Genomic DNA, 55,743 nt, shown 5'->3' with positions numbered 1-55,743 from the left:
TCATCCGCCACCGCGCGCAAGGACACGCCAATGCGGGTTTTGTTGAACAACAGCGCCAGCACCGTCACCAGCACGATGGCGGCCGCTGCGGCAATCAGGTCGAACTGGCTGACCATCATCCCGCCGATGAACAGCGGCACGTCATCGATGCCCAGATCCAGCGCCCGCACCTGCGAGCCCATCAAGCCCTGGGCCAGGCCTTCGATGATGAACGACAGCCCGAGGGTGGCCATGAACAGGGTGATCTGCGAGCGATTGACCAGTGGCCGCAACACCAGCCGTTCGATCAGTAACGCGCCGATGATCATCACCACAACAGTCAGCAACAGTGCCAAGGCGAACGGCACGCCTTGATCGTGCAGGCTGACAAAGGTCAGCGCGGCGAACAGCAGCATCGCGCCCTGGGCAAAATTGAACACGCCGCTGGCCTTGTAGATCAGCACGAAGCCGATCGCGACCAGCGAATACATGGTCCCGGCGAGCAAGCCGCCGAGCAGGGTTTCGAAGAGGAATGTCATCAGTGCACCACTCCCAGATACGCCGCGATGACGTCGGGATTGGCCTGCACCTCGGCCGGCGTGCCGTCACCGACCTTGCGTCCGTAATCGAGCACCACCACATGGTCGGACAGGCCCATCACCACGCTCATGTCGTGCTCGATCAACACCACCGTGGTGCCGAGATCGCGGTTGATGTCGGCGATGAAGCGGGCCATTTCCTGCTTCTCTTCAGCGTTCATCCCGGCCATCGGTTCATCGAGCAGCAACAGGCTGGGGCCGGCGATCAAGGCACGGCCCAGCTCCACGCGTTTTTGCAGGCCGTAGGACAGTTGGCCCACCGGCACGTCGCGATGGGCTTGCAGTTCGAGGAATTCGAGAATGCCTTGGGCTTGTTGGCGAAAGTCTTCAGCCTCACGCCGGGCTCTTGGCAGGTTCAGCGCCTGCTCAATGAAACGGCTGCGCAGGTGCCGTGACAGGCCGGTGAGGATGTTGTCGATCACGCTCATTTTCTTGAACAGCGCGTTGTTCTGGAATGTGCGGCCGATGCCCCTGCGTGCGGCGCTCAACGGGTCGATACGCTTGAACGGCTGTTGCTCGAACACAATCGAACCGGCATCGAAGCGGTACACGCCGTTCAGCACGTTGAGCAGCGAACTCTTGCCCGCGCCGTTGGGACCAATCAGCGCGCAGATCTCGCCCCGACGGACGTCGAACGACAGTTCATTGATCGCCTTCACGCCTTTGAAGGACAGGGAAATACCGCTGACTTGCAGAATGGAGTCGGTCGAGCTCATGCGATGTCCCGTTTGAATTCAGCGAGCCAGATCGGCTCGGGTTGAGCATCGGAAATGCGGGGGGCTTGCCAGATGAACTGCAGGTTGTGGAAACCCAACAGGCGGCGAACGCGGTTCTTGATCAAGCGTTGCAGGCCTTTTTCGGGATGGGCGATGGCCCAGTCGCAGAGGCGTCGACGCCAGGTGCCATGGGGGGCGAGGCGGCTGTCGATTTCCGCGGCCAATAGTTGCAGGCGTTCGGCGGACAGCAGCAGCCCGAACGGCGCGACTTCACGACGGTCGCGGGCGGCGCTGCCGGGGCTTTCCGGGAAAGCCAGGGATTGGCCGCTGGTCAGCCATTGTTCCAGCAGCACCGTCAGGCCGTACTGCCACTGGGTACCCTCTTCGCTCCACAGTTGCGCATCCTGATTCCAGCGGCTGCGGCGTTGCGGGGCTTCCACCGGGCCAAACAGGTCGGCGAAACTCAGCGGCGACTGGCCTTGGTTGATCCAGAGTTGCTGCGTCTGTCGCCCCTGGACGAACGCGTGAGTCGGACGGCTGCGCCACAGGGCTTTGTGCAGGGCTTCGGGGTCGAGGTTGTCCGGCAGCGTCAGCAATTCGGCGCCGATGTGCCGGGCGGCCAATGCGAGTAGCAACAAATTCGGTTCGAACGCGCCGCTCAGGGCCAGACGCGAATCTTCGGTGAAACCTTGCTGACGCAAGCCATCGGCCAACCGCTCGACATCGCGCAAGACATCGATCCAGCGCCAGACGAACCACCGGCCGTGGCGCTTGTGGCGCAAGGCCGGTTGCAACGGACTGACCTGTGCCCAGTGTTGCAACTGCTCCAGGGCGCGAGGCGCCTTGACCTGCCATTCGGCGGTGTCCGCGGTGGGCGGACGCTTGAGTTCATGCACGCTCATTGGCTTACCTCTTATCCATGGGCAAAAGCGTGCGGTGGTCCGCCGGGCTGGAATCTGTAAAACACCACCGTCCCCCTGTGGGAGCGGGCTTGCTCGCGAAAGCGATGTAACTGGCGATATCAATGTTGAATGTGCCCACGATGGCATCTAGGCAGACACCACTTTCCTCTCCTGCCGCCGCAATCCCACCAGGTCGCGATAGCCGCTGCCCGGATGTATCTCCGGCAATCGCGCCCCTTCCCCGAATAACTTCTCGCGCAACGTCCCCGGCGCGTATTCGGTCTTGTACACCCCGCGCTTCTGCAACTCCGGCACCAGCAATTCCACGGCGTCGATGAAGGTTTCGTGGGTCAGCGCATACGCCAGGTTGAAACCATCCACATCAGTCTCCTCGACCCACTCCTGTAGCAGGTCGGCGACGGTCTCGGGGCTGCCGACAAACAGCGGGCCGAACCCACCGATCCCGACCCAATCGGCCAGTTCGTTCGGCGTCCAGACCTTATTCGGGTCCGCCGTGGAAAACGCCTCCACCGCCGACTGAATGGCATTGGTATGCACGTGCTTGAGCGGCTCATCCGGTTTGAACTGGCTGAAATCGATCCCGGTCCAGCCCGAGATCAACGCCATGGCGCCCTCATAACTGACCCAGGTTTTATATTCTTCGAATTTGGCTTTAGCCTTGGCGTCGGTCTCGCCGAGTATCACCGTTTGCAGATTGAAGATCAGGATCTTCGACGGATCGCGCCCCGCTTCAGCCGCACGGCGACGGATGTCGGCCACGGTTTTCTTCAGCAGCACTTTCGACGGCGCGGCGACAAACACACACTCGGCATGTTCGGCCGCAAATTGCTTGCCGCGACTCGAGGCGCCGGCCTGATACAGCACAGGCGTGCGCTGGGGCGAGGGTTCACAGAGATGAATCCCTGGCACCTGAAAGTGTTTACCGACGTGCCGGATCTCGTGAATTTTGCTCGGGTCGCTGAAGATCCGCCGCTCGCGATCCCGCAGAATCGCGCCCTCTTCCCAGCTGCCTTCCCACAGCTTGTAGCAAACCTCCAGGTACTCTTCGGCGAAGTCATAACGGGCGTCGTGTTCGGTCTGGGCTTTCTGGCCGAGATTCTTCGCGCCGCTTTCCAGGTACGAGGTAACGATGTTCCAGCCCGCGCGGCCCTTGGTCAGGTGATCAAGGGTCGACAGGCGCCGGGCGAACGGATACGGATGCTCGAACGACAGCGACGCGGTCAGGCCGAAACCCAGATGCTCGGTGACCAGTGCCATCGGCGGGATCAGTTGCAATGGATCATTGACCGGCACCTGCGCCGCTTGACGAATCGCCGCGTCACCGTTGCCGTTGTAGACGTCGTAGATGCCGAGCACATCGGCAATGAACAAGCCGTCGAACTTGCCGCGCTCGAGGATTTTCGCCAGATCGGTCCAGTACTCCAGATCCTTGTACTGCCATGAGCGATCTCGCGGATGCGCCCACAGGCCGGGCGATTGGTGGCCGACGCAGTTCATGTCAAAGGCGTTGAGACGAATTTCGCGGGCCATCAAACGRCACTCCCAACGCTTGGGGGATGGATGCCGTTGAGGCGGAAGTTGCCGATGAGGTGGAGTTTCCAGCGCAGCGGGTCGTGCAGTGACCCGTGCAATGCAGTGCGTTGGCCGGTGAGTTCGAATTCGGCGTTGCTGACGGCGTTGAGCGCATCTGCGCTAGCCAGATGAGACTCGGCGATGGCAATGCTGATTTCCGTGTCATCTTCAAGGCTATTCAGGAAGTCTTCGGCACGTTCGAGCAGCGCGGCGGCGACTTCGATACGGATGTGCAAGTCGCCGAAACGGCTGATCACATAAGGATCGTCCTCAGGTTGTTGCTGACGAACAAAACGCAGGGTCGCATCAAACAGGCTCCGAGCGTTGTGCAGATCGTGCTGACTTTTGGCCAGGGGCTGCCCGGCAACAATCGGTTGGGTCAAGGCGTTCATGGGTGGCTCCTCAGTTCCAGGCGTGGCGCGCAGGCTTCACGCCGTTGAGCAGATAGTTGCCGATCAGGTGGTATTTCCAGCGTGCCGGGTCGTGCAAGGTGTGCGTCCGGGCGTTGCGCCAGTGACGGTCGAGGTTGTACTTGCCGAGCACCGAGCGAGTACCGGCCAGCTCGAAGAGTTTGCTGCCGGCAAGCAAGGCGATCTCGGCGGACAGCACTTTGGCCTGGGCGACCACCACCGAGGCACGGGCCACCGTGTCTTCATTGGGGTTGAGTAGCGCATGGTCGATTGCGCGGCCAGCCTTTTGCACAATGGCTTCGGTGCCGTGGACTCGCCATTCCAGCTCGCCAATTGCAGCGATGCTGAACGGGTCCTGCCAGCCGTGATCCTGCCCACTGTCGATCCAGGGTCGGGCTTGACGGGCGTAGCGTTTGGTTTCTTCCAGGGCGCCGACGGCGATGCCGGTGTCCACGGCCGCCTGGATGATTTGCGAAATCGGGCCATCGGCGGTGGGCTCGTCGAAGGCTTTATGGGCGGGGATCACGGCGCTGAGCGGGACTTTAACCGCGTTGAGCGTGACACCGCCGCTGGCCGTGGTGCGCTGGCCGAAACCGTCCCAACTGTCGATAACGGTCAAGCCGGGAGTGTCGCGCTCGATGAAGGCTATGAAGGCCTTGTTCTCTTCATTGACCGCCACCGCCGGCACGATGTGCGCGAACAACGCGCCGGTGCAGTAGAACTTCTCGCCGTCGATTTGCGCGGTGTCTTTGTCGAAACGAATGCGGGTTTCGAAGGCACCGGCGTTTTTGCTTTTGGATTCAGAGAAGGCGTTGCCGAATCGGTAGCCCTGCAAGACTTTGCCGAAGTAGTAACGCTTCTGCTCTTCGGTGGCGGTTTGCAAAAGGATGTCGAGCACCCCGAGGTGGTTTTGCGGTATCTGGCCAAGGGATGAGTCGGCGGCGGAAATGATCTTGATCACTTCGGCAACGGTCACGTAAGAAACGCCGGCGCCGCCGTATGCCTTGGGAACGGTGATGCCCCAGAGACCACTGGCGGAAAATTCGTCGAGTTCGGCGATTGGCAAGCGTCGGTCGCGGTCGCGGAGGCTGGCCTCGATGGCGAAGCGCGCGGCGAGCTTGTGAGCGACGGCGATGGCTTCGGCGTCCGAGTGGATGACGTGGGCGGTGCGAGGGGATTGGGCAGAGGCTGTCATGGGCCGACTCCAGAATTCTGGTGAATACCCCAGAGCTTTTGCAGGAGTCATGCCTGAAATTAAATTTCTTTTATTTCAATAAGTTGATGAATTATCCGAGAAACACTTGCAGCTTAAAAACAGCAAAGTGCTTATCCAGTGTTGGTCGGTCAACAGTCAAATCACCACATTACGCACAAACCGCACCGCCACTTCCCCATCATTGCAATAGGAATACGGCTGGTTACTGGCAAACATGAAGAACTCGCCAGCCGCGATTTTCTGCGGCTGATCGCCGAGCATCAGGGTCAGGCAACCTTCGAATACATAAAGCTGTTCGCTATAGCCTTCGGCATCTGGCTGCGACGGGTAAATTTCGCCGGGTTGCAGGCACCATTCCCACTGTTCCACCTCACGAGTGGCAGTGGCTTTGGACAGCAAGACGGCTTTGCTGCCAGGAATCTTCCCGGCCCAAGCCACTTCGTTGATGCGGCTCGGGTCGCGGGCATCCGGGGCCTGGATCAGGTCGCTGAAGGCCACGTCCAGCGCTTCGGCCACGCGGTCGAGGGTGGTCAGGCTGACGTTCTTCTCGCCGGCCTCGATGGCCACCAGCATCCGGCGGCTGACCCCGGACTTTTCGGCCAGGGCGCTCTGGCTCATGTCGGCGGCGTGACGCAGCCGCCGCACGTTCAGGCTGACGTGCTGGAGGACCGAAGCCCGTTGGGTGGAATCTTTGTGCACTATATTGCTCACTGGGTGGCGTTGCGCAGTATACTGCCCAACTTCGGGCGCATTGTGCGTCTCCCTCAGATGGCGCGCAAGGTCATGACGTCAATGAACGCTTCTCATACTTCCCCCCGTTTCTCCCGGTTCAGCAAGGCCGAGTGCGTGCTGGTGCTGATTACCATGGTCTGGGGCGGGACCTTTTTGCTGGTGCAGCATGCGATGACCGTCAGCGGGCCGATGTTCTTCGTCGGGCTGCGCTTTGCCGCGGCGGCGAGCCTTGTGGCGCTGTTCTCCTGGCGTCATCTGCGCGAACTGACCCTGTTCGAACTCAAGGCCGGGGCGTTTATCGGCGTGGCGATCATGCTCGGCTACGGCCTGCAGACCGTGGGTTTGCAGAGCATTCCCAGCAGTCAGTCGGCGTTTATTACCGCGCTGTACGTGCCGTTCGTACCATTGCTGCAATGGCTGGTGCTGGGGCGTCGTCCGGGGTTGATGCCGAGCATCGGGATCATGCTGGCCTTTACCGGGTTGATGTTGCTGTCGGGGCCTTCCGGCGCTTCGTTCAATTTCAGCCCCGGTGAAATCGCCACATTGATCAGCGCCGTGGCGATTGCTGCGGAAATCATTCTGATCAGCACCTATGCCGGCCAGGTCGACGTGCGCCGGGTGACGGTGGTGCAATTGGCGACCACGTCGGTGCTGTCGTTCCTGATGGTGGTGCCGACCCAGGAAGTGATTCCCGACTTCTCGTGGTTGCTGTTGTGCAGCGCTTTGGGATTAGGCGCGGCGAGTGCGGCGATTCAGGTGGCGATGAACTGGGCACAGAAGAGTGTTTCGCCGACTCGGGCGACGTTGATCTATGCCGGGGAGCCGGTGTGGGCCGGGATTGTCGGGCGGATTGCCGGGGAACGCCTGCCGGCGATTGCCTTGGTTGGCGCGGGGTTGATTGTGGCGGCGGTGATTGTCAGTGAGTTGAAGACCAAGGGTAAGGTGGTTTTTGAGGTTGAGGACGATCTGGATCGCGAAGCCGAGCACTGATCGTTCCCACGCTCTGCGTGGGAACGATCGATAGCGATCTGAAACAAGGAAAAACAGGAATTTTCCACCCGCTTTGTAGGATTCTGCGACAGCTTGGCGTTTGGTGATCGGGGAGCTGGCACGTATGATGCTTCACAAACTTCCGCAGATTAGAAGCCTATGTCCCTGATAGTTCTACTGCTTCTGCCTTTTATCGGCAGCTGTCTGGCGGCTTTGCTGCCACACAACGCGCGTAACACCGAATCTTTGTTGGCGGGTCTGGTTGCCTTGATCGGCACTGTCCAGGTCGCCCTCCTGTACCCGCAAATCGCCCATGGCGGCGTCATTCGTGAAGAGTTCTTCTGGCTCCCCAGCCTGGGCCTGAACTTCGTGCTGCGCATGGACGGTTTCGCCTGGTTGTTCTCGATGCTGGTGCTGGGCATCGGCACGCTGGTTTCGTTGTACGCCCGTTATTACATGTCACCGGACGACCCGGTGCCGCGTTTCTTTGCGTTTTTCCTGGCGTTCATGGGCGCCATGCTGGGGTTGGTGATCTCCGGCAACCTGATCCAGATCGTGTTTTTCTGGGAGCTGACCAGTATCTTTTCATTCCTGTTGATCGGCTACTGGCACCACCGCGCCGATGCGCGACGGGGTGCTTATATGGCGCTGATGGTTACCGGCGCGGGCGGTTTGTGTTTGCTGGCGGGGGTCATGCTGCTCGGCCATGTGGTCGGCAGCTATGACCTGGACAAGGTCCTGGCCGCCGGCGATCTGATTCGCGCGCATGCCCTCTACCCTATTCTGCTGCCCCTGATCCTGATCGGCGCCCTGAGCAAAAGCGCGCAATTTCCCTTCCACTTCTGGCTGCCCCACGCCATGGCGGCGCCAACTCCGGTGTCGGCGTATCTGCACTCGGCGACCATGGTCAAGGCCGGGGTGTTCCTGCTCGCTCGCCTGTGGCCGTCGCTGTCCGGCAGTGAAGAATGGTTCTACATCGTCAGCGGGGCCGGCGCCTGCACCCTGTTGCTTGGCGCTTACTGCGCGATGTTCCAGAACGACCTCAAGGGCTTGCTGGCCTACTCGACCATCAGCCACCTGGGCCTGATCACCCTGCTGCTGGGCCTGAACAGTCCGCTGGCTGCCGTGGCCGCGGTATTCCACATTCTCAACCACGCCACGTTCAAGGCCTCGCTGTTCATGGCCGCCGGGATCATCGACCACGAAAGCGGCACCCGGGACATTCGCAAACTCAGCGGCCTGGTCAAACTGATCCCGTTCACCGCCACCCTGGCCATGGTCGCCAGCGCCTCCATGGCCGGCGTGCCGCTGCTCAACGGCTTCCTGTCGAAAGAGATGTTCTTCGCCGAAACCGTGTTCATCAACGCCACGGCCTGGATCGAGATGACCCTGCCGATCGTCGCGACCATTGCCGGGACGTTCAGCGTCGCTTACTCCCTGCGCTTCACCGTCGACGTGTTCTTCGGCCCGACCGCCACCGATCTGCCGCACACCCCGCACGAGCCGCCGCGCTGGATGCGCGCGCCGGTGGAGTTGCTGGTGTTCACCTGTCTGGTGGTGGGGATTTTCCCCGCTCAAGTGGTCGGCTCGCTGCTCGCCGCCGCCGCATTGCCGGTGGTGGGCGGCACGCTGCCCGAGTACAGCCTGGCGATCTGGCACGGCTGGAACGCACCGATGTTCATGAGCCTGATCGCCATGTCCGGCGGCATCGTGCTTTACCTGTTGCTGCGTAATCAACTCAAGCAAGGGCGTTTCACGCACCCGCCGGTGATCAGCCGTTTCAATGGCAAGCGGCTGTTCGAGCGCTGCCTGGTGATCATGATGCGTCTGGCCCGTCGCCTGGAGCGGCGGATCAGCACCCGGCGCCTGCAAACCCAACTGTTCCTGGTGGTACTCGCCGCAGTGCTGGCCGGGGTGATCCCGATGCTGCACAGCAGCCTGAGCTGGGGTGACCGGGCGAAAATTCCGGGCTCGATCGTGTTCGTGATCCTCTGGCTGCTGGCGATTGCCTGTGCACTCGGCGCGGCGTGGCAAGCCAAGTATCACCGGCTTGCGGCCCTGACCATGGTCAGCGTCTGCGGCTTGATGACCTGCGTGACCTTCGTCTGGTTCTCGGCGCCGGACCTGGCCCTGACGCAACTGGTGGTCGAAGTGGTGACCATGGTGCTGATCCTGCTCGGCCTGCGCTGGTTGCCGCGACGGATCGAAGAGGTGTCACCGTTGCCAAGCAGCCTGCGCAAGGCGCGGGTACGACGGGTTCGCGACTTGCTGCTATCGACAGCGGTCGGTGGCGGCATGGCGCTGTTGTCCTACGCGATGCTGACCCGCCAGACGCCCAACGACATATCCTCTTTCTACCTCAGTCGCGCCCTGCCCGAAGGCGGCGGCAGCAACGTGGTCAACGTAATGTTGGTGGATTTCCGTGGCTTCGACACACTCGGCGAAATCACCGTGCTGGTGGCGGTGGCCCTGGCGGTGTTCGCCCTGCTGCGACGCTTCCGCCCTCCGAAAGAAAGCCTGCAACTGCCGGCCCAACAGCGTCTGCTGGCGCCCGATGTGGTCACCGATCTGGTCAACCCGCGTCACGCCAGCGACACCGCGCTCGGTTTCATGATGGTGCCGGCGGTGCTGGTGCGCCTGCTGTTGCCGATCGCCCTGGTGATCTCCTTCTATCTGTTCCTGCGCGGGCACAACCAACCGGGCGGCGGTTTCGTCGCAGGGCTAGTGATGTCGGTGGCGTTCATCCTGCAATACATGGTCGCCGGCACCCAGTGGGTCGAGGCGCAAATGAGCTTGCGGCCGTTGCGCTGGATGGGCACCGGGCTGTTGTTCGCCACCGTTACCGGGCTCGGGGCGATGGCGGCCGGGTATCCGTTCCTGACCACCCACACCTGGCATTTCGAGCTGCCGCTGCTGGGTGACATTCATATCGCCAGCGCGCTGTTCTTCGACATTGGCGTGTACGCCGTGGTGGTCGGTTCGACGCTGTTGATCCTCACCGCCCTCGCCCACCAATCGGTACGCGGTCATAAAACCAGCGCGCAAATCAGGCCCGTGGCCAAAGCTGTTGTTACCCAAGGAGCCATCTGATGGAAGAAGTCATCGCAATCGCCATCGGTGTGCTGGCCGCGTCCGGCGTATGGCTGATCCTGCGGCCACGGACGTTCCAGGTGGTCATGGGCCTGTGCCTGCTGTCCTATGGCGTCAACCTGTTCATCTTCAGCATGGGCAGCCTGTTCATTGGCAAGGAGCCGAACATCAAGGACGGCGTGCCTCAGGATTTGCTGCACTACACCGACCCGCTGCCGCAAGCGCTGGTGCTGACCGCGATCGTCATCAGTTTCGCCATGACCGCGCTGTTCCTGGTGGTGCTGCTCGCCTCCCGGGGCCTGACCGGCACCGACCATGTGGATGGCCGGGAGCCTAAAGAATGATGGCGATGACTCACTTGATCGTCACACCGATCCTGCTGCCGCTGCTGACCGCCGCCGTGATGCTGATGCTGGGCGAAAAACACCGTCCACTGAAGGCCAGGATCAATCTGTTCTCCAGCCTGTTGGGGCTGGGCATTGCCGTGATGTTGCTGCAATGGACACAAACCACCGGCGTGCCCGGCTCCATTGGCGTGTACCTGCCGGGCAACTGGCAGGCGCCGTTCGGTATCGTGCTGGTGGTCGATCGCCTGTCGGCGTTGATGCTGGTGCTGACCGGGATCATCGGCGTCAGCGCCCTGCTGTTCGCCATGGCCCGCTGGGACGGCGCCGGTTCGAGTTTCCACGCACTGTTCCAGATTCAGTTAATGGGCCTGTATGGCGCCTTCCTCACGGCGGACCTGTTCAACCTGTTCGTGTTTTTCGAAGTGCTGCTCGCCGCTTCCTACGGACTGATGCTGCACGGTTCGGGCCGGGCGCGGGTGTCGTCGGGGCTGCATTACATCTCGATCAACCTGCTGGCCTCGTCGTTGTTCCTGATCGGCGCGGCGCTGATCTACGGCGTTACCGGCACACTGAACATGGCCGACCTGGCGCTGAAAATCCCGCTGGTGCCGGAGGCCGATCGCGGCCTGCTGCATGCCGGCGCGGCGATTCTGGCGGTGGCGTTCCTGGCCAAGGCCGGGATGTGGCCGCTGAACTTCTGGCTGGTGCCGGCGTACTCCGCGGCCAGCGCCCCGGTAGCGGCGATGTTCGCGATCATGACCAAGGTCGGCGTCTACACCCTGCTACGCCTGTGGACGCTGCTGTTCTCCGGTCAGGCCGGGGCCTCCGCGTACTTCGGTGGCGACTGGCTGATCTACGGCGGCATGGCGACCATCGTCTGCGCCGCCGTGGCGATCCTCGCCGCGCAACGCCTGGAACGCATGGCCAGCCTGAGCATTCTGGTGTCGGCAGGCATTTTGTTGTCGGCCATCGGTTTCGCTCAGCCGAACCTGATCGGCGCGGCGCTGTTCTATCTGGTCAGCTCGACCCTGGCCTTGAGCGCGCTGTTCCTGCTGGCAGAGTTGATCGAGCGTTCGCGTTCGGCCAACGAAATGCCACTGGACGATGACGGCGAGCTGCTGCCACGGCCCCTGGAATCCTTGCAGCCGCCCAAAGGTTTCAACCTCGATGACGACCAGAAAGCCGTGGTCGGTCAGGTGATTCCCTGGACCATGGCCTTCCTCGGCCTGAGCTTCATCGCTTGCGCCTTGCTGATCATCGGCATGCCGCCGCTCTCCGGATTCATCGGCAAACTCAGCCTGCTCAGCGCCCTGCTCAACCCGCTGGGCCTGGGTCATGGCAACGACGAGCCGGTATCGAACGGTGCGTGGGGGTTGCTGGCGTTGTTGATCCTGTCCGGATTGGCCTCGTTGATCGCTTTCTCGCGTTTGGGCATCCAGCGTTTCTGGACCCCGCAAGAGCGACCGTCGCCCTTGCTGCGCCGCCTGGAATGCGTGCCGATCATCGTGCTGCTGGGGCTGAGCATCGCGCTGACGTTCAAGGCTGAACCGCTGCTGCGCTACACCCAGGCCGCCGCTCAAGCATTGAATAACCCGCAGCAATACGTGATGGCAGTGCTCGGCACCCGTGCAGTGCCGAGCCCTGAAGCCAGCGCGGTACTGGTGGAGGTGCAACCATGAAGCGTCTGTTTCCTGCGCCGTGGTTGTCGCTGTCCCTGTGGCTGCTGTGGCTGCTGTTGAACCTGTCGATGAGCCCCGGCAATTTGCTGCTGGGCGCGGTACTTGGCCTCTGTGCCCCGCTGATGATGCGCAAGCTGCGGCCGTTGCCGATCAGCATTCGTCGCCCCGGGGTGATTTTGCGTTTGTTCTTGCTGGTCGGGCGCGATGTGCTGGTGTCCAACCTCGCCGTGGCCTGGGGTGTGCTCAATGCCGGGCGGCGTGCGCCTCGCTCGCGGTTCATCAAGGTGCCGCTGGATTTGCGCGATGCCAACGGCCTGGCGGCGCTGTCGATCATCTGCACGGTGATTCCCGGCACGGTCTGGTCGGAGCTGGCGCTGGATCGCAGCATTCTGTTGCTGCACGTTTTCGATCTGGATGACGAAGGCCCATTCATCCAGCACTTCAAGGCGACCTACGAGCGCCCCTTGATGGAGATCTTCGAATGAGCGCATTGCTGTCGAACGCGATCCTGCTGAGCCTGTTCATCTTTTCGCTGGCGATGATTCTGACCCTGGTCCGCCTGTTCAAGGGCCCGTCAGCCCAGGATCGGGTTCTGGCCCTGGATTACCTGTACATCATCGCCATGCTGATGATGCTCGCGCTGGGCATTCGTTATGCCAGTGACACTTATTTCGAGGCGGCGCTGCTGATCGCCCTGTTCGGCTTCGTCGGCTCGTTTGCCCTGGCCAAATTCCTGTTGCGCGGCGAGGTGATCGAATGAGCGCTGAACTGTCTTTGTGGGTGGAAATACCGGTGGCGATTCTGCTGGTGCTCAGCAGTCTGTTTGCGCTGATCGGCGCGGTCGGGCTGCTGCGGATGAAGGATTACTTCCAGCGCATGCACCCGCCGGCACTGGCCTCGACATTGGGCGCGTGGTGCGTGGCACTGGCTTCGATCATTTACTTTTCGGCGCTCAAGTCGGGGCCGGTGTTGCATGCCTGGCTGATTCCGATTCTGTTATCGATCACGGTGCCGGTGACCACGCTGCTACTGGCCCGGGCGGCGCTGTTCCGCAAGCGCATGGCAGGGGATGATGTGCCGGCGGAAGTGAGTAGTCGGCGCACGGAAACCGGGAGTTAGTTCGAGGATTTGTGTTGATTGGCAGGGCCTATATCGCGGGCTTGCTCGCGAAGGCGATTACCCGGTCACCCTCAGATCCAGGCCACTGCCAGCAACCCGGCCCCCAACACCAAGCACAACGGCGAATACGCCCAAGTGTCGAGCCGGGCAAACTTCGAATCCTTGACCTGCTTGAAGAACCCCACCAGATTCGAATCGCCGATCGCCCGAGCGAACATCAGCAGAGCAATCGCGCTAATCACCCATTGCAACGACCAGTGATGCACCGTGGGCAGATACAGCCCGACCCGCAGGCACACCAGCATCGCAATCAGCAGCAAACCCACCGCCACCAGCAGCGTGCCAAAGCCCGATGGCTTGAACGCCGGCCTTGATGCCTCACCGCCCTCCCCGGGTACTCTCGGTACCACCGCCTCGCTACCCCACTTGCCACCCGCCGCCCAATACAGGTGGATCAGGCTGATGACCAGAAAGATTGCAGCAATCCATTGCGCGACCAAAAGGCTCATATTCAGACGTCCCGTGTGAAAAGTTGCAGCAGAATGAACTTCCTTGCGCGAATTTAAAAGCGTCCCGCAGAAGCTGGCGAAGCCCGCGATCTTTTGATTTTGCCTTTAAAGATCGCGGGCTTCGCCAGCTCCTACGGGTTTTATGTACACCCGAGCAGTTTATTTCAGCTGGGCAGCGACTTTATCCGCCACATCCTTGGGCACCCAGGCCTGCCACACTTGTGGGTTCGCCTTCATGAACGCCTCGGCCGCTTGACGTGGCGGGGTGTGTTTTTCACTCATGTTCGCCAGGGCCTTGTTCAACGCTTCGATCGGTAAATCGACCTTGCTGAAGAACTCGGTGAGCTGCGGGTACTGTTTCTGGAACGGCGCGGACACACCGATGGACAGCTTCGAGGGCAGTGAGCGAGTCGGCTTCGGATTAGGGTTGTCGGCCTCGGTCAGGGTTTTCCAGGCTTCGGCGTCGAATGGCGGCTCTTGCAGTTGAATCAGCTTGAAACGGCCGAGCAATGGCGTCGGTGACCAGTAATAGAACAGGACTGGTTTGCCGCGACGAATCGACGAACTGATCTCTGCGTCCAGCGCCGCCCCCGAACCGCTGCGAAAGTTCACATAGCTGTCGTTCAGCCCGTAGGCCTTGAGCTTCTGCTTGTTGACCACCTCCGACGTCCAGCCGATCGGGCTGTTCAGGAAGCGCCCCTTGCTCGGGGTTTCCGGGTCTTTGAACACATCCTTGTAGCGCGGCAGATCACTGACACTGCGCAGCCCCGGCGCCAGCGGCTTGATGCCCTTGGCCGGGTCGCCCTTGATCACGTATTCCGGCACCCACCAGCCCTCAGTGGCGCCCTTGACCGTATCGCCCAGGCTCGCGACTTTGCCCTCGGCCTCAGCCTTGACCCAGACCGGACTACGGCCCGCCCACTCTTCGCCAATGACCTGAATGTCATTGTTGGCCAGTGCGGTTTCCAGGGTAATGGTCGTCCCCGGCAAGGTGTCAGTCGGCAAGCCGTAGCCCTGCTCGACGATGATCCGCAGAATTTCGGTGATCAGGCTGCCACTTTCCCAATTCAGGTCGGCAAAGTGAATCGGTGCCTGGGCAGCGAATACCGGAACGGGTGAAGCCAACAAGCCGAACGTGGCCAGGGTAGTGGCCAGTAACCGTCGTAATCCCTTCATGCTCTTGCACCTCGTGCTGTTCACAGCAATAGCAGGATGGCCTGACAAAGAAGACCGCAAGCCTCTGAATACTCAGCCAACTGACTGTAGTAGAGGTTTCTGCTTTCGAGGGGCGAGGATTATTTTTCGGAAGGTTCCTGCAAGCGCGCAAGCTCTCTTCTGACCATGCTGGCGTACGCCGCCGGGCGCAACATATAAATCTGTGACGCTACCCAACTCAGCCAGGCTCCCTGCAGAACGGCCTTTTCAGCCAACAGGCGCTGGGCCTCGGCGTGTGCACTGGCCTGGTTCTGCTCATGGAAATCGGCGCGGGTCTGGGTCATTACTCGCTGGCCTTGAAGGTCACCAGTTCGCCTTTGCGCCACTTGGCGGCCTTGGCAGTCACGGCTTTCAGTGTCTTGGTCAGGCCTTCCTGCAATTGTTGGTGGGCCGCAAACACCATCACCACGCTATGACCTTCCTTGAACACAATGCCGTGGCCGTCTGCGGTGGTCACGAACGCGTAATCCCCCAGCCCGTATACCGTCAATTTGATTTCGCGGAACTTGATGTCCAGTTTTCCGCCTTCGCGGCTGGGCAATACGGAAGCGCTGAAATGATCACCGACCTTGAGTTTCAGCCCAGGCTTGTCGTCCACCACCAGTGCCGACTCGGTGTCGATCTCGGCAATATAAATGCCTTCAGCGTTCTGTTCGGTGATGTAGACGAAACGTGACTGAAACTGTTTAACCAGCTTTGCGCGCAAATCACCCAGTACGAACAAAGCATGCATATCGAGATTACTTACTGCCAAGGAAACATCCCCACATCTGAAAATGATGCCGCACGCAGAAAACGCGCACAGCAGAAAAAAGCGGCAATGCCGAGGTTTAGCCAAATGACCCGGGTCGTAATCCTGGAACGAGCAGAGGGCTCATTCATCGCGAGGTTTGGGAAGATTACTGGAACATCCCCCGCGTCGTCTTGCCTGGCGTTCGTCAGAGGTTGAAGGAAAACGCCCTTCTGACGGCCAGAAAAACCGGACCACCAACTTTAGGGAAAAATCTCTTTAAAAAAAGCACTTTTCCGACATATCGCCAGTTAAAAATTGCTTTAGATGGGCAGCAATCGCCATCCAGTGATAGCGATTCTAGAGCAGCCATGCTCACCGAGACTACCCAAAACAACGTACGCACGTCGGTAAAACCGCGAAAAGGACTTCATATGTGCACACTGACTCACTTCGCCCAGCCTCACACACACCACACAAACGACTCGTCACTTCTGCAATCGATAGTACTCCGCCAACAGGATTTCCTCCCTGAAGCGCATCTGCTCCCGCGTTTTCAGGTGGTATTGGCCGGGAACGCCTTTTTTCACATCAGGGAAATATCCACCGGACGTGTCAGAGGTTTCCGCGCCGACCATAACGAAGCCTGCGCCCTTGCCCGCTCGCTCGAGTCTCGCAACTGACTCATCCTGCGGAATTCACTTCTATAGACGCTTCGTCACGCCGGCGACTTAACTCAGCCGCCGGCAGGCAACTACTGCCATACTGCCCGCCCCATGAAACCCGTCCTCAGGGTGGACGGCGCTCAATACAACATAATATTTCAAAGGGAAGACTGCTACGTGACGGAATTTGATATCGGTGAATTTTTTATCCGGGGCGAAGCCAGAGAAGTCGACGGCGAATTCCAGGCAGTCATTATCATGCGCGCCAAACCGCCGTTGACTACGGTGTCGTATCACCAGGTGGAAAAGGATCGCTGGTTCAAGACCGCGGATGTCGCGGCCATTGCTGCCCAGGAAGCCGCCAAAGCCCTGAAACTTGCGGTCGATGAAGGGGCATTGAAAGCCTGAGACAGGAGAGGATGAAGCGACGGTTCAAGCCTTAGAGTGTCTGCGGCGTGCCAGCCTTGCACAGATAGCACGCCTTGTTCTGGACAACCGGTCAGATCAGCTTGCGCTTGACCGCTTCATCCAGTGTGCTTTGAGTCAGCTGTTTGAGTACCGCGTCGCCACGTTCATTGAATGGCAAGCCGACAATCAACAGAATCTGCATCCAGGTGCGAGTGCTTTCCTGTTTGACGATTTTACCCAGCAAGTTGCCTTCCCGGTCCTTGAACACGGTTTCCAGCGTGAAGGTATTGCTGAACGTTGTCGGAATCACAAAGAACGTAAAGCCTGTGAGCCAGGCACTCGCGATATTACCCTGCTCGTTATTGGTCAACGTACTTGTCACGTACAGGTTCGAGTCAACCTTGTCCGTGGTCACGTTCTTGAACTGTCCGGATTCCTTGAAGGTTTCCAGTATGTGCTGTTCCACCAACGCCGCATTGCCGACACCACCCGACAGTTCGCCGTTGAACTGCTGCTGGGTGGTCACGTGCAGATAAGCACTGGGCTTGTCCTGCCTGGCCTGCATTGGCGGCCACTGGTCCACCGGCGCCAGCTCATGTTGGGAATAGGAAATGCAGCCTGTGAGGGTGCTGCTGACCAAAAGCAGCAGAGTCAGAAGATATTTATTCATGGGCTGCCAGTTCCTTTGACGGTGTACGCAATTGAGGGGTGGCACTGGCCAACAATTGAGCGATCAGATCGCGCAACTGGGAGCCGCCCAGACGCGGGTTGAGGTAGTCGGCATTCCACAGGCCGACATTTTTGTCGAGCTTGACCTGCTCGACCGACCGGGCCAGTTGCTTGCCTTGACGATCTTCAATGATCAATTCGCCGGCCAGGTCGTATTTATCGACGTAAATCGGCCCGTCGACCCAGATCCAGATGGTCAGCGTCACCAGTGCGCCGGGGATGTAAGCCGGGTGCATGGTGCGTTTGCCTGCCAGTGAGGTCAGGTTGAACTTGAGCACCACGTCATCCTCGCCAGCCTTGGCCGGGAACACCACGATTCGCTTGAAGTAATCGCTTTTATCAACATATGCGCTGATTTGTTCGGTCAGTTGCCGGCTGCCGGCGACGCGTACCTTGTCGTCCAGCTCGGGGGCGGAAATCACCACATCGCTGATCTCGGCGCTGCGATCGAGGGTCGATGGCGCGGGGCTCAAGGGTTCGCCAATGGGGCCCAGCGGCGTAAACGACACACAGCCGGTCAACGACAGGCCTAGTGCGATGACCATCAAATAAACAAGACGCTTCACTGCTTACATCCTTTTCATGCGGGATCGGGGGGGCGGGTCGCCTTGGAAGAAATCACGCAAGGGATGGGCAGATCAGCACCGCAAGGCGCTAAACCTGGCAGCGAGTGACGACGACATCCATGTACGGACTCTTTGAATGGCGGCTTGATGACGCCAAAAAAATGCGACGGCATCGTAATCGCTGGAACAGCGACAGGCAATAGCTTATTGCCATCACTGATGACGAATCCGCAGAAAGCTGCTAAACCCCTATCGAACTCTTGGCGCGCGGTTCCCTCAGATGCAATGAAGCCGCACCTCAGATCTCGCACCCGAGGCGACTGATTATCTGCAAGGAGATGAAGATGGATTCACCCACACATGACTTGAAAGGTTTGTTCGACCAGCTCGGCCTGGACTCCAGCGAAAAGGCCATCGACGATTTCATTGCCCTTCACTCACCCTTGCCCGATGACAAGAAACTCATCGACGCCGAGTTCTGGACCCCGCAACAAGCCGGCTTCCTCAAGGAACAACTGCGTGAAGACGCCGATTGGGCGCATGTGGTCGACGACCTGAACCTGCGCATGCACCAGATCCATTAGCATGGAATTCAATGCAGGCTGTCGGGCATTTCGGCGTTCAATTGTGCCAACCAGGCAGCCCTGCACTCCTCGGCTTCATTACGACTGGAAAACGCCGTCCCCCAGCGCTCACCGTTGAGCAGCACCACCCAACAGACGCTCTGCCCCATCGCTCGCAAACTGGCGGGCACGCCGCTGCCAATCATGACCGCGACATCGACTTTGCTTTGCATGCTGACCTCTCGAACTTCATTAGCGACCTAACTATGCAGGCATGTTAATGAGTTCATCCTCGAGGAAACAGCAACGGCGCTGCACCGCTTCGTTGCATACGCGGTAACAATTGTCAGGCTATCAGCGAGACTTTTCCGGTTTGTAGCCCAACCGCAATCCACCCCAGTGGCGACCCTTGAGCATGATCGGCACCGAGAGGTCGTGCATCAGTTCACCGGTGTCGCGGGTGTAGGTCTGCAACAGTACGGCCTGCTGGTGGCTGCCACAGCGAATCCCGGTGCGGTCGGCGAACTTGCGCTTGGTGCGGTTTTGCAGGGTATCGACCTGCACGTCGCCGGTCAGTGGCTGGCTGAACACGGTGTTGTGGGTCGGCACATACCCCTGCTGCGTGCAGGCAATGGCGAACACCAGGCCTTCGTGACGCGGCAGCAATGGCTCCTGGATCGCCGGCAAGACCTGATCGGTGTAACGGTCGAAGCGGGTCTGGTATTTGGCCGGGCTGGTGTTGGGGATCGCCTGGTAATTGCGATCAAACAAGTCATCGAGACTGATCCGGCCCTGATCGATATCCGCTGGTGATAGTCATCCAGTCCGACTGCGGCGAGGCGTTCGCTGATGGTTTCGGCCTGCCCTTCCATTTGTACCGCCGCCTGGGCCAGCCGCTGGGTTTGCTGGTCACTGATCGCCAGGTCGCTGCGCATTTGTTCGATGGCGTGGAACAGGCTGTCGAGTTGTTCGCGATTAGTGTCCGCGCCCAGAGCGATTTCCCCGACCTGCCTTTCAACACCGGCGGCCAGGCGCGCGATGTTTTCCAGGTGCTGCCCCGTGTGCTCGACCTGCGCAACGCCAGTATTCAGGTCGCTGGCCAACTGACGAATCTGTTCCACCACTTGCGCCGTGCGTTGCTGAATATCGGCGACCATCTCCCCGACTTCGCCGGTCGCGGTCGCCGTGCGCGCGGCCAGGCCACGAACCTCATCGGCCACCACCGCAAACCCGCGACCGTGCTCCCCGGCCCGCGCCGCCTCGATGGCCGCGTTCAACGCCAACAGATTGGTCTGGCTGGCGATAGACTGGATCACCAGCGTTACCCGCTGGATATCGTCACTGCGCAGGCTCAGGGCTTCGATCAGCTCGCGGCTGCTGCTGGCGCGTTGACTGAGTTGATGCATGCGCGCGATGGACTCGATCAGCTCCATACGCCCTGCCGCGCTGCTCTGATGGGCTTCGCTGGCCGCGCTCAAGGCTTCCCGGCTGAGTGTCGAGGTAGCCTGTTCGGTGGCGATCATCACTTCAGCGCTGCTGACAATCTGTGCTGCAGCGCCGAGTTGCGATTGCAGCTTGTCGGCCAGTTGCTTGACCGAAAAGGCCACGCCGGCGGCGGACAAGGCGTTATGACTGGTGGTGTAGGAAAGATCGCGAGTCAAACCGGCGATGGCGCTGGCGTTGTCAGCCGGGGTTGCCTGCGGCAGCGTGCGCGAGCGCAGGCGCGGCAGCCAGATAATCAGCACAGCCAATGGCAGGCCAAGGTAAAGCGACCAGCCAGCCAATGCCATGCCACACAGCAAGAGCATCAGGGCGATGCTTTGCAGGGTCGGCGTGAGCCACTGGTTTTTCGGCAAAAGTACGGCTGCGGGCACTGCCCCAGCCAGAGACCCGTCTCGCATCATCGTTTGTCACCCCAGGCATCTTCTAATTGTTGTATCCGCATTAAACGCCACCACAAGGCCATTATCTATGGTCCGTTAGTAGTGGGGGGTTGCAGCAGATCAATAGAAGTGCACGGGTGTTTTCGCAGACGTCGAAAAGCAAAGATCGCAGCCTTCGGCAGCTCCTGCACGGGTTCACATAAACCTGTAGGAGCTGCCAAAGGCTGCGATCTTTTCAAGGCAGCCAGTTATTAGCTGGCTGCCTCACAGAATCAGGCCTGACGCTGGTGCTTGTCGATCTGCTCGTGACGTTCTTGAGCTTCGATGCAGTACTTGGTGGTCGGGCTGATCAGCAGGCGCTTGAGGCCGATTGGCTCGCCGCTGTCATCGCACCAGCCGAAGCTGTCTTCCTTGATGCGTTCCAGGGCCTGTTCCAATTGAGGCAGCATGCGCTGGTCGCGATCGATCGCGTTCACCAGCCAGGTGCGCTCTTCTTCGACGGAAGCCGCGTCAGCCGGATCGGCCGGGGTGTCCAGGCTCTCGATGGCGATGCGATTCTGTTCGATGCGCTCATGGGTTTCGACTTTCATGTTCTGCAACAGCTCAGAGAAAAAAGCATGTTGCTCGGCATTCATGTAGTCATCCGCCGGCATGGCCAGCAACTTGTCCTTTGTCATTGATATCTCTATAAAAAAACGTGCATTAAGGCGAATTAGGGAGCGTTCCGTTGAGCCTTGCGCGGTCATTGGAACGGCGCCGTTTATTCCAAGCGCCACCCGGCACTCAATTTACGAGGGGCGGCAGTCTAAGGCCGACTTGAGGCCTCAGCAACTGAAAAGACTGCAAATCTGTCCGACAAAGCCCTGAAAGTGCTCTATGGCAGGCTTTGAGGTGCTTATCGGAGTGCGTTTATAGCAAGAAATTCAGTCCGACGGCTGTATATAGAAGACAAACGGCTGCGCCACGCGGGTCAGGCGTGGCGCATTTTCGTCTTTCGTATGGCTCAGCGCTTGAGTTTGCGCTTGTTGCGGTACTGGTCGATGACCACCGCCACCACAATAATCAGCCCTTTGATAATGTCTTGAATATAAGCATCAACACCGACAAAGGTAAAGCCGCTGGCCATGACCCCGAGAATCAATGCGCCGATCACGGTGCCGGTGATGCGCCCTACGCCACCGGCCAGGCTGGTGCCGCCGATGACCGCCGCGGCAATCGCGTCCAGTTCATAAGACATGCCCATCCCGGCCTGCCCGGTCGCGGCCCGTGCCGACGCCACCACCCCGGCCAGGCCTGCAAGCAGCCCGGCGATGCTGTAGACAATCACCAGATGGCGCTTGACGTTGATCCCGGAGGTGCGCGCCGCCTGCATGTTGCCGCCGATGGCGTAGGTGTACTTGCCGTACTTGGTGTAGCGCAGGGCGATGTGAAAGATCACCGCCACCACCAGAAAGATGATCACCGGCATCGCGCCATGTCCGATGGCCGTGTAGGAGTCCGAGAGCATGCTCACCGGCTGACCTTCGGTGTAGTAGCGCGCCAAACCGCGCGCCGAGACCATCATGCCGAGGGTGGCAATGAACGGTGGAATCCCGGTGACTGCAATGATGCTGCCGTTGATCGCCCCCGCCAGCAATCCCACCCCCAGCCCGGTGATCACCGGAATCCACACCGGCAAGTCAGTCAGGGACGGAAACACCGCCCGGGCAAAGTCCGAGGTCTGGGCCAGGCTGGCGGCAATCATCGCCGACAGCGCCAGCACCGAACCGGAGGACAGATCGATACCGGTGGTGATGATGACCTGGGTCACCCCGATCGCCAGCAGGCCGATGATCGACACTTGCAGAATCATCAGCACCAGACGCTGAGAGTTCATCAGGAAGCTCTGGTCCCGCACGATCCAGCCGAACAGCTCGAAGACCAGGCCGATGCCGATCAGTACCAGGAAGATACTCAGCTCGGTCGGAAAGCGTCGGCGACTCTTGACCGGTACCGCTGCAGGCTTGTTTTCCAGTATCGCGTTCATAACCACTCACCCTTCTATTGCGTCGTCGACGGCGGCCACGGCCACCGCCAGCATCCATTAGTGAACCGCGGACATGCCCGAGGCCAGTTGCATCACTCGTTCCTGGGTCGCTTCGCTGCGGTCGAGGGTGCCCATCAGGTCGCCCTCGTGCATGACCATGACCCGGTCGCTCATGCCCAGCACTTCCGGCAGTTCCGAAGAAATCATGATCACCGCCATGCCTTCGCTGGCCAGGTACGAGATCAGCCGGTAGATCTCGGCCTTGGCGCCGACATCGATGCCCCGGGTGGGCTCGTCGAGAATCAGGATTCGCGGGTTGGTCATCAGCCAGCGCGCCAGCAAGGCCTTCTGCTGATTGCCGCCGGACAAGGTATCGATGCACTGTTCCAGCGACGGCGTTTTCACCCGCAGCTTCTTGCACATGTCTTCACACAACGCGCGCAGGGCCTTCTGCTGGATGAAGCCGTTGCCGACGTAATGAGGCAATACCGCCATTTCCATGTTTTCCAGCACCGACAGGCACGGGAACAGGCCGCTGAGCTTGCGATCTTCGGTCAACAGCGCGAAGCCCTTCTCGATGGCCATGTGCGGATCGGTGATGCGCACCACCTCGCCGTCGAGCCGGATCTCGCCACCGTCACTCGGAGTGATGCCGAAAATCGCCTCGGCGACATTGGTCCGCCCCGAGCCCATCAACCYGGCAATACCCAGGATCTCGCCGGCATGCAGGTCGAAGGAGACGTCCTTGAAAATGCCGTCCAGCTTGAGGTCGCGTACCGACAGCAACAGATCGCCAATCGGCTTCTCGCGCACCGGAAACAGTTGACTCAACTCGCGGCCGACCATCATCGAGATCAGGCTGTCGCCGTCCATACTGTCGGCCCGTTGCAGGCCGATATAGGCACCGTCGCGGAACACCGCCACTTCATCGGCGATGCTGAACACTTCGTTCATCTTATGAGTGATGTAGATGATGCCTTTGCCCTGGCTCTTGAGGTCGGCAATGATCGAGAACAGGTGGGCGACTTCCTTATCGGTGATGGCCGAAGTCGGTTCGTCCATGATCAGGATGTCGGAGTCGTAGGACACCGCCTTGGCGATCTCGACCATCTGCCGTTCGGCGATGCTCAGGTTGCCCACCTGCTCTTCCGGGTCGAGATTGATCCGCAGACGCTCCAGCAGTTTGGCGGTGCAGCGGTGCATTTCGCGGTGATCGATCATGTGCAGGCCGTTGAGCTGCTCGCGGCCGATCCAGATGTTCTCGGCGATGCTCATGTGCGGCATCAGGTTGAGCTCCTGGTGAATCATCGCGATCCCGGCCTGGAGCGCGGCCAGTGGCGTTTCGAAGACCACCGGCTTGCCCCGCAGGCGCAACTCGCCGGCGTCCGGCTGGTAGATGCCGGCAATGATTTTCATCAGGGTGGATTTGCCGGCACCGTTTTCGCCCATCAGCGCCAGCACGGAACCGGGACGCACCCGCAGCTGTACGTCGGACAAGGCCACCACACCGGGAAAACCCTTGCTGACGTTGATGATCTCCAGCAGGTACGGCTCATCGACAGGTGTTGCGGTTGGCTGGATACCCACCAACGGGGGGCTCGAAGCAGTCGCTGAAGCGAACATGATCAGGTACTCCATCAGCAAGGTCGCGTCGCAACCTTGCGTGCTTATTGTTGTTATCGAACGGACGGACTATTTGAACTGGTCAACGTTTTGCAAAGTGATCAAGCGATACGGCACCCACACGGCCTGTTCGACCGGCTCGTTCCTGGCCATTTTCACCGCCGTGTCGACCGAACCATCGGCCTGCCCCTTGGCGTCCTGGAACACCGAAACCAGCAGAGAGCCCTTCTTCACCGCGTTCAAACCGTCGGGCGTACCGTCAACACCGGCGATCAGCACACTGCCTTTGGCGACACCCGCCTGTTGCAGGGCCATGGCCGCGCCAATCGCCATCTCGTCGTTGTTGGAGACGACCGCGTCGAACTTGCGGCCTTGGGTCAGCCAGTCGTTGACCAGTGTCATGCCCTTGTCCCGCGACCAGATGCCGCTCTGCTCTTGCTCGATCTTGATGTTCGGGTACTTGGCCAGCACCTCTTTTACGCCCTTGGTACGGTTGGTGGTGGAGTTGTTGGCCAAATCACCGAGCAGAATCACGATGTCGCCCTTGCCGCCCATTTTTTCCGCCAGGTACTGCATCTGCATCTGACCGGCCTCCAGATCGTTGGAGGCGACAGTGACCACGCCTTTGGGCAGGTTCAAGTCATCGGGGCGGCGATTGACGTACACCAGCGGAATGCCGGCCTTGACCGCCGCTTCGGTAATTTTCTTGGTGGCGGCGGTATCCACCGGATTGACCACAATGGCATCGACTTTCTGGCTGATGAAGCTTTCTACCTGGCTCAACTGCCTGACCACGTCGCTGCGCGCATCCTCGAACTGCAGCTTGACGCCATCGGGATAGGACTTGGCTTTGGTGTCCATGGATTCGCGCAGGTAGGTCAGCCAAGTGTCATCGAACTGGGCCATGCTGACGCCGATCTTCATGTCAGCGAGTGCGGCACCGCTGGCGAGCATCAGGGACAAGGCGAGTGAGGCGAAACGGGTCTTGGTCTTCATGAAAGGTCTTTCTCCACATTCTTGTTGGTTTTATGGATAAGGCGTGACGATTTCAGTGAACGGGCAAGCGGACTATCGGCGCACCCGGAATGCAGCAGACCAGGGCGCCCTTGCGTTCGACGCAAAGCAAGCGAGAGATGGAATGAAACGAGACGCGAGGCAGGTCGCGAGAGAGGTGCAGCGCGGAACGTAAAACATGCAGAGCAGAGTTGAAGGTTTTCATCGACGGTACCTGGCTTTGTTTCTTGTTTTTGGTGCGTCCTTCACTCGTTCAAGGCCTGCTTGAGCGTGATCGGACGTTGATAGTCGGCAACCTGGAAACGACTTTATTGGAAAATAATTTCTATATCAACTCATTTTAGAATTTTATTCTGATTTTGTTCCATGGCTTTCAAATGCGCTCAACGCCACCACTTGATGGCGCTCGAAACTTAGCCGCGCAGCGTCTAGCACGCGGGTGGTCGCCAGTGCATCACGGGCCTCGACCGGCAGTGGGCCACCGCTCTGTAACGCGGTTTGTAGCTGCAAATAGAACTGGTTCCAGCAGCCTCGCTCGGACGGCACCCGCTCGCGCACCTCGCCCTGTTCGAACCAGCCCCAGCGACGATGCTCTTCGACGCCCCAGCGCTCGCCCTCGGATTTGGGCGTGAGCCCGGCCAGGGTCGACGCCTCTTGCCCGTCCAGACCGTCGACGCTGTAGCAGCCCTGGGTGCCGGTCACGCGAAAACGCGGGCCCGGGGTGTTTTGCAGGCAACTGCCACTCAGGTGCGAGGTCACGCCATTGACATGGGTCAGGGACATAAAGAAGCCGTTGTCGAAGGTCTGGCCTTTTTCGAGGTAATCCAGTTCGGCGTAAACCCGGGTGACGGGGCCGAACAACAGCAACGCCTGATCCACCAGATGGCTGCCCAGATCACGCAGGAAACCACCGCCGCTGCCGTTGTTCACCGATTGTGGCGAGTAGCGTTCGATCCGCGACTCGAAACGGGTGACCTGGCCCAGGGCACCGGACTCGATGAGTTTGCGCACGGTGAGGAAATCCGAGTCCCAGCGCCGGTTCTGGTAGACGCTCAAATGCACGCCCTGACGCTCGGCCATGGTGATCAGGGTCTGCGCCTGTTGCGTATCGGCGGCGAACGGCTTGTCGCTGACCACCGCCACCCCGTGTTCGATGGCGTCGAGCACCAACGCCGGACGGCCTTTGAGCGGCGTGGACACCACCAGCACATCAACCCCGGCTTCGACCAGTTGGCCAATGCTGTCGAAGGCCGGTACTCCGGGATGTTCCGTGGCCAGCAGTTGTCGGCGCTCGGCGGAACGGGTGACCACGCCGACGAAGGTCGCTGCCGGCAGACTGCTGATCAGCGGAGCATGGAAAAAACGGCCGCCATGGCCGTAACCGACAAGTCCGATACGCATGAATCAACTCCTTCTTATAGTGATGCACCCTGCGTAGGAGCTGCCAATTACTGGCAGAGTTCACGGGTCACGCGTTCGAGCATCATCCGGTTGGACTCGTCCGGCCGGTCTTCCCAGGCGAACACCGAGACGGTGGCGATGCCATCGAACTTGATCTCGCGCAAGGTGCCGAAAAACGCTTCCCAGTCGACCTCGCCCTGGCCGATGTCCAGGTGCTGGTGCACGGTGGCGGTGACGCCCGGCGGGTTGACGATGTAGCGCAAGCCTGAGGAAGCCTTGTGGTTGTAGGTGTCGGCGATGATCAAGTGACTCAGCTTCGAGCCGGCGTACTTGAGCATCGAGGCGATGTCACCCACGCCATCGTCATAGAAAAACGTGTGCGGCGCGGCGTAGAGGTAGTTGATCCACTCGCGGTCCAGACCGCGAATGATGTCCACYGACTCGTTGTTGCGCTCGCAGAAATCATAAGGATGGGCCTGGATATCGAGCTTGATGCCTTCGCGTTCGAACTCGGGGATCAGTTCGTCCATGGAACGCATGAACTGGTTCTCGCAGACCAACGGGTTGTCCGACTGGCCGGTGAACTCGGTGTTGACCAGTTCGCAGTCCATCTCCACGGCAACCTGGATCGCCCGCTTCCAGTTGCGCACCGCGGCTACGCGCAGACCTTCATCGGCGGCGGCCCAGTGGTACATGGGTAATAAGGAAGAGAGTTTGACCCCGGTGTCGCTCAGGGCTTTGCGAAATTCCTTGATCCGCGCCTTGTCGACTCGCGGGGCTTTATAGAACGGCAGGAAATCTTCCCGGGGCGACAGCTCGATGTGTTCGTAACCGAGCTCGGCGACCTTGTCGACCATTTTGCCCAGGGACAGGTTGCGGTACATGTAGGGGTCTAGTGCGATGCGCATGTTTTTTTATTCTCCTTAACCTTACGCTGATCGTTCCCACGCTCTGCGTGGTAATGCATCAATGGACGCTCTGCGTCCGCTTTTGGGACGCGGAGCGTCCCGGGCTGCATTCCCACGCAGAGCGTGGGAACGATCATTACGAGGGTTAGCCGTAGAAGCGGGGGCGATCTGGCAGGCCGACTTTTACGATCTGGCCACTGTTCTGCGCTTCGATGCAGGCATCCGCTGCCACCGCCGCCGCGAAACCGTCCCACGCCGATGGCCCGCCGACCTGCCCGGCCCGCACGCCATCGATGAACGCCTGCAACTCGACGTCGTACGCGGCGATGAACCGATCCTTCCAGTCCATCAGAATCGCATTGGACAGTTTCGCTCCGCTGCGCAACTGAACCTGCGACGGCTCCGGCAGTTTGGCGATGCCGGTCTCCCCCACCACTTCGCACTGGATGTCGTAGCCGTACTGGCAGTTGACGAACACTTCCACGTCGATGCGCGTGCCCTTGGCGGTTTCCAGCAGCACGATCTGCGGGTCTTTCAAATGGGCGTGGGCCTTGCTGGTCTTGCGCGGGAACACCACTTGCACCGACACATAATCGTCGTCGAGCAACCAGCGCAACACGTCCAGCTCATGGATCAGCGTGTCGGTGATCGCCATGTCGGTCTTGTAGTTTTCACCTACGGTCGGGTTGCGGTGTGCGCAGTGCAGCATCAGCGGCTCGCCGATCTGGCCACTGTCGATCACCGATTTCAATGCCCGATAACCTTCATCGTACGGGCGCATGAAACCAACCTGCACCAGTCGCTTGCCGTGGGCCACTTCGGCCTCGACGATCTTGCGGCAGCCTTCGGCGGTGACCGCCAGCGGTTTCTCGCAGAACACCGGTTTGCCCGCCGCAATGGCCGCCAGTACGAACTCTTCGTGGCTCGGGCCCCAGGAGGTGACGAGGACTGCGTCGACGTCCGGCGCCTTGATCAGCGCGTGGCCATCGGGATAAACCTCGGCGGTCAGCTTCAGATCGGAGACGACCTTGGCTGCTTGCTGCAAATTGATGTCAGTGACCGCGACGACCTGACTGTTGAGCAAGGTCTGGCTGCAACGACGGATATGGTCCTGGCCGATGGCCCCGGTGCCGATGACGCCAATGCGCAACGAATTGGAAAGCGAAGACATATAAACACTCCTGTTGTTCGTTTCAGGGCAATCAGTATTGACGGGCCTTGGCCAATCGTTCGTTGAGGGTCTTGGCCACCGCATCGGTGCGCGCGCTGGTGGAGACTTGCGCCACGCCGACCCGCCACCACGACAGGTATTTGTGAATCATGGTTTTGGGCAGGACCTTGATATCAATCAGCGTGGAGACGGTCTGCAACCGTGCATCCGCCAACGCGGCTCGCAGCTCCTCGACGGTGTTGACCTTGTAGGTCTTGCAGCCGTAAGCCGCCGCGCTCATGGCGAAATCCACCGGCACGAAACCGCCATCGAGCTTGCCGGTTTCAGGATTGCGGAAACGGAATTCGGTGCCGAAGCTGTCCATGCCGTGTTCCATTTGCAGGTTGTTGATGCAGCCGAAGGTCATGTTATCCAGCAACACCACGTTGATCTTGCGGCGCTCCTGGATCGAGGTGGCCAGCTCCGAGTGCAGCATCATGTAGGAGCCGTCGCCCACCAGCGCATAGACCTCGCGCTCAGGCTCGGCGAGCTTCACGCCCAGCGCCGCGTTCACCTCGTAACCCATGCACGAATAACCGTACTCGACGTGGTAGGTGTTCACACCCTTGCTGCGCCAGCTGCGCTGCAAGTCGCCGGGCAGGCTGCCGGCGGCGGCGACGATCACCGCATCATCGGCCAGGGTTTCATTGAGCACACCGAGCACCCGGCTCTGGGTCAGGCAGGAACCGGTCAGCTCGATGAATTCGCGCAGCACCGCCGGGTCCAGGTGGTCGTTGATTTCTGGGGCGAAGTCTTGAGTCTGGTACTCGACCTGATAGAGGCGGTCGACTTCCTCGTCCAGCTGCGCCCGGGCCTGTCGGGGTTGATCGCCCCAGCCGGAGCGATAGTCGCCCAACACAGCGGCCAAGGCGTTCAAGCCGGTTCTGGCGTCCGCCAGCAGTTGCACACCATCGAGTTTCAGGGCGTCGCAAGGGCTGATATTGAGGTTGAGAAATTGCACGTCCGGGTGTTTGAACAAGGATTTCGACGCGGTGGTGAAATCGCTGTAGCGGGTGCCGACGCCGATGATCAAATCAGCGTCCTTGGCCAACAGGTTCGCCGCCAGACAACCGGTTTCGCCGATCCCGCCGACGTTCAGTGGATGGCTGGACACCACCGCGCTCTTGCCGGCCTGGGTTTCGGCGAAAGGAATATCGAAGCGCTCGGCAAAGGCCTGCAACGCTGCATTGGCACCGGAATACTTGACCCCACCGCCGCAGATGATCAGCGGTTTGCGCTTGCCTTTGAACAACGCCACGGCATCGCCGAGCATCGCTTCGGTGGCCGGACGGCGCTCGATGCGATGCACGCGTTTTTGCAGGAAGTAATCGGGATAGTCGTACGCCTCGGCCTGCACGTCTTGCGGCAGGGCCAGGGTGACGGCGCCGGTTTCGGCGGGATCGGTGAGCACGCGCATGGCGTGGATCGCCGCAGTCATCAGTTGCTCGGGACGGTTGATCCGGTCCCAGTATTTGCTCACGGCCTTGAACGCGTCGTTGGTGCTGATGCTCAGGTCGTGAAACTGCTCGATCTGTTGCAACACCGGGTCCGGTTGGCGGCACGCATAAACGTCACCGGGCAACAGCAGCAAGGGAATACGGTTGGCGGTGGCCGTGGCGGCAGCGGTCAGCATGTTCGCCGCGCCCGGGCCCACCGATGAAGAACAGGCGTAGATCTTGCGCCGCAGGTGTTGCTTGGCGAAACCGATGGCGGCGTGGGCCATGCCTTGTTCGTTGCGGCCCTGATGGACGATCAGGTCGCCGCTGTCCTGTTCCAGGGCTTGCCCCAGACCCAGCACATTGCCGTGGCCAAAAATGGTAAAGATCCCAGCAACGAATTTGCTCTGAACCCCATCGACCTCGATGTACTGGTTATCGAGGAATTTCACCAGGGCCTGGGCCATGGTCAGTCTTGTTGTGGTCATGCTCGCACCTTTTCCGTATGCAAATCCGATGTCAGCTCAGGGACTTCTGCAGGTGATCCATACTCGCGCCGATCGCCGTCTGGATATCCGCCAGGCCATGGACGCTGTCGGCAAACGGTTCGAACGACAGGTAGCCGCCATAGCCGCTACTGAGCAAGGTGTCGATCTGCGCCGCATTGCCGAGGATGTCGCCCTCGCCCACCAGCACCCGATGGCCGTCACGAATGGTCGCCAGTGGCGCCTCGGCATCTTCGACGCCGGAGATGTGCACCAACCCGGTCAGTTCAGGGAAGAATTCATGCTCGCTGGCAAGGTGATGGTGGAAGGTGTCATGCACCAGACGAAACACATCCAGCCCTCCGATGGCCTTGATCGCATCGACTGCCGTGCGTTTGCGCCGCAGCGAGCATTCTTCGAAACCCAGCGGTTCGATAAAGCCGAGAATACCGTGATCGCGCAGGATCGGCGCCAGTTCACTCAACGCCGTGCGCAGGCCGGACGCACGCTGCGCTTCGGTTCGTGGATCGGCGCGGTCGTTCAATGGGCACATCACCAAGCCCCGTGCGCCACAGTCACGGGCATAAGCGGCAAGCTTCAGGGCGTGTGCGCGGCGCTCGTCATTCCAGACATCGAACGGATACAGCGCGTTAATCGACAGCACGGTGATGCCTTTGGCCGCGCACAGCTCACGGACGTGTTCGGGGGCGGTGCCATCCTCGATCTCGACGCCTTTGAGGTCATTGCGAATCTCGATGGCGTCGGCCTTGAGGGTCACCGCCAACTCGATGAACGCGGGCAGGGACAAACGTGGGGCGACCATACGGTTCAAGGCGAAACGCAGGGGTTTGCTCATTTTTTGTTGTTCTCCGCACACGTGAATTATTTGGCTGTCGGCATGCTGAATTCAGGGCCCTTGGCGATGCTGTCGGGCCAACGCTGCATCACGCTTTTGTAGCGGCTGTAGAAGCGAATGCCTTCTTCGCCATAAGCGTGGTGATCACCGAACAGCGAGCGCTTCCAGCCGCCGAACGAGTGCCAGGCCATGGGCACCGGAATCGGTACGTTGATGCCGACCATGCCGACCTTGATGCTGCGGGCAAACGAGCGGGCGATGCCACCGTCGCTGGTGAAACACGATACGCCGTTGCCGAATTCATGGGCGTTGATCAGCGCCACGGCGCTGGCGAAGTCCGGCACGCGCACAATGCCCAGCACCGGGCCGAAGATCTCTTGCTGGTAGATGCTCATCTCGGTCGTGACCTTGTCGAACAGCGTCGCGCCGACGAAGAAACCATTCTCGGCGCCTGGCACCTTGAAGTTGCGCCCGTCGACAATCAGCTGCGCGCCCTGGGCCACACCCTCGCCGATAAAACCCTCGACCTTGGCCTTGTGTTCGGCGGTCACCAGCGGCCCCATGTCGCTGTCGCCTTGCATGCCATTGCCGACCTTCAGTTGATCGATGCGCGGCAGCAGTTTGGCAATCAACTGGTCACCGACATCACCGACGGCCACGGCAATCGAAATCGCCATGCAACGCTCACCGGCCGAGCCGTACGCCGCGCCGATCAGCGCATCCGCCGCTTGATCCAGATCGGCATCGGGCATGACGATCATGTGGTTCTTCGCCCCGCCCAGCGCCTGTACGCGTTTGCCGCGCGAGGTCGCTTGCTGGTGGATGTACTCGGCAATCGGCGTCGAGCCGACAAAGGAAATCGCCTCGATGTCCGGGTGTTGCAGCAAGGCATCGACCGCCGCCTTGTCGCCCTGGACCACGTTGAACACACCGTCCGGCAACCCGGCTTCGGTGAGCAAGCGAGCCATCAACAAACTGGCGGATGGATCACGTTCAGACGGTTTGAGGATGAAGCAGTTGCCGGTGACCAGCGCCAACGGGATCATCCACAGCGGCACCATCACCGGGAAGTTGAACGGCGTAACGCCGGCGCAGACGCCCAATGGCTGGCGCAGGTTCCAGTTGTCGATGCCACCGCCGATGTTGTCGCTGAAATCGGTTTTCAGCAGGTTCGGCGCACCGCAGGCGTATTCGACGATTTCGATACCACGGGTCACTTCGCCCTTGGCGTCAGAGAACACTTTGCCGTGTTCGCGGCTGATGATTTCGGCCAGTTCGTTGTGATGGCGGTCGAGCAATTCCTTGAACTTGAACATCACCCGCGAACGGCGCAGGGACGATTGCTCGGCCCAGGCCGGGAACGCCTTCATGGCCGAAGCGACGGCCTCGTCCACGGTCTTCTGGCTGGCCAGCCCGACCCGCGCCTGAACGCTGCCGGTGGCCGGATTGAAGACATTACTGAACCGCTCGCTACCGCTGTCCTGCACCTGACCGTCGATGTAATGGCCTATGACCGGGGCGTCGCTCATTGTTCTTGTTCTCCGTTCGAATGTTTGAATTCAGGCGTTGTAATTCAGAGATCCAGTAGCCAGCTGTGCTGCGGATCGTTATGGAACTGCCAGACGCGTTTCGGGCCGGCCATCACGTTCAGGTAATACGACTCATAGCCGTAGGGCACGCTGACCGGGTGATAACCCTTGGGCACCACAACCAGATCGCTGTTTTCCACCGCCATGGCCTGATCGATGCTGCGATCGTCGGTGTAGACCCGCTGGAACACGAAGCCCTGGGGCGGGTTGATCTGGTGGTAATAGGTTTCTTCGAGAAAGCTCTGGTGCGGCAGATCGTCGGTGTCGTGCTTGTGCGGCGGGTAGCTCGACGAGTGACCGGACGGCGTACGCACTTCCACCACCAGCAGCGAATGGGCGGGCTCGGTGTCCGGCAAAATGTCGCAGACATAACGGGTGTTGGCGCCCTTGCCGCGCACACTGCGTTTCATACTGTCGGGTTTGATCAACCGTGGGCCGAGGTTTTCGGTAGTCGAACCGGGGGCCGCGCACACGGCGATTTGCACGTCGCTCAACGCCACCACCTGGGCCTGGCTGCCGGGTGGCAAATACACGGCGAACGGTGATTTGTCTTCGAACACCGACTGACGATCGCCGATGTTGTCCCAGTCGAATGCGCCCTGCCCCGGTGCTTCACCCTTGATGCCGACCCGACCGCTGAGCAGCACCAGGCACAATTCCTTGTCGCCCCCGCTGACCGGTAGGGTTTCGCCAAGACTCAGGCGGTAAGCGGCAAAACCGACGTATTCCAACTCACCCTGCCCCAACTCGACCATGGTCCGGCCACAGGCATTGCTCTTGACCAACAGGCTCATTGCGCGGTCCTCTCGTCGAGCAAGGCACGCAAGGTGTCGTAGCCTTTTTTGGCATAGACGTAACTCGGTGCCACCGCCGGATCCTGCTCGGCTTCCACCACCAGCCAGCCGTGGTAGTCGGCGCCCAGCAGCACGTCGAGCAAGGCGCTGAAGTCGATGTCGCCATCGCCGGGCACGGTGAAGGTGCCGTTGATGATGCAGTCCGGGAAGCTCCAAAGATTGTTGCGCGCCAGTTGCACTACTGGTTTGCGCACGTCCTTGAAATGCACGTGGCAGACCCGTTCGATGTGTTTGCGCAATACCTGCAACGGCTCGCCGCCGCCCATGTAGCAGTGGCCCGAATCGAACAGCAGGCCGACTTCGCTGCCGGTCAATGCCATCAGTTTGTCGATGTCGGCCGGGGATTCGACGTAGGCACCCATGTGATGGTGATACGCCAGACGCACGCCTTGGGACAGGGTGAAGCGCGCCAGTTCGGTGAGTTTGTCGGCGTATTCTTGCCAGGCCTGCTCGGTGTGGAAACGCGGGCGCTCGACCAATGGAATGCGCTGGCCTTGAATGGAGTCGGCGACTTCGCCATAGACCAGCACCTTGGCGCCGTTCTTCGCCAGCAGCTCGACATGGCTGCCGATGGCGTCGATTTCCTCGGCCACCGAGCGGCGGGCCAGACGACTGGAATACCAGCCGGACACCAACGCCAGGTCATAGGGGCGCAGCACATCGCCGACGCCCTTGGCATCCTTGGGGAACTTGCCGTTGAGTTCGAAGCCTTCGTAGCCAATGTCCTTGCCTTCACTGAGGGCGGTGCTCAACGGCGTCTCGCCACCGAGGGACGGCAGGTCGTCGTTGCTCCAGGAGATCGGGTTGATGCCAATTCGGATAGCGGGCATGGCTGCACCTTTTATTGTTTTCTAAATTACCGTTGAGTCTGAGGCCGCCTTCGCGGTGTGACGTCAAGCGCGGGCCGTGCGCCAGGCATCGATCAGTTCGACGAAGGTGCCCTGCACCTGGCGAATCAGTGCCTCGTCGCCGATTTCACCGGCCAGCCACGCGCGGCTCGGTTCCTGGAAGATCGTCCGGCCCACGGCGAAACCACGGCAGGTCTGGCTCTGGCTGGCCTGCTGAAACCCTTCGGCCAAGGTCGCCGCCGGGGCATTCAGGCCCAGCAGCACCACGCCACGGCAATACGGGTCGCGTTCCTGAATCAGCTCGTCGAGTTGTTTCCACTCCTCGGCGCTTTGCGCTTCGATCTTCCACCACGCCGGGTAGATGCCCAGGTTGTAGAGGCGTTTCAGCGCGCGATAGAGCACGTCCGGATGCGGTGACGGGTGATCCTTGGGCGGAATGATCTCCAGCAGCAATTCATGCCCGCTGACCTGCGAGGCCTGATACAGGCCCTTGATCTGCGCCTCTTGCTCCAGACGCAACAGCGGCTCGTCGTCGGGATGAAATTGCACCAGGCATTTGATGATCTGTTCTTGCGGCCAGGCGATCAGGTTGCTGCCGATCGAACGCCCGTGTTCGAACGCCAATGGCCGCGAACCCTGCACTTCCACTGGCCGTGCCACCCACCAGCCACGACCGGTGGCGGCGTTCAGCGAGTCCTGGCCGAAACGTTGATCGGCCAGCAAGCCTACATCGGCGTCGACGCCCTGCTCACGCAAATCCGCCTCGACCCGTTCCACGGCTTTGATAAAGAGTTGTTTGAGCTCGCAGATAGCGTTCAGGTCGCGCCCGCCCTTGTGGGCCAGCTCCACCAGTTGCCCGCGATGATCGAAGGCAAAGATGAACAGCTGCTTCCACTGTTTGCGCGGCACGCTGACCTGATGCAGACGCTGCAATATCACGTCCTGATCCGGCCGGGTGATCGGCACCGGGCTGTTGAACAGGTAATCGAGTTCGGCGCGGGTCGGCATCGCCGGGGCGCAGGCATGGCGCGACACCACCAGACCGCCGCAGGCATTGGCCAACTGGCAGCAGCGCTCGTCGCTGGCGTCCTCCAGCCAGCCACTGAGGAAACCCGACATGAAGGCATCGCCGGCCCCCAGCACATTCAGCACTTCGACGCGCACACCGGGATAGATCGCGCCGTCTTCGAGACGCGCCGGGATCGCCCCGTGGATCACCGTGCAACCTTGCGGACCGAGCTTGACCACCAACGTCGCCGCGCTCAGGCGCCGGACATTGCGCAGCGCGGTGAGCAGATCCTCGGAGCCGCCAGCGATCAGGAATTCTTCTTCAGTACCAACGATCAGGTCGAAACGCGGGAGGATTTTCTGCACGTGCTGGCTGACATTCTGGTCGGCGACGAAACGGGTTTCGCCGTCCGCCTTACCGGCTAGCCCCCAGAGCACCGGGCGGTAGTCGATGTCCAGCACCCGCTTGACGTTGTGCTTTTCGGCGTAGTCCAGCGCCTGAATGCTCGCCTTGTAGACACCGTCGGTGGAGAAATGGGTGCCGGTGATCAGCAGGGCTTTGCTGGAAGCGATAAAGGCTTCGCTGATGTCTTCGGCGCGCAACGCCATGTCGGCGCAGTTTTCGCGGTAGAACACCAGGGGAAAGGTTTCGCGATCCTTGAGGCCCAGCAGGACCATGGCGGTCAGGCGTTCCGGATCGACCTTGATGCCGCTGACGTCGCAGCCTTCACGGACCAGGGATTCAACGAGGAAACGGCCCATGTGGTCGTCCCCTACCCGGCTCAACATCGCCGACTTCAGCCCCAGCCGCGCGGTGCCGAAGGCGATGTTGGCGGACGAACCGCCCAGGTACTTGGCGAAGCTGCTCACATCCTCCAGCCGCGCCCCGACTTGTTGCGCATAAAGATCGACGCCAAGGCGCCCGAGGCAAATCAGATCCAATTGACGCCCACTGGCAAAACGAGTCTGGCCCATGCTGGCTCCTGTTATTTTTATCAGCCTGCGTTCGGGGCGATGAAGGCGCCGAACACTCTTGGTGGATGCAGACTAAAACGACCGGGACCGAACAATCAATATTTATTCCATATATTTTTTACGTGGAATATTTTTTCCAATAAACTTTGATACAAGCGTTCCAGACACCGTGCATCGTTTCAGCAGGCCCCAGGCCGATTGCAAGCTCAAGATTTTATTCCGGCCTACCCTGTAGACTGCGCACAGCCAACCTATTGTCAGGGGGTGACGAGAACCGTCATCTCTATAAGAACAAGCCAGAAGGATTTCTTATGTCCCGCACCGATCAGCCGGCTACGACCGAGAGCTCGCCCGCCAGCGATCTCGCCAGCCCTCCGATCAATGCCGAGCGTCTGTTGCAGCTGATCACCGAGGAGTACGAAAGTCTGCCGCGCCAGCTCAAACGCATCGCCAGCTACATGAGCCAGCAGAGCGACCGGATCATGGTCGACCGCATCAGCGACATCGCCCGCGAATGCGAAGTGCACCCGTCGGCCATCGTGCGCTTTTCCCAGCGCTTCGGCTTCAGCGGGTTCAGTGAAATGCAGGCGCTGTTCCGCGAGGCCTACACCCACAAGACCACGCCGGTGCAGAACTACCAGCAACGCATCCGCAGCATGATCGCCAACAAGTCGCAGAAGGCCAGCGGCGGCGACCTGGCGCGCGAATGCATCAATGCCACCCTGTCGGGCATCGAGCGATTGGGGCTGGAACTCGATGACCAGGCCTTCGACAAGGCCGTGGACCTGGTGGTGAATGCCGACAACATCTACGTGGTCGGGGTGCGTCGCTCGTTCGCGGTGGCCGATTACCTGGTCTACAACCTGCAACACACCAACAAGCGCATCCACCTGGTGTCGGGCCTTGGCGGCAGCTACCGCGAGCAGATGCGCAGCGTGCGCGCCAACGACCTGGTGATCGCCATCAGCTTCACGCCCTATGGCAAGGAAACCCAGCACTGCCTGCGCATCGCCCAGCATCATCAGGCGAAAACCCTGATCATCACCGACAGCAACCTCTCGCCGTTGGCCAAGCGCGCCAACACCGTGCTGCTGGTCAACGAGGGCAGTTCGTTTGCCTTCCGTTCATTGAGTGCCACCCTGTGCCTGTGCCAGGCGCTGTTCATCGCCGTGGCTTATCGACTGGAATTGAAGGTCGATGAGATTCATGAGCAGGCAGGCTTTGAGGATTAGCCTTCGAGGATGAACAATACGCCTGAGGATTAGCGCGGAACCATTTGCACGTCGCGGAACCTCGGCTAAGGTTGTCCATCCCCAAGGATCGTCTGTAAGGAGAGGCTCAATGAAACTGATCGGCATGCTGGATTCGCCCTACGTACGACGCGTCGCCATTTCCGCCAAATGCCTGGGCATCCCGCTGGAACACGCGTCGGTTTCAGTGTTCAGGCACTTCGAGCAGTTCCAGCAGATCAACCCGGTGGTGAAGGCACCGACCCTGGTGCTGGATGACGGTGAGGTGTTGATGGATTCAACGCTGATCATCGATTACCTCGAAGCCCTGGCCGCGCCGGGTAAAAGCCTGATATCCGACAATCCGGACCGACGCGTGCGCTCGCTGCGGCTGATCGGCCTGGCATTGGCGGCGTGCGAGAAGTCGGTACAGCTTTACTACGAACGCAACCTGCGGCCAGCGGAGATTCAGTACAGCCCTTGGGTGGAACGGGTCGAAGGGCAATTGGCGGCGGCGTATTCGGCGCTGGAGCGGGAGCTGGAGAAACAGCCGCTGAAGACCGACGGTTCGATTGCGCAGGACGGAATTACCCTGGCGGTGGCCTGGAGTTTTACCAACCTGGTGGTGCCGGATCAGGTGGAGGCCAAGCAGTTTCCGCGAATCAGTGCGTTCACGGCGTATGCCGAGGGGCTTGAGGTGTTTGTCGATACACCGATCGAGTAGGCAGTACGCCGGAAGATAAAACACCACAAATCCCTGTGGGAGCGGGCTTGCTCGCGAAGGCGGAGTGTCAGTCGAGATCATCGTCGTCTGATACACCGCTTTCGCGAGCAAGCCCGCTCCCACAGGTTGTGCACCTTAGCTGTCTGGCGGTTGAGTCTGGCCGATTACCGCTTGGCCAATTCCATAATCATCCGCGACAGCAAATAAATCCGCGGCGCCACGCTTTCGACCTCGGCGTACTCCTCAGGCGTATGGATATTGCCGCCGACAATCCCGAACCCGTCCAGCGTCGGCGTGCCAACACCCGCGGACAAACTCGCATCCGCCGCCCCGCCGCTACCTTCTTCCGTCAACTTGCGGCCAATTTCGCCGTAAATGCCCTGGGCCATGGCCATCAAGCGATCCGATTCCGCCGTTTGCGGCATCGGTGGCAAGCCGCGCTTGAGGCTGGTGGTGACTTGCGTATCGGCGATCAGTTTGTCCTTCGACACCCGCGCCAGGTCCTTTTCGATCCGGTCGAATTCTTCCGGCACCGCCGCCCGCACGTCAGCCTTGGCCGTGGCCTGATCCGGAATCACGTTGGTGCGGTCGCCGGCCTTGAGCACGGTGAAGTTGATGGTGGTTTTCTTCGCTTCATCGCCCAGTTTGCCGAGTTGCAAAATCTGGTGCGCGGCTTCCATGGCAGCGTTACGCCCCAATTCCGGGGCAACGCCCGCATGCGCAGCCTTGCCTTTGACCTCGACCACGGCGGTAGCACTGCCTTTGCGCCAGACCACCAGGCCATCGGCCGGGCGGCCCGGTTCGAGGTTGAGGGTCACGTCGTGGGTCTTGGCGGTTTTCTTGATCAGGTCAGTAGCGACGTCCGAGCCGGTTTCTTCGCTGGCGTCGAGCAGGAAGGTGATCTGCGCGTAGTCCTTGAAGTCGAGGTTCTTCAGGATTTTCAGCGCGTAGATCCCGGCGACGATGCCGCCCTTGTCGTCCATCACGCCCGGCCCATAGGCGCGGCCGTCCTTGATGTGGAACGGACGCTCGGCGGCGGAGCCTTCCTTGAACACAGTGTCCATGTGCGCCATCAGCAGGATCTTCGCCTTGCCGGTGCCTTTGAGGGTAGCCAGCACATGGTTGCTCTCGTCCGGGGTGTTGGGCACCAGTTCGATGGTGGCACCCAGTTTCTTCAACTCTTCGATGGCGATGTCACTCACCTGGGTCAGGCCCGGTTCATAGCCGGAGCCGGAGTCGATGTTCACCAGCCGTTCCAGCAGTTTCAGGGCTTCAGCCTTGTACTGTTCAGCATCGGCGAGGACTTGTTTGTGGGGTTCGGCGAAGGCTGCGGGGGTGAAGGTGCCGAGGGCGAGGGTCAGGCCAAGGCTGGTGGCCAGGAGAGAGCGCGGGAGCTTGAACGTCATGAATCGATCCTTGTTTCGTGTCGGGGTCTTTAGACCCTACCTGACTACGACGCAAGGCTCTACACCGGATGCGACACATACAAACCTGCATGACCACACATCCCCTGTGGGAGCGGACCTGTGTGATGGGGTCACACCGAATCAAGCAACTCTTTACGCGGCTTGCCGTCGCCATGGCAAATGACGCGGTTACGGCCGGTGCTCTTGGCTTCGTAGAGCGCCTGGTCGGCGTCGTTGAGCCACAGGGTCGCGTCGTCGTGGGCCGGGTTGAAGGCCGCCAGGCCGATGCTCAAGCTGACCTTCAGCGCCGGGTTCTGCTCGTAACCCAACGTGGCGAAACGAGCACGCAGCGCATCCATCGCCACGGCGGCGCGCTCCAGCGGCAGGTCCGGCAGCAGCACGCAGAACTCGTCGCCACCATAGCGGCCGGCGACATCGGCTGCCCGCAGGTTCTGCTTGAGGATTTTGCTCAACTGACGCAAGACGATGTCCCCGGCGACATGGCCGTAGGTGTCGTTGATGGTCTTGAAATGGTCGATGTCGATCAACGCAATCGCCCCGCCCTTCTGCTGGCGCCGGCAACGCTGAAACTCGATGTCCAGCTGATCTTTCCAGGCACCGTGATTCAGCAGGCCGGTCAGGCTGTCGGTACGGCTCAGGGCCAGCAACTCGCGTTTGTGTCGCCCGAGGGTGTGGGCCTGACGGAAGCAGACCCAGCCCAGGGACATCGGATAAATCGACAGCAAAGGCAAACAGGCGTATAGCTGAAATGGACTGGTTTGCGGGACAAAAGCCGGCATGAACACCAGCAGCCCGAGGCCTATCCCGAGCACCTGCGCGACAGCGCCCACCAACAGAAAACGCAAACCACCGATGGCCACGTTGTGCATCGCCATCATCGACAGCGTTGCCGCGCTGGGCAGCGGATTGAATTGCATGGCGGCCACCCAGAAACCGCCGAGAAACGCGTCCACCAGAATGTTGCGGTGTTCGGCGTGATAAGGAATTTTCGCCCGACGCGCCCATTGATAGGCCACATGCGGCCAGATGACGCCGTTGAACAGCATCACCACCCAGACCCAGGGCGCGGGGTCGAGTGGATACATCCCTGCACCGACACACAATAGTCCAAGGGCCAGACCCAGGATGCGCGACCCATAAAGCCTCCTGGCCAATGAAAGTCCCTTTCCTCCCTTTTTTTCCATAGAGGCCTCTGTACTACTGAACCGAGCCTGACATCACATGGGTGAAAGTGTTTGAAGTCTATCAGGGGAACGGCAAATAGCCATCACCGGATGACGGTCTGACAGCTGGTAGCTCCAATAGTGTGGCATTGCGATGAGGCGAGTGCCCAATGTTTGTCTATACATGAAGTAAGGGATCGATAAACCACGATAAACAGGAGGCCGCTGCAGAGGCTCCGCCAACCACATTCCGTCCTGATCACTGCAAAAGGAATAGCCTGATGCTCTTGTTGGTTGTCGCTATCGCCGTTTTCGTGGCCTGGAGCTGGTTGAGCTACCCGGCCATCGGTTACTGGCTCTATGACTTGAACATGGCGCTGGAGGCCCGGCTGTATCGGTTGCACAAGCTTGTCGTGCCGATCACCGAAATGACTGTCTCGACCTGGCAAGGCGGGCCCTACGAAGCCTCCAGCAACATACTGATGCTGCACGGCTACAGCGCCGACAAGAATATCTGGCTGCGCTTCGCCCGGCATTTTGTCAATGACTACCGGGTGATCATCCCCGACCTCGCCGGCCATGGCGAAACCGGTTTCAAGGCTGGTGGCGGTTATGACATTCCGGTCCAGGCCAAGCGGTTGATCCAGTTGCTCGATGTCTGCGGGGTCGAGAAGGTGCATGTGATCGGCAACTCCATGGGCGGCTACATCGCGGCATGGCTGGCGGCCAATTACCCCGAGCGTATCGTCTCGCTGGCGCTGCTCGACCCGGCCGGCGTCACTGCCCCGGAGGCCAGTGACATGGAGCGACACCTGGCTCGCGGCCATAACCCGTTCCTGATTCATTCCCGCGAAGAGTTCCAGCACTTCTACGACATGACCATGGCATCGCCGCCATGGGTACCGGGGATCGTGCTGGACGCCATCGCCCAGCGCTACGAACAGCAACGCGACGAGCTGGAAGAAATCTTCAGGGACTTCCGGGCCAGCCCGCCGATGGAGCCGAAACTGCCCGACATCAAGTGCCCTGCGCTGCTGCTGTGGGGGCGCAAGGACCGCTTGATCGACGTCAGCAGCGTGCCCGTCTGGAGCAAGGGCATCGCCGATCTGCGGGTGGAAATCTGGGACGGTGTCGGCCACATGCCGATGGTTGAGCAGCCGACTAAAACAGCCCGCTTGTACCGGGAGTTTTTGCGGGCGCATCACATGACCCCCACCGCCTCGTAGCAGTTGCTATGGGGTTTTTGGCAGATAATTCGGGGGGATGCTCGGCGATTCATACGAGGCGCGATTGATGAACATTCTTTACGACGAACGCATCGACGGCGCTCTGCCCAATGTCGACAAGGCCGCGCTGCTCAAGGCCTTGCAACAGGAGGTGCCGGACCTGGACATCCTCTGGCGCGAGGAAGAACTCAAGCCCTACGAATGCGATGGTCTCTCGGCCTATCGCACCACGCCGATGCTGGTGGCCCTGCCCCGGCATCTTGAACAGGTGCAGGCACTGCTCAAGCTCTGCCATGCCCGGAACGTGCCGGTGGTGGCGCGCGGGGCCGGCACCGGGTTGTCCGGCGGTGCGCTGCCGCTGGACAAAGGCGTGTTGCTGGTGATGGTGCGGTTCAACAACATCTTGCACATTGACTCTGCCGCCCGCACCGCACGGGTCCAGCCAGGGGTGCGCAATCTGGCGATATCCCAGGCAGCGGCGCCCTTCGGCTTGTATTACGCGCCGGACCCGTCCTCGCAAATCGCCTGTTCCATCGGCGGCAACGTCGCGGAAAACGCCGGTGGCGTGCATTGCCTCAAATACGGCCTGACCGTGCACAACCTGCTGAAACTCGAAATCCTGACCCTTGAAGGCGAACACCTGACCCTCGGCGCCGACTCGCTGGACGCGCCGGGGTTCGACCTGCTGGCGCTGTTCACCGGCTCCGAAGGCCTGCTGGGGATCATCACCGAAGTCACGGTCAAACTGCTGCCCAAACCCCAAGTCGCCAAAGTCCTGCTGGCCAGTTTCGATTCCGTGGAAAAGGCCGGTCGCGCGGTGGCCGAGATCATCGCCGCCGGAATCATCCCAGGTGGCCTGGAAATGATGGACAACCTGGCGATCCGCGCCGCCGAGGATTTCATCCACGCCGGTTACCCGGTGGAGGCYGAAGCGATCCTGCTGTGCGAACTGGACGGCGTCGAAGCCGATGTCCATGACGACTGCGAGCGAGTCCGCGAGGTGCTGCAACAGGCCGGCGCCAGCGAGGTACGCCAGGCCCGGGACGAGGCCGAGCGCGTGCGGTTCTGGGCCGGGCGCAAAAACGCCTTCCCGGCCATCGGCCGCCTCTCGCCGGATTACTACTGCATGGACGGCACCATCCCCCGCCGCGAACTGCCCGGCGTACTCAAGGGCATCGCCAGCCTGGCGCAAGAATACGGATTGCGGGTGGCCAACGTGTTCCACGCCGGCGACGGCAACATGCACCCGCTGATCCTGTTCGACGCCAACCAGCCCGGCGAACTGGAACGGGCCGAAGCCCTCGGCGGCAAGATCCTTGAACTGTGCGTGAAAGTCGGCGGCAGCATCACCGGCGAGCACGGCGTGGGCCGGGAGAAAATCAATCAGATGTGCGCACAGTTCAACAGTGACGAGTTGACCCTGTTTCACGCGGTGAAAGCCGCGTTTGACCCCCAGGGGCTGCTCAACCCCGGCAAGAACATCCCGACCCTGCACCGCTGCGCGGAATTCGGCGCGATGCACATCCACGCAGGAAAACTGCCGTTCCCTGAGCTGGAGCGTTTCTGATGGCGGATTTCGATGCCAGTGAAGCCCTGCTCGATCAGGTCAGGCAGGCGCTGGAAAACGCTACGCCGCTGCGCATTCAGGGAGGGAACACCAAGGCGTTTCTCGGCCGTGAAGTGGCCGGCGAAGTGCTCGACACCCGCGCCCACTGCGGCATCGTCAGCTATGACCCGACGGAACTGGTGATCAGCGTTCGCGCCGGCACACCGCTGAGCGAACTGTTTGCCGCGCTGGATGCCGCGGGGCAAATGTTGCCCTGCGAGCCGCCGTCGTTCGGCGAAGGCGCCACCGTCGGCGGGATGATCGCCGCGGGGCTATCCGGGCCACGGCGCCCATGGTCCGGTTCGGTGCGCGACTTTGTCCTCGGTACGCGGGTGATCAGCGGCCTGGGCACTCACCTGCGCTTTGGCGGCGAAGTGATGAAAAACGTCGCCGGTTATGACCTGTCGCGCCTGATGGTCGGCAGTTACGGCTGCCTCGGGGTGCTGACTGAAGTTTCGCTCAAGGTGCTGCCCAAACCCCGACAATGCCTGAGCATCAGCCTGGACATCGACTGCGCCCGCGCCTTGGCCAATCTGGCGCAATGGGGCCAGCAACCGCTGCCCATCAGCGCTGCCAGCCACGATGGCCAGCGTTTGTACCTGCGCCTGGAAGGCGGCGAAGGCTCGGTCGCGGCGGCCCATCAACGGCTCGGCGGCGAGCCGCTGGACTCGGCCTATTGGTCCGACCTGAACGAACAACGACTAGACTTTTTCAATGAAGGCCTGCCGTTGTGGCGCTTGTCATTGCCCAATAACCTCGGGCCACTGGACTTGCCCGGCGAGCAGTTGATCGACTGGGGTGGCGCGCAACGCTGGTTGAAATCAGCAGCCGATAACATTCAATCACTGGCTCAGCAGCACGGCGGCCATGCCACCTGCTTCAGCCATGGCGTCACAGAAACGCCTTTCCAGCCCCTGGCCCCGGCGCTGCTGCGCTATCACCGGCAACTCAAGGCGCAACTGGACCCGCAAGGGTTGTTCAACCCCGGCCGGATGTACGCGGAACTCTAATATGCAAACCAACCTCAGCGAACAATCCCGCCAACTGCCCCGCGCCGAAGAAGCGGACAAGATCCTGCGCACCTGTGTGCACTGCGGTTTTTGCAACGCCACGTGCCCGACCTACCAACTGCTGGGCGACGAACTGGACGGGCCACGCGGGCGCATCTACCTGATCAAGCAAGTGCTCGAAGGCGCCCCCGCCACGGCACAGGCCCAATTGCACCTGGATCGCTGCCTGACCTGCCGCAACTGCGAAACCACCTGCCCGTCCGGGGTGGATTATCACAACCTGCTGGACATTGGCCGCGCCGTGATCGATCAAGCGGTGCCACGCCCGGCCAGTCAACGATTGTTGCGTCAGGGCCTGCGGGCATTGGCGCCGAACCCGAACCTGTTCAAGACCCTGCTGCAGATCGGTGCCACTTTCCGGCCGTTGCTGCCACGGGGTGTTGAGGCGAAGTTACCCCACGACCTCCCTGCTCCGGGCGAACGCCCCGTCCCTCGGCATGCGCGCCAAGTGTTGATGCTCGAAGGCTGCGTACAACCCGGACTGTCACCGAACACCAACGCCGCGACGGCGCGGGTGCTGGATCGGCTGGGAATCAGCGTGATTGCGGCGCCGGAAGCCGGTTGTTGCGGCGCGCTGGACTATCACCTCGACGCCCAAGCCATGGGCCTGGACCGCGCCCGACGCAACATCGACGCCTGGTGGCCGCACCTGGAAAGCGGCGCCGAAGCCATCGTGCAAACCGCCAGCGGCTGCGGCGCATTCATCAAGGATTACGGGCATCTGCTGGAGCGCGACCCGGTTTATGCGGCCAAGGCCCGGCGAGTCAGCGAAATGGCCCTGGACCTGGTGCAAGTGCTGGCCGATGAACCGTTGGAACGGGTCTGCGCCGCCACCGACCGGCGGATCGCCTTTCACTGCCCCTGCACCTTGCAGCACGCACAGAAACTCGGCGGCGCGGTCGAGGCCGTGTTGACGCGGTTGGGCTTCAATCTCACAGCGGTACCCGACAGTCATTTGTGTTGCGGCTCGGCGGGCACCTATTCGATTACCCAGCCGGAGCTGGCCCGGCAACTGCGCGACAACAAACTCAACGCCCTGGAAAGCGGCCACCCAGAAGTCATCGCCACCGCCAACATCGGCTGCCAGAGCCACCTCAACAGCGCGGGACGCACGCCAGTCAGGCACTGGATTGAATTGGTGGACCAAGTGCTGCGTTGACCGAGCAGCCTGAGTGGCAAGAACAGTCCTTGGCAGAATGAAGTTCGTCAGAAACTTCGTTTGTCGGCGCCGCCGAAGGCTGCGATCTTTTCCGGCATCCGTTACGTCACTGCGCCAGGAATTTTTTTCATGAGCCACCCGAATTTCGTCAGCCCTGACCTGATCCGCCAACGCTTCTCCAAAGCGATGTCCGACATGTACCGCGAAGAAGTGCCGCTGTACGGCGCGCTGATGGAACTGGTGGAACAGACCAACCGCCACGTGCTGGACAGCGACCCGCAAATCGCCCGACAGCTGCACAGCACCGGGGAAATCCAGCGGCTGGACCTGGAACGCCACGGTGCAATCCGCGTCGGCACCGCCACTGAACTGGCGACCCTCGCCCGCCTGTTCGCGGTGATGGGCATGCAACCGGTGGGCTATTACGACCTGACCCCGGCCGGCGTGCCGGTGCATTCCACTGCATTCCGCGCCGTGCATGAGGCGGCATTGCAGGTCAGCCCGTTCCGGGTGTTCACCTCGCTACTGCGCCTGGAACTGATCGAAGACGCCGAACTGCGGGCCTTTGCCCAGTCGGTACTCGACCAGCGCTCAATCTTCACCCCGGCCGCGCTGACGCTCATCGAGCGCGCCGAAATCCAGGGAGGGCTGACCGAATACGAGGCGCAAGACTTCGTCGCACAAGCCCTGGAAACCTTCCGCTGGCACCATAGCGCCACCGTCACCGCCGAGCAGTACCAGCAACTCAGCGCCCAGCATCGACTGATCGCCGACGTGGTGGCGTTCAAAGGCCCGCACATTAACCACTTGACGCCGCGCACCCTGGACATCGACATCGTCCAGGCACAAATGCCCGCCCACGGCATTACCCCCAAAGCGGTGATCGAAGGCCCACCCCGCCGCCAATGCCCGATTCTGCTGCGTCAGACCAGTTTCAAGGCGCTGGACGAGCCGATTGCTTTTACCGATCAAGCCGAGATGCGTGGCAGCCACAGCGCCCGCTTCGGTGAAATCGAACAGCGCGGCGCAGCGCTCACACCTAAGGGCCGGGCGCTTTACGACCGCTTGCTCAACGCTGCCCGGGATGAGCTCAAGGAGTTCCCCAACGAAGCCAATGCCGCACGCTACAACGCGCTAATGACGCAGCACTTTGGCGAATTCCCTGACACCGTTGAAGAAATGCGCCAACAGGAACTGGCGTACTTTCGCTACTTCGTGACGGAAAAAGACCTGTCTGCGGATGGGCTGAAAGGCGCGTCGCTGGAGGATTTGCTCCGTGACGGGTATGTGCGGGTAGAACCACTGGTGTACGAAGATTTCCTGCCGGTCAGTGCGGCGGGGATTTTTCAGTCGAACCTGGGGGACGCGGCGCAAACCCACTATGGTGTGCACTCGAACCAACAGGCGTTCGAAAAGGCGCTGGGACGGTCGACGATTGATGAGTTGGGCTTGTATGCCGAGACGCAGCGGCGATCGATCGAAGAGTGTTTTGCAGCATTGGGCTTGAAGGTTACCGATTAGGCGTTATGGCCGCGAAAAGATCGCAGCCCTGAAGCAGCTCCTGCAGGAATACGTATTTCATGCAGGAGGGGCCGCCCCGTCGTTCGTCGCGTCGTTGCCGGCACGGCACGTTTTCGACCTTTTAAGCCGCACCGCCCTTGGCCTGTTGCTCCAGGTGCAGTTGCAGCTCTGGATCGATCTTCAGCGCAGCGGCCAGTTCGTCCAGATAATTGCGCTCGGCGTCCTGCTGATCGTCCACCAGCATCACGCTGGCCAGGTACATCTCGGCGGCCATGCCCGGGTCCTGGGCGGACTGCGCCACATCGGCGGCATCCAGCGGCCGGGCGACTTCGTCATCGAGCCATTGTTGCAGTTGCGGGTCGTCGGTATGGCGGCCGATTTCAGTGCTGATCATTTGTTTCTCGGCGTCGTCGATACGGCCGTCGGCCTTGGCGGCGGCGATCAAGGCGCGAAGGATGGCGTGGCTGTGGTCTTCGATTTCCGGACCGGACAACAGATCAACGGTACGCGGCGCCTGTTGGGGTGCCGAGGCCTGGCTGCGTTGCCATGCCTGATAGGCCTGGAACGCCATCATCCCTAAAGAGGCCAACGCCGCATAGTTGGTGCCGCCCGAGCGCGTTTGGCTTGAACCGCCCGAAGGGGAACCGCCGCCCAACAGACCACCGAGCAAACCTCCCAGACCTCCGCCGCCAGCACCTCCACTCGCGCTGCCACCCAACAGGCCACCGAGCAAGCCACCCAAATCGCCCAAGCCGCCCAAGCCGCCTTGAGTCGACGCCGCACCACCACCTTGTTGGGACAACGAGCCTTGGCCGGCCCGCAGTAATTGCTCAAGCAAATCGCTGGTGTTCATCACGACGTCCTCATTGATGGGCAGAAACTCAGTCAGGCAACGATAGTCCTCACCGGACATTACGCCAACCCCGTCTGGCTGACGTTCAACAGGTGCCCGCTCACACTCCTGACAGAAACTGACAGCGCCTCCTTTTATGCTGCGTCCACCTTCTAATGGAGCAACCCCATGATCACTCCCCGTTTCATTTTGCTTTTCGTGGACAACCCCGCCGTCAGTGCACGGTTTTATGAGTTTCTGCTGGAGCGCAAGCCCGTGGAAGAGTCGCCGACCTTCGCCCTGTTTGTCCTGGACGACGGCTATAAACTGGGGCTCTGGTCGCGGCATACCGCCGAACCTGCAACGACTGTAACGGGCGGCGGGACCGAGCTGGCGTTCCCGGTGGAGTCTGCCGAACAGGTCGATGCACTGTTTGCCAAGTGGAGCGCTCTCGGGCTGACCATGCTGCAAACACCGACCGAACTCGACTTCGGTCGCACCTTCGTCGCCCTTGACCCGGATAGCCATCGGCTGCGTGTGTTCTTTCCTCATTAAGCTGACAACACAGGCAGACAACGCTCATGACGTACCCCGGATATTTCCGGGGTATTTTTTTGCGCGGCGTCTAAGATTCAAAGGTGGTGAACCTTATCCCCGAAAATCCGGTCGATACCTCCAACCCGATCCGGTTTGCCGACGCCCTCAATAGCAGGGTGATAACTGGCTTGCTTCATTTTCTGGAGAACGCCCCCGTGATATCCACCGTACACATCGCCAGGCTCAAAGCATGGGGCGCCCATGGTTTTACCGCCACCGGCGTGGTCACTGCCTTCCTCGCGACCCTCGCCCTGCTGGAGAACCAGCCCACCCATTGCCTGCTGTGGCTGGGCGTGGCGCTGATCGTCGACGGGCTGGACGGCGCGCTGGCACGCAAGGTCAATGTGCAATCGGTGCTGCCAAGTTTCGACGGCTCGATCCTCGACCTGGTGATCGACTACCTGACGTATGTGTTTATCCCGGCGCTGTTCATCTACCGTTACATCCCGTTGCCGGACTACACCCTGCTGCTGACCGTGTCGCTGATTCTGGTGTCGTCGCTGTTCTGCTTCTGCAACGTCAACATGAAGAGCAAGGACAACTACTTCCAGGGCTTCCCCGCCGCGTGGAATGTGGTTGCGCTGTGCCTGTACATCATCGAGCCGTCGCCGTGGATCACATTGCTCACCGTGATCGGCCTGGCGCTGTTGACCGTGACCCGAATGAAATTCCTGCACCCGTTCCGCGTGCGCCGCTTCATGCCGATCAACATTGCCGTGACGGCCATCTGGTTGCTGTGCAGCTTGTCGCTGGTGCTCAACCATCCGGTCATCAATCCACTGGTGATGGGCCTGTGGCTGCTGATGTCGGCGTACTTCCTGGGGATCTGCATCTGGCGCACGGCGCTGGAGTGGTTCGACGGCTCAAGGCTCAAGTAGGCGGCGATCATGCCTATCCATATCGTACGACTCGGCTCACCCCGCACCGCGAATGAAGGCCTGCGCCTGGGCACAGTACGCCGCCCGCCCCGTGGTGTACCGAAGGCCGAATTCGCCAGCCGTGATTTCTATGATGTGTGGCAACCGCTGCTGTCCCCCAGCCCCGAACTGGTGGCCGAAGCCAAAGCGGCAGAAGATGCCAAAGCCTGGGAGAACTTCAAGCGCAACTTCAAGGCCGAGATGAACCATCCCGCGCCCAGTCAGCTGCTGGACCTGCTGGCTGCCCTCTCCCATCAAACCTCGCTGGCCGTGGGGTGTTATTGCGAAGACGAAGCGCACTGCCACCGTTCTGTATTACGGGAGCTACTGGAGGCTCGTGGCGCAAAAATTGTTTAGCCAAGATGCAAATTTGATCGCTCGCCCGAGTGTTCACGGGCAAGCCGAATACACTTCATAGCCAGAATGGTCGTCGGGTCGATCAACGCCACTCGATGCCCCTTGATCATGAAGGCCTCGCCGTGCTGCAACACCAGCGGCAACTCCGTACATCCCAGGATAAGCACATCGGCGCCCAGTTCACACAAGTGCTCGGCGGCGATCAGGAGTTGGTCCCTGCAAAGGCCCTCGGTGAACCCGGCCTTGATCCCGAGCGACCCATAAATCGCATCCATGACCAGCGCCTGGTAATCCACCCCGGGGGCGACTATGTGCAACCCGACTCGCCGGGCCGCCTCGTGGTAGACCTGACTCTTGATCGTGCCCGACGTCGCCAGCAGCCCCACTGTTTTCCCGGCGCCATACCGCTGAACGATGGCCTCTACCGTCTCGGCAAGCATGTTCACAATAGGTACGCGCAAGTGTGCCTGGATGCGCTCGACGAATGCGTGGGCGGTGTTGCACGGGATCGCAATCGCATTGGCTCCTGCGCTTTCAAGCCGCTTGCAGGTGGCATACATCGCCATCGTCGGATCAGTTTCGTCATTCAACAAATTGGCGGTGCGATCAGGAATCTGGGGGTTTTGTTCGACCACCATCTTGATGTGCTCCTGGTCACGGCCGGCCGGTGTATGCGCAACCACCTTGCCCATGAAATCGACCGTTGCCGCAGGCCCCACCCCGCCTACGATCCCAAGCTTGAAGGGTGGGCGATTCGACTGACCTTTCTGCTGGGTCGCGAAGCCGGCATAAATCTCATTGATATCCAGCACCGTGATGCCCCGACGCTGCAGGTCGCCGCAGACCAACGAGAGCTCGGTCATGCCCGGCAAGACCATCGTGGCCCCCTGTTCCTGAAGCGACAGGCAGGCCTGATACACACACTCCAGCGGCACACCGTCAAGGTATCCATCCTTGATGCCGTTGACGCCATACATCGCTTCCATCAACCCCGATTGTTCGTCAGCACCTGGATAAACGAGTTTGAAGTCGGAGCCGAAGTAGCGTTCGAACAAACCGGCGTGGCGAACATAGTCTGAGGCGAGAATGCCCAATACCGTGCCGGGTTCAACAACATGGTCGATGTGCCTGCGCAATGCGGCCATCATGTCCAGAACCGGTATGCCTATCTCCTCCTGGATCTCTTCGCGGAAAGTGTGACTGGCAAAACAAGGCAGTACGATCGCGCTGACCCCGCTGGCCTCGAAAGTCTGACAGACCTGGAAAACATAGAACTTTCTGGAGGTCATGCTCGCGCCTCGATCCAACGGCATCAGCACATCTTTGAACGGGTGTTGCTCGAACAGGAAGTGATAGCGGCCTTGATCCTCCAGCACCGCCCTGGACTTCACCAACTTATAGAAAAGATCGCCGCCGGCCAGTGAGCCAAGCCCGCCGACGATGCCCAGTTTGTGTACCAATGAAGACTCACGGGATGGCTTTGATTTCGTTTTCATGGTGATAGCGCTCAGACGGTGGCTACAGAGCGAACAGGCAGTGGGGACACCTCGGTTTGCGGCACGTCGTCCGGCTCTTCGAGAGGCTCGGATTTAGCGATCACGGCCGTGGCGATGCTGTTGCCCACCACATTGGTGGCCGTCCTGGCCATATCGAGGAACTGATCAATACCGATAATCAGCAAAATGCCAGCCTCTGGCAGATTGAACATGGGCAACGTCGCCGCCACGACCACCACCGAAGCCCGGGCAACACCCGCCATGCCCTTGCTGGTAATCATCAGCGTCAGCAAGATCAGCAGCTGCTGCGTAAAGCTCAAATCAATGTTGTAGGCCTGGGCGATGAACATAATGGCGAAGGCTTGATACATCATCGAACCGTCGAGGTTGAATGAGTATCCCAGTGGCAGTACGAAGCTGGATACCCGCTTGGGTGCGCCGAACTTCTCCAGGGCTTCCATGGTTTTTGGATAGGCGGACTCACTACTGGCTGTCGAGAATGCCAGCAGAATGGGTTCGCGGATCAACTTGCCTAGGGTAAAGACTGAACGCCCCAGAAACAGGTAGCCGGCAGCGAACAGCACGCCCCACAGAATCACAATGCCCAGGTAGAACTCGGCAATCAGTTTTCCATAATCGACCAGCAAGCCGAGACCTTGGGTGGTGATGGCCGAAGCGATGGCGGCAAAGACACCGACTGGCGCAAAGGCCATGACATAGTCGGTAATCTTGAACATCACCTTGCCCAACTCTTCAATACTGTCGGTGATCTTCGTGTAGCCAGCGCGCTTGATACCCGCCAGCGCAAAGCCGAAAAACAACGAGAACACTACAATTTGCAAAATCTCATTGTTGGCCATGGCTTCAGCGATGCTTCGAGGGAACACGTGACTGATGAATACCTTGAGGCTGAAGTCACCCGTGCTGACAACGGCCGGCGCCGCCGCGCCTTGGGTCACGTGCAGATCCAGACCCGCGCCCGGCTGGAACACATTCACCAGCAACATGCCAATGAACAGCGAAATGATTGAGGCCGACACGAACCAGATCATCGCCCTCGCCCCGATCCGCCCTACGGATCGGGAATTACCCATGCTGGCAATACCACCGACCAGTGTGGCGAACACCAAAGGCGCGATGATCATCTTGATCAACCGCAGGAAAATGTCCGTCACCATCGAGAAATAGGAGGCGATTTCTCTGGCGGCTTTCTCATCCGCTGCGAAATGATGGCAGGCCCAACCTGCAAGGACGCCCAAGGCGATAGCCATCGCGATCTGGCGGGGTAGTCTGTTTCTTTTCACGGTGCATTTCCTCAAGTGGTTTTGTAGGTCTTTTTACTTGGCAGGAGACAAGATTGAAGTGCCCCCGATGCTCTGCGGCAGCGGGGTTGTGGCACCGATTCTAAGGACGCCATTCACGCCGGATGATGAGTAATCACCATAGGCTGATGCGTTTTTGGAATAGTTTGCGAAATACCCTCAATGACGCCATTGCACCGCAGTAAACTCTTCGCCAGAGACGCAATGAGGAGCCAGCATGCAAACCAAATGGTTGGACGATCTTCTGGCGATTGCCGAATGGAAGAACTTTTCCCGAGCGGCGCAAGTGCGTTGCGTCACGCAGTCCGCGTTGTCCCGGCGGATTCGTTCACTTGAGGAATGGGTGGGCGCCGAACTGGTGGATCGCGGCACTTATCCTGTCCAGCTGACTCAAGCGGGCCGCAGCTTCTGTGAAGAGGGGCGCGAGGCACTGTCGGCGTTGTTGCAATTGCGCCTGGCCCTTCGCGAAGGCGAACGAATGCCGGGGCGCTCGATTCAGGTCACCGCCGGGCACAGTCTTTCAATGACCTTCCTGCCTAAATGGCTCACCCAGTTTCAACAGCAGAATGAGCCCTTCAATGCTCGCGTGGTGGCCGCGAATATCCACGATGCGGTGATTGCGCTGGAGGAAGGCAGCTGCGATTTGATGATCGTCTACCACCATCCCCTCGCCCCGATCCAGCTCGACCCCGAGAAGTTCGGCAGTTTGACCCTGGGGCATGATTCGTTCGTTCCACTGTGCGCGCCGGACAATAACGGCAAACCGTTGCATCGGCTGCCGGGGACGGCCGCCAAGCCAGTACCGCACCTGGCCTATACCGCGACCACTTTTTTGGGCCGCGTGGCCGATATCGTCATCAAGAATGCACCGACTGCTTGCGTGCTTGATCGTTGCTTTGAGGCGGACATGGCCATGTTGCTGATGAGAATGGCGATCGAGGGCTACGGCGTTGCCTGGCTGCCCCTGAGCGCCGTGACCGATGAGCTGGAGCGAGGGCAATTGGTGCTGGCCGGCGGCGATGAGTGGAAGACCCGGCTGGAGATACGTTCGTATTGTTCGATCGCCAATCAGAACCCGACGATGCGCGACCTTTGGAAGACGCTTGAGACCGCATCGCGAGCAAGCCCGCTCCCACATTAGAACCGGACGTGGGGTAGATCATGGTCAATAATGAAAAGATCGAGATGTATTGAACGACCACCGTCTGCTCGCTTACCCACGGGAGGTTTGTCATGTCTGGTGAATTACGCTTCATGCTGGTCGCCTCACCGCTGATGGAACACAGCCCCGCCTTCGACCGGGCCGCGATGCTGGCCAAGGCCGAGGGGGCGGCCCTGCACATCGTGGCCTTCGACTATCTGGAAGGTCTGGCGACCGCCAGCCTGGTCAACGAAAAAGCCCTGGAACAGATGCGCCTGGGCTACGTCGAGCGTCACCGCCAGTGGCTTGAGGAACAGGCCCATCCCTTGCGCAAGATCGGTGTACACGTCACCACCGAGGTGGCCTGGGTCGAGCATCCGCTGGAGGAAATCCTGATTCACCTCAAAGAGCAGCCGATGGACGTGCTGATCAAGGCGCTGGAGCATCAATCGCGGCTGTCGCGGCTGGTGTTTACGCCCCTCGATGTGCATTTGCTGCGCGAATGCCCGGTGCCGCTGCATTTCGTCAGCCACGCCACTCGCGCGTTGCCGCGCAAGATCGTCGCGGCGGTCGACCCGCTTCATCGCGATGATCACTACAAAAGTTTCAACGACCGAATCCTTCACGAAGCATCGAAACTGGCGAGCGCCTGCAATGCCGAGCTCGATGTGGTCTACGCCTGTGACCTTTCAGCCATCAGCGCGGATGAGTTCAACTTCTATAACGGTTCGGCGCTTTTCTCTTCAGGCCAGATCAAGACCCTGTTCGACCTCCAGGAGGATGCGTTCAACGAGCTGGCCGCGCGCAACGGCATCGCGCCGGAGCAGCGGCACATGATCATGGGCAACCCCACCAAGGTACTGACCCACTACACCGAGACCCATGATGTGGATGTGATCGTCATGGGCCGGATCGGCCATCGCGGCATGGGCCGGTTGATCGGCAGCACGGTAGAGCATGTGCTGTACAAAATGCCATGCAGCGTGTGGGTGGTGTATACCGAGTCACTGGATGAGTGACTACAACGCACACGGTCCCCGTAGGAGCTGCCGCAGGCTGCGATGAGCTGCCGCAGGCTGCGAT

Annotated in this window: 56 protein-coding genes (1 of these 56 only partly in view); 22 read left to right on the top strand and 34 right to left on the bottom strand. The window is 60.4% G+C overall.

Annotated features, from left to right (window positions below):
* The 7 genes from AC1D2Q_RS23050 to AC1D2Q_RS23020 form a co-directional block, all read right to left on the bottom strand.
* Positions 1-518 carry the 5' portion of a branched-chain amino acid ABC transporter permease gene (locus AC1D2Q_RS23050; protein ID WP_477814642.1) on the bottom strand. The gene continues 364 nt to the left of window position 1, outside the view, so 518 of the gene's 882 nt are visible here — the first part of the coding sequence; the start codon lies at positions 516-518; its stop codon lies beyond the left edge, outside the window.
* The gene (locus AC1D2Q_RS23045) at positions 518-1,294 is read right to left on the bottom strand and encodes an ABC transporter ATP-binding protein (RefSeq protein WP_477814641.1); all 777 of its coding nucleotides are present in this window, start codon (positions 1,292-1,294) and stop codon (positions 518-520) included. Before AC1D2Q_RS23045 ends, AC1D2Q_RS23050 begins: the two co-directional genes overlap by 1 nt.
* Positions 1,291-2,196: an AMP-binding protein gene (locus AC1D2Q_RS23040; RefSeq protein ID WP_477814640.1), complete on the bottom strand. Its 906-nt coding sequence runs from the start codon at positions 2,194-2,196 to the stop codon at positions 1,291-1,293. The genes AC1D2Q_RS23045 and AC1D2Q_RS23040 overlap by 4 nt, the downstream gene beginning before the upstream one ends.
* 147 nt (positions 2,197-2,343) lie before the next feature.
* Positions 2,344-3,747: an LLM class flavin-dependent oxidoreductase gene (locus AC1D2Q_RS23035; RefSeq protein ID WP_477814639.1), complete on the bottom strand. Its 1,404-nt coding sequence runs from the start codon at positions 3,745-3,747 to the stop codon at positions 2,344-2,346.
* Entirely contained in the window at positions 3,747-4,181 is a 435-nt protein-coding gene (locus AC1D2Q_RS23030) for an acyl-CoA dehydrogenase (RefSeq protein WP_477814638.1), read from the bottom strand. The genes AC1D2Q_RS23035 and AC1D2Q_RS23030 overlap by 1 nt, the downstream gene beginning before the upstream one ends.
* A gap of 10 nt (positions 4,182-4,191) precedes the next feature.
* The gene (locus tag AC1D2Q_RS23025; RefSeq protein ID WP_477814637.1) at positions 4,192-5,394 is read right to left on the bottom strand and encodes an SfnB family sulfur acquisition oxidoreductase; all 1,203 of its coding nucleotides are present in this window, start codon (positions 5,392-5,394) and stop codon (positions 4,192-4,194) included.
* Between the two features lie 156 nt (positions 5,395-5,550).
* Entirely contained in the window at positions 5,551-6,114 is a 564-nt protein-coding gene (locus AC1D2Q_RS23020; protein WP_477814636.1) for a helix-turn-helix domain-containing protein, read from the bottom strand.
* Here AC1D2Q_RS23020 and AC1D2Q_RS23015 point away from each other — a divergent pair.
* From AC1D2Q_RS23015 to AC1D2Q_RS22985, 7 genes are all read left to right on the top strand, one after another.
* The gene (locus AC1D2Q_RS23015; RefSeq protein WP_477814635.1) at positions 6,109-7,137 is read left to right on the top strand and encodes a DMT family transporter; all 1,029 of its coding nucleotides are present in this window, start codon (positions 6,109-6,111) and stop codon (positions 7,135-7,137) included. The two genes, AC1D2Q_RS23020 and AC1D2Q_RS23015, sit on opposite strands and share 6 nt — an antisense overlap.
* Before the next feature lie 159 nt (positions 7,138-7,296).
* Positions 7,297-10,227, top strand: a complete 2,931-nt coding sequence (locus tag AC1D2Q_RS23010; protein ID WP_477814634.1) for a monovalent cation/H+ antiporter subunit A — start codon at positions 7,297-7,299, stop codon at positions 10,225-10,227.
* Positions 10,227-10,571 carry a Na+/H+ antiporter subunit C gene (locus AC1D2Q_RS23005; protein WP_007935994.1) on the top strand — a complete coding sequence of 115 codons (345 nt, stop codon included), beginning with the start codon at positions 10,227-10,229 and terminating at the stop codon, positions 10,569-10,571. Before AC1D2Q_RS23010 ends, AC1D2Q_RS23005 begins: the two co-directional genes overlap by 1 nt.
* On the top strand, positions 10,568-12,253 hold the full coding sequence (locus AC1D2Q_RS23000; RefSeq protein WP_477814633.1) for a monovalent cation/H+ antiporter subunit D: 1,686 nt from the start codon (positions 10,568-10,570) through the stop codon (positions 12,251-12,253). The genes AC1D2Q_RS23005 and AC1D2Q_RS23000 overlap by 4 nt, the downstream gene beginning before the upstream one ends.
* Entirely contained in the window at positions 12,250-12,738 is a 489-nt protein-coding gene (locus AC1D2Q_RS22995) for a Na+/H+ antiporter subunit E (RefSeq protein WP_477814632.1), read from the top strand. Before AC1D2Q_RS23000 ends, AC1D2Q_RS22995 begins: the two co-directional genes overlap by 4 nt.
* The gene (locus AC1D2Q_RS22990) at positions 12,735-13,013 is read left to right on the top strand and encodes a K+/H+ antiporter subunit F (RefSeq protein WP_477814631.1); all 279 of its coding nucleotides are present in this window, start codon (positions 12,735-12,737) and stop codon (positions 13,011-13,013) included. The genes AC1D2Q_RS22995 and AC1D2Q_RS22990 overlap by 4 nt, the downstream gene beginning before the upstream one ends.
* Positions 13,010-13,372, top strand: a complete 363-nt coding sequence (locus AC1D2Q_RS22985; protein ID WP_007935990.1) for a Na+/H+ antiporter subunit G — start codon at positions 13,010-13,012, stop codon at positions 13,370-13,372. Before AC1D2Q_RS22990 ends, AC1D2Q_RS22985 begins: the two co-directional genes overlap by 4 nt.
* A gap of 71 nt (positions 13,373-13,443) precedes the next feature.
* Here AC1D2Q_RS22985 and AC1D2Q_RS22980 read toward each other — a convergent pair whose 3' ends face one another.
* The 4 genes from AC1D2Q_RS22980 to AC1D2Q_RS22965 all read right to left on the bottom strand — a co-directional run bounded on the left by AC1D2Q_RS22980 (position 13,444) and on the right by AC1D2Q_RS22965 (position 15,850).
* On the bottom strand, positions 13,444-13,881 hold the full coding sequence (locus AC1D2Q_RS22980; RefSeq protein ID WP_305412049.1) for a DUF3995 domain-containing protein: 438 nt from the start codon (positions 13,879-13,881) through the stop codon (positions 13,444-13,446).
* A 159-nt stretch (positions 13,882-14,040) separates the two neighbouring features.
* Entirely contained in the window at positions 14,041-15,057 is a 1,017-nt protein-coding gene (locus tag AC1D2Q_RS22975; RefSeq protein ID WP_477814630.1) for an ABC transporter substrate-binding protein, read from the bottom strand.
* Between the two features lie 119 nt (positions 15,058-15,176).
* Entirely contained in the window at positions 15,177-15,380 is a 204-nt protein-coding gene (locus tag AC1D2Q_RS22970; protein ID WP_007935975.1) for a hypothetical protein, read from the bottom strand.
* Positions 15,380-15,850, bottom strand: coding sequence for a hypothetical protein (locus AC1D2Q_RS22965; protein WP_008035847.1), 471 nt, complete (start codon positions 15,848-15,850; stop codon positions 15,380-15,382). The genes AC1D2Q_RS22970 and AC1D2Q_RS22965 overlap by 1 nt, the downstream gene beginning before the upstream one ends.
* A 410-nt stretch (positions 15,851-16,260) precedes the next feature.
* Here AC1D2Q_RS22965 and AC1D2Q_RS22960 point away from each other — a divergent pair, with 410 nt between their 5' ends.
* Together AC1D2Q_RS22960 and AC1D2Q_RS22955 are read left to right on the top strand one after the other, a co-directional pair.
* A complete protein-coding gene (locus tag AC1D2Q_RS22960; RefSeq protein WP_477814700.1) occupies positions 16,261-16,509 on the top strand; it encodes a hypothetical protein in 249 nt (82 codons plus the stop codon).
* Positions 16,510-16,668: 159 nt separating this feature from the next.
* On the top strand, positions 16,669-16,899 hold the full coding sequence (locus AC1D2Q_RS22955) for a hypothetical protein (RefSeq protein ID WP_477814699.1): 231 nt from the start codon (positions 16,669-16,671) through the stop codon (positions 16,897-16,899).
* A 91-nt stretch (positions 16,900-16,990) separates the two neighbouring features.
* Here the strand turns inward: AC1D2Q_RS22955 and AC1D2Q_RS22950 are convergent, their stop codons facing one another.
* Both AC1D2Q_RS22950 and AC1D2Q_RS22945 read right to left on the bottom strand, forming a co-directional pair.
* Positions 16,991-17,569: a hypothetical protein gene (locus AC1D2Q_RS22950; RefSeq protein ID WP_477814629.1), complete on the bottom strand. Its 579-nt coding sequence runs from the start codon at positions 17,567-17,569 to the stop codon at positions 16,991-16,993.
* Entirely contained in the window at positions 17,562-18,194 is a 633-nt protein-coding gene (locus AC1D2Q_RS22945; protein ID WP_477814628.1) for a hypothetical protein, read from the bottom strand. Before AC1D2Q_RS22945 ends, AC1D2Q_RS22950 begins: the two co-directional genes overlap by 8 nt.
* Positions 18,195-18,538: 344 nt before the next feature.
* On the opposite strand from AC1D2Q_RS22945, the gene AC1D2Q_RS22940 reads away from it, so the two are divergent.
* A complete protein-coding gene (locus AC1D2Q_RS22940) occupies positions 18,539-18,778 on the top strand; it encodes a DUF2789 domain-containing protein (protein ID WP_018928021.1) in 240 nt (79 codons plus the stop codon).
* An 8-nt stretch (positions 18,779-18,786) separates the two neighbouring features.
* On the opposite strand, the gene AC1D2Q_RS22935 is transcribed toward AC1D2Q_RS22940, so the two are convergent.
* The 16 genes from AC1D2Q_RS22935 to AC1D2Q_RS22860 form a co-directional block, all read right to left on the bottom strand.
* Positions 18,787-18,990: a hypothetical protein gene (locus AC1D2Q_RS22935; protein WP_477814627.1), complete on the bottom strand. Its 204-nt coding sequence runs from the start codon at positions 18,988-18,990 to the stop codon at positions 18,787-18,789.
* A gap of 121 nt (positions 18,991-19,111) precedes the next feature.
* Positions 19,112-19,366, bottom strand: coding sequence for a hypothetical protein (locus AC1D2Q_RS22930; protein ID WP_477814626.1), 255 nt, complete (start codon positions 19,364-19,366; stop codon positions 19,112-19,114).
* On the bottom strand, positions 19,330-20,190 hold the full coding sequence (locus tag AC1D2Q_RS22925; protein ID WP_477814698.1) for a methyl-accepting chemotaxis protein: 861 nt from the start codon (positions 20,188-20,190) through the stop codon (positions 19,330-19,332). Before AC1D2Q_RS22925 ends, AC1D2Q_RS22930 begins: the two co-directional genes overlap by 37 nt.
* Positions 20,191-20,912: 722 nt before the next feature.
* Positions 20,913-21,317, bottom strand: a complete 405-nt coding sequence (locus tag AC1D2Q_RS22920) for a TraR/DksA family transcriptional regulator (RefSeq protein WP_007935965.1) — start codon at positions 21,315-21,317, stop codon at positions 20,913-20,915.
* Between the two features lie 326 nt (positions 21,318-21,643).
* Entirely contained in the window at positions 21,644-22,666 is a 1,023-nt protein-coding gene (locus AC1D2Q_RS22915; protein ID WP_477814625.1) for an ABC transporter permease, read from the bottom strand.
* 57 nt (positions 22,667-22,723) lie between these two features.
* Positions 22,724-24,289 carry a sugar ABC transporter ATP-binding protein gene (locus tag AC1D2Q_RS22910; protein ID WP_477814624.1) on the bottom strand — a complete coding sequence of 522 codons (1,566 nt, stop codon included), beginning with the start codon at positions 24,287-24,289 and terminating at the stop codon, positions 22,724-22,726.
* Between the two features lie 69 nt (positions 24,290-24,358).
* Positions 24,359-25,285: a sugar ABC transporter substrate-binding protein gene (locus AC1D2Q_RS22905; protein ID WP_019582686.1), complete on the bottom strand. Its 927-nt coding sequence runs from the start codon at positions 25,283-25,285 to the stop codon at positions 24,359-24,361.
* Between the two features lie 366 nt (positions 25,286-25,651).
* Entirely contained in the window at positions 25,652-26,704 is a 1,053-nt protein-coding gene (locus AC1D2Q_RS22900) for a Gfo/Idh/MocA family protein (RefSeq protein WP_477814623.1), read from the bottom strand.
* A 47-nt stretch (positions 26,705-26,751) separates the two neighbouring features.
* Positions 26,752-27,612, bottom strand: coding sequence for a sugar phosphate isomerase/epimerase family protein (locus AC1D2Q_RS22895; protein WP_477814622.1), 861 nt, complete (start codon positions 27,610-27,612; stop codon positions 26,752-26,754).
* A gap of 145 nt (positions 27,613-27,757) precedes the next feature.
* Positions 27,758-28,783, bottom strand: coding sequence for a bifunctional inositol 2-dehydrogenase/D-chiro-inositol 1-dehydrogenase (iolG, locus tag AC1D2Q_RS22890; protein ID WP_305412041.1), 1,026 nt, complete (start codon positions 28,781-28,783; stop codon positions 27,758-27,760).
* A gap of 31 nt (positions 28,784-28,814) precedes the next feature.
* Positions 28,815-30,746: a 3D-(3,5/4)-trihydroxycyclohexane-1,2-dione acylhydrolase (decyclizing) gene (gene iolD, locus AC1D2Q_RS22885; protein WP_477814621.1), complete on the bottom strand. Its 1,932-nt coding sequence runs from the start codon at positions 30,744-30,746 to the stop codon at positions 28,815-28,817.
* A gap of 31 nt (positions 30,747-30,777) precedes the next feature.
* Positions 30,778-31,599, bottom strand: a complete 822-nt coding sequence (locus tag AC1D2Q_RS22880) for a TIM barrel protein (RefSeq protein WP_305412039.1) — start codon at positions 31,597-31,599, stop codon at positions 30,778-30,780.
* Positions 31,600-31,625: 26 nt separating this feature from the next.
* Complete coding sequence (locus tag AC1D2Q_RS22875; RefSeq protein WP_086945491.1) at positions 31,626-33,128, bottom strand: CoA-acylating methylmalonate-semialdehyde dehydrogenase; 1,503 nt, start codon at positions 33,126-33,128, stop codon at positions 31,626-31,628.
* A 44-nt stretch (positions 33,129-33,172) separates the two neighbouring features.
* Positions 33,173-33,982, bottom strand: coding sequence for a 5-deoxy-glucuronate isomerase (gene iolB / locus AC1D2Q_RS22870; protein WP_477814620.1), 810 nt, complete (start codon positions 33,980-33,982; stop codon positions 33,173-33,175).
* On the bottom strand, positions 33,979-34,872 hold the full coding sequence (iolE, locus tag AC1D2Q_RS22865) for a myo-inosose-2 dehydratase (protein WP_086945489.1): 894 nt from the start codon (positions 34,870-34,872) through the stop codon (positions 33,979-33,981). Before iolE ends, iolB begins: the two co-directional genes overlap by 4 nt.
* 63 nt (positions 34,873-34,935) lie before the next feature.
* Positions 34,936-36,873 (bottom strand): bifunctional 5-dehydro-2-deoxygluconokinase/5-dehydro-2-deoxyphosphogluconate aldolase, encoded by a 1,938-nt coding sequence (locus AC1D2Q_RS22860; protein ID WP_477814619.1) that lies wholly within the window; start codon positions 36,871-36,873, stop codon positions 34,936-34,938.
* 311 nt (positions 36,874-37,184) lie between these two features.
* On the opposite strand from AC1D2Q_RS22860, the gene AC1D2Q_RS22855 reads away from it, so the two are divergent.
* Positions 37,185-38,105 (top strand): MurR/RpiR family transcriptional regulator, encoded by a 921-nt coding sequence (locus AC1D2Q_RS22855; RefSeq protein ID WP_105341524.1) that lies wholly within the window; start codon positions 37,185-37,187, stop codon positions 38,103-38,105.
* Positions 38,106-38,214: 109 nt separating this feature from the next.
* On the top strand, positions 38,215-38,826 hold the full coding sequence (locus AC1D2Q_RS22850; RefSeq protein WP_105341526.1) for a glutathione S-transferase: 612 nt from the start codon (positions 38,215-38,217) through the stop codon (positions 38,824-38,826).
* Positions 38,827-38,990: 164 nt separating this feature from the next.
* Here the strand turns inward: AC1D2Q_RS22850 and AC1D2Q_RS22845 are convergent, their stop codons facing one another.
* Both AC1D2Q_RS22845 and AC1D2Q_RS22840 read right to left on the bottom strand, forming a co-directional pair.
* On the bottom strand, positions 38,991-40,232 hold the full coding sequence (locus tag AC1D2Q_RS22845; RefSeq protein ID WP_477814618.1) for a M20/M25/M40 family metallo-hydrolase: 1,242 nt from the start codon (positions 40,230-40,232) through the stop codon (positions 38,991-38,993).
* Positions 40,233-40,363: 131 nt separating this feature from the next.
* Positions 40,364-41,437 (bottom strand): diguanylate cyclase, encoded by a 1,074-nt coding sequence (locus AC1D2Q_RS22840; RefSeq protein WP_477814617.1) that lies wholly within the window; start codon positions 41,435-41,437, stop codon positions 40,364-40,366.
* Positions 41,438-41,697: 260 nt separating this feature from the next.
* Here AC1D2Q_RS22840 and AC1D2Q_RS22835 point away from each other — a divergent pair, with 260 nt between their 5' ends.
* From AC1D2Q_RS22835 to hglS, 5 genes are all read left to right on the top strand, one after another.
* Positions 41,698-42,642, top strand: a complete 945-nt coding sequence (locus AC1D2Q_RS22835; RefSeq protein WP_477814616.1) for an alpha/beta fold hydrolase — start codon at positions 41,698-41,700, stop codon at positions 42,640-42,642.
* A 67-nt stretch (positions 42,643-42,709) separates the two neighbouring features.
* On the top strand, positions 42,710-44,209 hold the full coding sequence (gene glcD / locus AC1D2Q_RS22830; protein ID WP_477814615.1) for a glycolate oxidase subunit GlcD: 1,500 nt from the start codon (positions 42,710-42,712) through the stop codon (positions 44,207-44,209).
* On the top strand, positions 44,209-45,258 hold the full coding sequence (glcE, locus tag AC1D2Q_RS22825) for a glycolate oxidase subunit GlcE (protein WP_305412032.1): 1,050 nt from the start codon (positions 44,209-44,211) through the stop codon (positions 45,256-45,258). Before glcD ends, glcE begins: the two co-directional genes overlap by 1 nt.
* Before the next feature lies 1 nt (position 45,259).
* Positions 45,260-46,477 (top strand): glycolate oxidase subunit GlcF, encoded by a 1,218-nt coding sequence (gene glcF / locus AC1D2Q_RS22820; RefSeq protein ID WP_477814614.1) that lies wholly within the window; start codon positions 45,260-45,262, stop codon positions 46,475-46,477.
* A 129-nt stretch (positions 46,478-46,606) separates the two neighbouring features.
* Positions 46,607-47,998, top strand: a complete 1,392-nt coding sequence (gene hglS / locus AC1D2Q_RS22815) for a 2-oxoadipate dioxygenase/decarboxylase HglS (protein WP_477814613.1) — start codon at positions 46,607-46,609, stop codon at positions 47,996-47,998.
* Between the two features lie 121 nt (positions 47,999-48,119).
* On the opposite strand, the gene AC1D2Q_RS22810 is transcribed toward hglS, so the two are convergent.
* Positions 48,120-48,911 carry a tellurite resistance TerB family protein gene (locus tag AC1D2Q_RS22810; protein ID WP_477814612.1) on the bottom strand — a complete coding sequence of 264 codons (792 nt, stop codon included), beginning with the start codon at positions 48,909-48,911 and terminating at the stop codon, positions 48,120-48,122.
* A gap of 108 nt (positions 48,912-49,019) precedes the next feature.
* On the opposite strand from AC1D2Q_RS22810, the gene AC1D2Q_RS22805 reads away from it, so the two are divergent.
* From AC1D2Q_RS22805 to AC1D2Q_RS22795, 3 genes are all read left to right on the top strand, one after another.
* Entirely contained in the window at positions 49,020-49,385 is a 366-nt protein-coding gene (locus AC1D2Q_RS22805) for a VOC family protein (RefSeq protein ID WP_018928044.1), read from the top strand.
* A gap of 197 nt (positions 49,386-49,582) precedes the next feature.
* On the top strand, positions 49,583-50,305 hold the full coding sequence (gene pcsA / locus AC1D2Q_RS22800; protein WP_477814611.1) for a phosphatidylcholine synthase: 723 nt from the start codon (positions 49,583-49,585) through the stop codon (positions 50,303-50,305).
* A gap of 9 nt (positions 50,306-50,314) precedes the next feature.
* Positions 50,315-50,701 (top strand): DUF488 domain-containing protein, encoded by a 387-nt coding sequence (locus AC1D2Q_RS22795; RefSeq protein ID WP_477814610.1) that lies wholly within the window; start codon positions 50,315-50,317, stop codon positions 50,699-50,701.
* Here the strand turns inward: AC1D2Q_RS22795 and cuyB are convergent.
* Positions 50,698-52,197, bottom strand: coding sequence for a cysteate racemase (gene cuyB / locus AC1D2Q_RS22790; RefSeq protein WP_477814609.1), 1,500 nt, complete (start codon positions 52,195-52,197; stop codon positions 50,698-50,700). The two genes, AC1D2Q_RS22795 and cuyB, sit on opposite strands and share 4 nt — an antisense overlap.
* Before the next feature lie 11 nt (positions 52,198-52,208).
* Positions 52,209-53,501 (bottom strand): dicarboxylate/amino acid:cation symporter, encoded by a 1,293-nt coding sequence (locus AC1D2Q_RS22785; protein ID WP_477814608.1) that lies wholly within the window; start codon positions 53,499-53,501, stop codon positions 52,209-52,211.
* 235 nt (positions 53,502-53,736) lie between these two features.
* Between AC1D2Q_RS22785 and AC1D2Q_RS22780 the strand changes: the two genes are divergently transcribed.
* Both AC1D2Q_RS22780 and AC1D2Q_RS22775 read left to right on the top strand, forming a co-directional pair.
* On the top strand, positions 53,737-54,660 hold the full coding sequence (locus tag AC1D2Q_RS22780) for a LysR substrate-binding domain-containing protein (protein ID WP_477814607.1): 924 nt from the start codon (positions 53,737-53,739) through the stop codon (positions 54,658-54,660).
* 92 nt (positions 54,661-54,752) lie between these two features.
* Positions 54,753-55,679, top strand: a complete 927-nt coding sequence (locus AC1D2Q_RS22775; protein WP_477814606.1) for a universal stress protein — start codon at positions 54,753-54,755, stop codon at positions 55,677-55,679.
* Positions 55,680-55,743 lie beyond the last annotated feature (64 nt).

This window comes from Pseudomonas sp. P1_A1 (assembly GCF_056406935.1).
Note: the sequence above shows the minus strand (reverse complement) of the source record. Positions and strands in the feature narration are given on the sequence as shown.

Excerpts from the sequence above, each read along its gene's own strand:
- AC1D2Q_RS23045 (WP_477814641.1), bottom strand. The coding sequence starts at position 1,294 with ATGAGCTCGACCGACTCCATTCTGCAAGTCAGCGGTATTTCCCTGTCC.
- AC1D2Q_RS23040 (WP_477814640.1), bottom strand. The coding sequence starts at position 2,196 with ATGAGCGTGCATGAACTCAAGCGTCCGCCCACCGCGGACACCGCCGAA.
- AC1D2Q_RS23035 (WP_477814639.1), bottom strand. The coding sequence starts at position 3,747 with ATGGCCCGCGAAATTCGTCTCAACGCCTTTGACATGAACTGCGTCGGC.
- AC1D2Q_RS23025 (WP_477814637.1), bottom strand. The coding sequence starts at position 5,394 with ATGACAGCCTCTGCCCAATCCCCTCGCACCGCCCACGTCATCCACTCG.
- AC1D2Q_RS23010 (WP_477814634.1), top strand. The coding sequence starts at position 7,297 with ATGTCCCTGATAGTTCTACTGCTTCTGCCTTTTATCGGCAGCTGTCTG.
- AC1D2Q_RS23005 (WP_007935994.1), top strand. The coding sequence starts at position 10,227 with ATGGAAGAAGTCATCGCAATCGCCATCGGTGTGCTGGCCGCGTCCGGC.
- AC1D2Q_RS23000 (WP_477814633.1), top strand. The coding sequence starts at position 10,568 with ATGATGGCGATGACTCACTTGATCGTCACACCGATCCTGCTGCCGCTG.
- AC1D2Q_RS22995 (WP_477814632.1), top strand. The coding sequence starts at position 12,250 with ATGAAGCGTCTGTTTCCTGCGCCGTGGTTGTCGCTGTCCCTGTGGCTG.
- AC1D2Q_RS22990 (WP_477814631.1), top strand. The coding sequence starts at position 12,735 with ATGAGCGCATTGCTGTCGAACGCGATCCTGCTGAGCCTGTTCATCTTT.
- AC1D2Q_RS22985 (WP_007935990.1), top strand. The coding sequence starts at position 13,010 with ATGAGCGCTGAACTGTCTTTGTGGGTGGAAATACCGGTGGCGATTCTG.
- AC1D2Q_RS22980 (WP_305412049.1), bottom strand. The coding sequence starts at position 13,881 with ATGAGCCTTTTGGTCGCGCAATGGATTGCTGCAATCTTTCTGGTCATC.
- AC1D2Q_RS22975 (WP_477814630.1), bottom strand. The coding sequence starts at position 15,057 with ATGAAGGGATTACGACGGTTACTGGCCACTACCCTGGCCACGTTCGGC.
- AC1D2Q_RS22970 (WP_007935975.1), bottom strand. The coding sequence starts at position 15,380 with ATGACCCAGACCCGCGCCGATTTCCATGAGCAGAACCAGGCCAGTGCA.
- AC1D2Q_RS22960 (WP_477814700.1), top strand. The coding sequence starts at position 16,261 with ATGTGCACACTGACTCACTTCGCCCAGCCTCACACACACCACACAAAC.
- AC1D2Q_RS22950 (WP_477814629.1), bottom strand. The coding sequence starts at position 17,569 with ATGAATAAATATCTTCTGACTCTGCTGCTTTTGGTCAGCAGCACCCTC.
- AC1D2Q_RS22940 (WP_018928021.1), top strand. The coding sequence starts at position 18,539 with ATGGATTCACCCACACATGACTTGAAAGGTTTGTTCGACCAGCTCGGC.
- AC1D2Q_RS22935 (WP_477814627.1), bottom strand. The coding sequence starts at position 18,990 with ATGCAAAGCAAAGTCGATGTCGCGGTCATGATTGGCAGCGGCGTGCCC.
- AC1D2Q_RS22925 (WP_477814698.1), bottom strand. The coding sequence starts at position 20,190 with ATGGAGCTGATCGAGTCCATCGCGCGCATGCATCAACTCAGTCAACGC.
- AC1D2Q_RS22920 (WP_007935965.1), bottom strand. The coding sequence starts at position 21,317 with ATGACAAAGGACAAGTTGCTGGCCATGCCGGCGGATGACTACATGAAT.
- AC1D2Q_RS22915 (WP_477814625.1), bottom strand. The coding sequence starts at position 22,666 with ATGAACGCGATACTGGAAAACAAGCCTGCAGCGGTACCGGTCAAGAGT.
- AC1D2Q_RS22905 (WP_019582686.1), bottom strand. The coding sequence starts at position 25,285 with ATGAAGACCAAGACCCGTTTCGCCTCACTCGCCTTGTCCCTGATGCTC.
- AC1D2Q_RS22900 (WP_477814623.1), bottom strand. The coding sequence starts at position 26,704 with ATGCGTATCGGACTTGTCGGTTACGGCCATGGCGGCCGTTTTTTCCAT.
- iolG (WP_305412041.1), bottom strand. The coding sequence starts at position 28,783 with ATGTCTTCGCTTTCCAATTCGTTGCGCATTGGCGTCATCGGCACCGGG.
- iolD (WP_477814621.1), bottom strand. The coding sequence starts at position 30,746 with ATGACCACAACAAGACTGACCATGGCCCAGGCCCTGGTGAAATTCCTC.
- AC1D2Q_RS22880 (WP_305412039.1), bottom strand. The coding sequence starts at position 31,599 with ATGAGCAAACCCCTGCGTTTCGCCTTGAACCGTATGGTCGCCCCACGT.
- AC1D2Q_RS22875 (WP_086945491.1), bottom strand. The coding sequence starts at position 33,128 with ATGAGCGACGCCCCGGTCATAGGCCATTACATCGACGGTCAGGTGCAG.
- iolB (WP_477814620.1), bottom strand. The coding sequence starts at position 33,982 with ATGAGCCTGTTGGTCAAGAGCAATGCCTGTGGCCGGACCATGGTCGAG.
- iolE (WP_086945489.1), bottom strand. The coding sequence starts at position 34,872 with ATGCCCGCTATCCGAATTGGCATCAACCCGATCTCCTGGAGCAACGAC.
- AC1D2Q_RS22860 (WP_477814619.1), bottom strand. The coding sequence starts at position 36,873 with ATGGGCCAGACTCGTTTTGCCAGTGGGCGTCAATTGGATCTGATTTGC.
- AC1D2Q_RS22855 (WP_105341524.1), top strand. The coding sequence starts at position 37,185 with ATGTCCCGCACCGATCAGCCGGCTACGACCGAGAGCTCGCCCGCCAGC.
- AC1D2Q_RS22850 (WP_105341526.1), top strand. The coding sequence starts at position 38,215 with ATGAAACTGATCGGCATGCTGGATTCGCCCTACGTACGACGCGTCGCC.
- AC1D2Q_RS22845 (WP_477814618.1), bottom strand. The coding sequence starts at position 40,232 with ATGACGTTCAAGCTCCCGCGCTCTCTCCTGGCCACCAGCCTTGGCCTG.
- AC1D2Q_RS22840 (WP_477814617.1), bottom strand. The coding sequence starts at position 41,437 with ATGGAAAAAAAGGGAGGAAAGGGACTTTCATTGGCCAGGAGGCTTTAT.
- AC1D2Q_RS22835 (WP_477814616.1), top strand. The coding sequence starts at position 41,698 with ATGCTCTTGTTGGTTGTCGCTATCGCCGTTTTCGTGGCCTGGAGCTGG.
- glcE (WP_305412032.1), top strand. The coding sequence starts at position 44,209 with ATGGCGGATTTCGATGCCAGTGAAGCCCTGCTCGATCAGGTCAGGCAG.
- glcF (WP_477814614.1), top strand. The coding sequence starts at position 45,260 with ATGCAAACCAACCTCAGCGAACAATCCCGCCAACTGCCCCGCGCCGAA.
- hglS (WP_477814613.1), top strand. The coding sequence starts at position 46,607 with ATGAGCCACCCGAATTTCGTCAGCCCTGACCTGATCCGCCAACGCTTC.
- AC1D2Q_RS22810 (WP_477814612.1), bottom strand. The coding sequence starts at position 48,911 with ATGTCCGGTGAGGACTATCGTTGCCTGACTGAGTTTCTGCCCATCAAT.
- AC1D2Q_RS22805 (WP_018928044.1), top strand. The coding sequence starts at position 49,020 with ATGATCACTCCCCGTTTCATTTTGCTTTTCGTGGACAACCCCGCCGTC.
- AC1D2Q_RS22795 (WP_477814610.1), top strand. The coding sequence starts at position 50,315 with ATGCCTATCCATATCGTACGACTCGGCTCACCCCGCACCGCGAATGAA.
- cuyB (WP_477814609.1), bottom strand. The coding sequence starts at position 52,197 with ATGAAAACGAAATCAAAGCCATCCCGTGAGTCTTCATTGGTACACAAA.
- AC1D2Q_RS22780 (WP_477814607.1), top strand. The coding sequence starts at position 53,737 with ATGCAAACCAAATGGTTGGACGATCTTCTGGCGATTGCCGAATGGAAG.
- AC1D2Q_RS22775 (WP_477814606.1), top strand. The coding sequence starts at position 54,753 with ATGTCTGGTGAATTACGCTTCATGCTGGTCGCCTCACCGCTGATGGAA.